Source organism: Phreatobacter sp., assembly GCF_022843985.1.
Taxonomy (GTDB): domain Bacteria; phylum Pseudomonadota; class Alphaproteobacteria; order Rhizobiales; family Phreatobacteraceae; genus Phreatobacter.
The window spans coordinates 1-53,968 of the sequence record NZ_JALHMP010000012.1; the positions used below are offsets into that span (position 1 = coordinate 1).

62 protein-coding genes and 1 tRNA gene are annotated in these 53,968 nt (G+C 68.0%); 37 read left to right on the plus strand and 26 right to left on the minus strand.

All coding sequences use genetic code 11. From position 1 onward, the window contains the following. The 3 genes from Q0C57_RS10100 to purQ form a co-directional block, all read left to right on the plus strand. On the plus strand, window positions 1-285 hold a 285-nt coding region (locus Q0C57_RS10100), incomplete at its 5' end, for a hypothetical protein (RefSeq protein ID WP_296575802.1). Between the two features lie 88 nt (window positions 286-373). After that, complete coding sequence (gene purS / locus Q0C57_RS10105) at window positions 374-613, plus strand: phosphoribosylformylglycinamidine synthase subunit PurS (protein ID WP_296575804.1); 240 nt, start codon at window positions 374-376, stop codon at window positions 611-613. A 14-nt stretch (window positions 614-627) separates the two neighbouring features. Further along, a complete protein-coding gene (gene purQ, locus Q0C57_RS10110) occupies window positions 628-1,326 on the plus strand; it encodes a phosphoribosylformylglycinamidine synthase subunit PurQ (protein ID WP_296575806.1) in 699 nt (232 codons plus the stop codon). Window positions 1,327-1,631: 305 nt separating this feature from the next. Here purQ and Q0C57_RS10115 read toward each other — a convergent pair whose 3' ends face one another. After that, window positions 1,632-2,855, minus strand: a complete 1,224-nt coding sequence (locus tag Q0C57_RS10115) for a pilus assembly protein (RefSeq protein WP_296575808.1) — start codon at window positions 2,853-2,855, stop codon at window positions 1,632-1,634. A 173-nt stretch (window positions 2,856-3,028) separates the two neighbouring features. Here Q0C57_RS10115 and purL point away from each other — a divergent pair, with 173 nt between their 5' ends. The 7 genes from purL to Q0C57_RS10150 all read left to right on the plus strand — a co-directional run bounded on the left by purL (window position 3,029) and on the right by Q0C57_RS10150 (window position 8,673). Next, complete coding sequence (gene purL / locus Q0C57_RS10120; RefSeq protein WP_296575810.1) at window positions 3,029-5,239, plus strand: phosphoribosylformylglycinamidine synthase subunit PurL; 2,211 nt, start codon at window positions 3,029-3,031, stop codon at window positions 5,237-5,239. 17 nt (window positions 5,240-5,256) lie between these two features. Next, window positions 5,257-5,490 carry a BolA family protein gene (locus Q0C57_RS10125; protein ID WP_296575811.1) on the plus strand — a complete coding sequence of 78 codons (234 nt, stop codon included), beginning with the start codon at window positions 5,257-5,259 and terminating at the stop codon, window positions 5,488-5,490. 39 nt (window positions 5,491-5,529) lie between these two features. Next, complete coding sequence (gene grxD / locus Q0C57_RS10130) at window positions 5,530-5,868, plus strand: Grx4 family monothiol glutaredoxin (protein ID WP_296575814.1); 339 nt, start codon at window positions 5,530-5,532, stop codon at window positions 5,866-5,868. 165 nt (window positions 5,869-6,033) lie between these two features. Then, window positions 6,034-7,320: a D-Ala-D-Ala carboxypeptidase family metallohydrolase gene (locus Q0C57_RS10135; RefSeq protein WP_296575817.1), complete on the plus strand. Its 1,287-nt coding sequence runs from the start codon at window positions 6,034-6,036 to the stop codon at window positions 7,318-7,320. Between the two features lie 113 nt (window positions 7,321-7,433). Continuing rightward, complete coding sequence (locus Q0C57_RS10140; RefSeq protein ID WP_296575820.1) at window positions 7,434-8,048, plus strand: glutathione S-transferase family protein; 615 nt, start codon at window positions 7,434-7,436, stop codon at window positions 8,046-8,048. Window positions 8,049-8,089: 41 nt separating this feature from the next. Continuing rightward, window positions 8,090-8,389: a type II toxin-antitoxin system RelE/ParE family toxin gene (locus Q0C57_RS10145; protein ID WP_296575823.1), complete on the plus strand. Its 300-nt coding sequence runs from the start codon at window positions 8,090-8,092 to the stop codon at window positions 8,387-8,389. Then, window positions 8,386-8,673, plus strand: coding sequence for an addiction module antidote protein (locus Q0C57_RS10150; RefSeq protein ID WP_296575825.1), 288 nt, complete (start codon window positions 8,386-8,388; stop codon window positions 8,671-8,673). The genes Q0C57_RS10145 and Q0C57_RS10150 overlap by 4 nt, the downstream gene beginning before the upstream one ends. 120 nt (window positions 8,674-8,793) lie before the next feature. Here the strand turns inward: Q0C57_RS10150 and rpsD are convergent, their stop codons facing one another. Both rpsD and murI read right to left on the minus strand, forming a co-directional pair. After that, on the minus strand, window positions 8,794-9,411 hold the full coding sequence (gene rpsD / locus Q0C57_RS10155) for a 30S ribosomal protein S4 (protein WP_296575827.1): 618 nt from the start codon (window positions 9,409-9,411) through the stop codon (window positions 8,794-8,796). Window positions 9,412-9,705: 294 nt separating this feature from the next. After that, window positions 9,706-10,581 carry a glutamate racemase gene (gene murI, locus Q0C57_RS10160; RefSeq protein WP_296575830.1) on the minus strand — a complete coding sequence of 292 codons (876 nt, stop codon included), beginning with the start codon at window positions 10,579-10,581 and terminating at the stop codon, window positions 9,706-9,708. Window positions 10,582-10,756: 175 nt separating this feature from the next. On the opposite strand from murI, the gene Q0C57_RS10165 reads away from it, so the two are divergent. Both Q0C57_RS10165 and Q0C57_RS10170 read left to right on the plus strand, forming a co-directional pair. Beyond that, on the plus strand, window positions 10,757-11,536 hold the full coding sequence (locus Q0C57_RS10165; RefSeq protein ID WP_296575832.1) for an aldolase/citrate lyase family protein: 780 nt from the start codon (window positions 10,757-10,759) through the stop codon (window positions 11,534-11,536). Window positions 11,537-11,640: 104 nt separating this feature from the next. Continuing rightward, window positions 11,641-11,844: a hypothetical protein gene (locus tag Q0C57_RS10170; RefSeq protein ID WP_296575835.1), complete on the plus strand. Its 204-nt coding sequence runs from the start codon at window positions 11,641-11,643 to the stop codon at window positions 11,842-11,844. Window positions 11,845-11,848: 4 nt separating this feature from the next. Here Q0C57_RS10170 and Q0C57_RS10175 read toward each other — a convergent pair whose 3' ends face one another. The 5 genes from Q0C57_RS10175 to Q0C57_RS10195 all read right to left on the minus strand — a co-directional run bounded on the left by Q0C57_RS10175 (window position 11,849) and on the right by Q0C57_RS10195 (window position 15,098). Further along, window positions 11,849-12,403 (minus strand): alpha/beta hydrolase, encoded by a 555-nt coding sequence (locus tag Q0C57_RS10175; protein ID WP_296575838.1) that lies wholly within the window; start codon window positions 12,401-12,403, stop codon window positions 11,849-11,851. A gap of 3 nt (window positions 12,404-12,406) precedes the next feature. Next, window positions 12,407-12,814, minus strand: coding sequence for a type II toxin-antitoxin system VapC family toxin (locus Q0C57_RS10180; protein WP_296575841.1), 408 nt, complete (start codon window positions 12,812-12,814; stop codon window positions 12,407-12,409). A gap of 1 nt (window position 12,815) precedes the next feature. Then, on the minus strand, window positions 12,816-13,082 hold the full coding sequence (locus Q0C57_RS10185; RefSeq protein ID WP_296575843.1) for a type II toxin-antitoxin system Phd/YefM family antitoxin: 267 nt from the start codon (window positions 13,080-13,082) through the stop codon (window positions 12,816-12,818). A 43-nt stretch (window positions 13,083-13,125) separates the two neighbouring features. Further along, window positions 13,126-14,433: an adenylosuccinate lyase gene (purB, locus tag Q0C57_RS10190; protein WP_296575845.1), complete on the minus strand. Its 1,308-nt coding sequence runs from the start codon at window positions 14,431-14,433 to the stop codon at window positions 13,126-13,128. Between the two features lie 68 nt (window positions 14,434-14,501). Beyond that, the gene (locus Q0C57_RS10195) at window positions 14,502-15,098 is read right to left on the minus strand and encodes a hypothetical protein (RefSeq protein WP_296575849.1); all 597 of its coding nucleotides are present in this window, start codon (window positions 15,096-15,098) and stop codon (window positions 14,502-14,504) included. A 130-nt stretch (window positions 15,099-15,228) separates the two neighbouring features. Here Q0C57_RS10195 and Q0C57_RS10200 point away from each other — a divergent pair, with 130 nt between their 5' ends. After that, complete coding sequence (locus Q0C57_RS10200; protein WP_296575852.1) at window positions 15,229-15,837, plus strand: N-acetylmuramoyl-L-alanine amidase; 609 nt, start codon at window positions 15,229-15,231, stop codon at window positions 15,835-15,837. Window positions 15,838-15,914: 77 nt separating this feature from the next. On the opposite strand, the gene Q0C57_RS10205 is transcribed toward Q0C57_RS10200, so the two are convergent. Both Q0C57_RS10205 and rpe read right to left on the minus strand, forming a co-directional pair. Then, entirely contained in the window at window positions 15,915-18,065 is a 2,151-nt protein-coding gene (locus Q0C57_RS10205) for an EAL domain-containing protein (RefSeq protein WP_296575855.1), read from the minus strand. 156 nt (window positions 18,066-18,221) lie between these two features. After that, complete coding sequence (rpe, locus tag Q0C57_RS10210) at window positions 18,222-18,905, minus strand: ribulose-phosphate 3-epimerase (RefSeq protein WP_296575857.1); 684 nt, start codon at window positions 18,903-18,905, stop codon at window positions 18,222-18,224. 149 nt (window positions 18,906-19,054) lie between these two features. Between rpe and Q0C57_RS10215 the strand changes: the two genes are divergently transcribed. Next, the gene (locus Q0C57_RS10215; RefSeq protein WP_296575860.1) at window positions 19,055-20,299 is read left to right on the plus strand and encodes an FAD-dependent oxidoreductase; all 1,245 of its coding nucleotides are present in this window, start codon (window positions 19,055-19,057) and stop codon (window positions 20,297-20,299) included. Between the two features lie 6 nt (window positions 20,300-20,305). On the opposite strand, the gene Q0C57_RS10220 is transcribed toward Q0C57_RS10215, so the two are convergent. From Q0C57_RS10220 to Q0C57_RS10230, 3 genes are all read right to left on the minus strand, one after another. Next, entirely contained in the window at window positions 20,306-20,566 is a 261-nt protein-coding gene (locus Q0C57_RS10220) for a hypothetical protein (protein WP_296575862.1), read from the minus strand. 163 nt (window positions 20,567-20,729) lie between these two features. Beyond that, on the minus strand, window positions 20,730-21,053 hold the full coding sequence (locus Q0C57_RS10225) for a hypothetical protein (RefSeq protein WP_296575865.1): 324 nt from the start codon (window positions 21,051-21,053) through the stop codon (window positions 20,730-20,732). Between the two features lie 113 nt (window positions 21,054-21,166). Next, entirely contained in the window at window positions 21,167-22,165 is a 999-nt protein-coding gene (locus Q0C57_RS10230; protein WP_296575868.1) for a P1 family peptidase, read from the minus strand. Window positions 22,166-22,306: 141 nt separating this feature from the next. Between Q0C57_RS10230 and Q0C57_RS10235 the strand changes: the two genes are divergently transcribed. Continuing rightward, on the plus strand, window positions 22,307-23,041 hold the full coding sequence (locus tag Q0C57_RS10235; RefSeq protein WP_296575871.1) for a cytochrome c biogenesis protein CcdA: 735 nt from the start codon (window positions 22,307-22,309) through the stop codon (window positions 23,039-23,041). A 224-nt stretch (window positions 23,042-23,265) separates the two neighbouring features. Further along, window positions 23,266-24,852 (plus strand): TadE/TadG family type IV pilus assembly protein, encoded by a 1,587-nt coding sequence (locus Q0C57_RS10240; protein ID WP_296575875.1) that lies wholly within the window; start codon window positions 23,266-23,268, stop codon window positions 24,850-24,852. Window positions 24,853-24,939: 87 nt separating this feature from the next. On the opposite strand, the gene Q0C57_RS10245 is transcribed toward Q0C57_RS10240, so the two are convergent. The 6 genes from Q0C57_RS10245 to Q0C57_RS10270 form a co-directional block, all read right to left on the minus strand. Continuing rightward, window positions 24,940-26,070: a branched-chain amino acid ABC transporter substrate-binding protein gene (locus Q0C57_RS10245; protein WP_296575877.1), complete on the minus strand. Its 1,131-nt coding sequence runs from the start codon at window positions 26,068-26,070 to the stop codon at window positions 24,940-24,942. A 127-nt stretch (window positions 26,071-26,197) separates the two neighbouring features. Further along, the gene (locus Q0C57_RS10250) at window positions 26,198-26,578 is read right to left on the minus strand and encodes a DUF6867 family protein (protein WP_296575880.1); all 381 of its coding nucleotides are present in this window, start codon (window positions 26,576-26,578) and stop codon (window positions 26,198-26,200) included. Continuing rightward, window positions 26,578-27,300 carry an ABC transporter ATP-binding protein gene (locus Q0C57_RS10255; protein WP_296575882.1) on the minus strand — a complete coding sequence of 241 codons (723 nt, stop codon included), beginning with the start codon at window positions 27,298-27,300 and terminating at the stop codon, window positions 26,578-26,580. Before Q0C57_RS10255 ends, Q0C57_RS10250 begins: the two co-directional genes overlap by 1 nt. After that, window positions 27,297-28,130: an ABC transporter ATP-binding protein gene (locus Q0C57_RS10260; protein WP_296575885.1), complete on the minus strand. Its 834-nt coding sequence runs from the start codon at window positions 28,128-28,130 to the stop codon at window positions 27,297-27,299. Before Q0C57_RS10260 ends, Q0C57_RS10255 begins: the two co-directional genes overlap by 4 nt. Next, entirely contained in the window at window positions 28,127-29,554 is a 1,428-nt protein-coding gene (gene livM / locus Q0C57_RS10265; protein ID WP_296575887.1) for a high-affinity branched-chain amino acid ABC transporter permease LivM, read from the minus strand. Before livM ends, Q0C57_RS10260 begins: the two co-directional genes overlap by 4 nt. A 5-nt stretch (window positions 29,555-29,559) precedes the next feature. Continuing rightward, complete coding sequence (locus Q0C57_RS10270; RefSeq protein WP_296575891.1) at window positions 29,560-30,477, minus strand: branched-chain amino acid ABC transporter permease LivH; 918 nt, start codon at window positions 30,475-30,477, stop codon at window positions 29,560-29,562. A gap of 296 nt (window positions 30,478-30,773) precedes the next feature. Between Q0C57_RS10270 and Q0C57_RS10275 the strand changes: the two genes are divergently transcribed. Further along, entirely contained in the window at window positions 30,774-31,265 is a 492-nt protein-coding gene (locus tag Q0C57_RS10275; protein ID WP_296575894.1) for a flavin reductase, read from the plus strand. A 26-nt stretch (window positions 31,266-31,291) separates the two neighbouring features. On the opposite strand, the gene pcaC is transcribed toward Q0C57_RS10275, so the two are convergent. Together pcaC and pcaD are read right to left on the minus strand one after the other, a co-directional pair. Beyond that, window positions 31,292-31,678, minus strand: coding sequence for a 4-carboxymuconolactone decarboxylase (pcaC, locus tag Q0C57_RS10280; RefSeq protein ID WP_296575896.1), 387 nt, complete (start codon window positions 31,676-31,678; stop codon window positions 31,292-31,294). A gap of 69 nt (window positions 31,679-31,747) precedes the next feature. Beyond that, a complete protein-coding gene (gene pcaD / locus Q0C57_RS10285) occupies window positions 31,748-32,527 on the minus strand; it encodes a 3-oxoadipate enol-lactonase (protein WP_296575899.1) in 780 nt (259 codons plus the stop codon). Between the two features lie 250 nt (window positions 32,528-32,777). Here pcaD and Q0C57_RS10290 point away from each other — a divergent pair, with 250 nt between their 5' ends. The 3 genes from Q0C57_RS10290 to Q0C57_RS10300 all read left to right on the plus strand — a co-directional run bounded on the left by Q0C57_RS10290 (window position 32,778) and on the right by Q0C57_RS10300 (window position 36,516). Then, on the plus strand, window positions 32,778-33,272 hold the full coding sequence (locus Q0C57_RS10290) for a (2Fe-2S)-binding protein (RefSeq protein ID WP_296575902.1): 495 nt from the start codon (window positions 32,778-32,780) through the stop codon (window positions 33,270-33,272). Window positions 33,273-33,336: 64 nt separating this feature from the next. Continuing rightward, window positions 33,337-35,700, plus strand: coding sequence for a xanthine dehydrogenase family protein molybdopterin-binding subunit (locus Q0C57_RS10295; protein WP_296575904.1), 2,364 nt, complete (start codon window positions 33,337-33,339; stop codon window positions 35,698-35,700). An 18-nt stretch (window positions 35,701-35,718) separates the two neighbouring features. Continuing rightward, window positions 35,719-36,516: a xanthine dehydrogenase family protein subunit M gene (locus Q0C57_RS10300; RefSeq protein WP_296575907.1), complete on the plus strand. Its 798-nt coding sequence runs from the start codon at window positions 35,719-35,721 to the stop codon at window positions 36,514-36,516. 93 nt (window positions 36,517-36,609) lie between these two features. Here the strand turns inward: Q0C57_RS10300 and Q0C57_RS10305 are convergent, their stop codons facing one another. Next, window positions 36,610-36,975 carry a hypothetical protein gene (locus Q0C57_RS10305; protein ID WP_296575910.1) on the minus strand — a complete coding sequence of 122 codons (366 nt, stop codon included), beginning with the start codon at window positions 36,973-36,975 and terminating at the stop codon, window positions 36,610-36,612. 214 nt (window positions 36,976-37,189) lie between these two features. Here Q0C57_RS10305 and Q0C57_RS10310 point away from each other — a divergent pair, with 214 nt between their 5' ends. From Q0C57_RS10310 to Q0C57_RS10360, 11 genes are all read left to right on the plus strand, one after another. Next, complete coding sequence (locus tag Q0C57_RS10310; protein ID WP_296575913.1) at window positions 37,190-38,029, plus strand: DUF3108 domain-containing protein; 840 nt, start codon at window positions 37,190-37,192, stop codon at window positions 38,027-38,029. 56 nt (window positions 38,030-38,085) lie between these two features. Then, complete coding sequence (locus Q0C57_RS10315) at window positions 38,086-39,003, plus strand: MoxR family ATPase (RefSeq protein WP_296575916.1); 918 nt, start codon at window positions 38,086-38,088, stop codon at window positions 39,001-39,003. Window positions 39,004-39,008: 5 nt separating this feature from the next. Beyond that, a complete protein-coding gene (locus tag Q0C57_RS10320) occupies window positions 39,009-39,335 on the plus strand; it encodes a hypothetical protein (protein WP_296575918.1) in 327 nt (108 codons plus the stop codon). Continuing rightward, complete coding sequence (locus tag Q0C57_RS10325) at window positions 39,335-40,525, plus strand: VWA domain-containing protein (protein WP_296575921.1); 1,191 nt, start codon at window positions 39,335-39,337, stop codon at window positions 40,523-40,525. The genes Q0C57_RS10320 and Q0C57_RS10325 overlap by 1 nt, the downstream gene beginning before the upstream one ends. Before the next feature lie 105 nt (window positions 40,526-40,630). Then, a complete protein-coding gene (locus Q0C57_RS10330; RefSeq protein ID WP_296575924.1) occupies window positions 40,631-40,954 on the plus strand; it encodes an XdhC family protein in 324 nt (107 codons plus the stop codon). Beyond that, window positions 40,954-41,631 carry an XdhC family protein gene (locus Q0C57_RS10335; RefSeq protein WP_296575927.1) on the plus strand — a complete coding sequence of 226 codons (678 nt, stop codon included), beginning with the start codon at window positions 40,954-40,956 and terminating at the stop codon, window positions 41,629-41,631. The genes Q0C57_RS10330 and Q0C57_RS10335 overlap by 1 nt, the downstream gene beginning before the upstream one ends. A gap of 33 nt (window positions 41,632-41,664) precedes the next feature. After that, window positions 41,665-43,272 (plus strand): molybdopterin-binding/glycosyltransferase family 2 protein, encoded by a 1,608-nt coding sequence (locus Q0C57_RS10340; protein WP_296575930.1) that lies wholly within the window; start codon window positions 41,665-41,667, stop codon window positions 43,270-43,272. 342 nt (window positions 43,273-43,614) lie between these two features. Further along, window positions 43,615-44,868 (plus strand): DUF3419 family protein, encoded by a 1,254-nt coding sequence (locus Q0C57_RS10345; protein ID WP_296575932.1) that lies wholly within the window; start codon window positions 43,615-43,617, stop codon window positions 44,866-44,868. Further along, the gene (locus Q0C57_RS10350) at window positions 44,865-45,536 is read left to right on the plus strand and encodes a class I SAM-dependent methyltransferase (protein ID WP_366937823.1); all 672 of its coding nucleotides are present in this window, start codon (window positions 44,865-44,867) and stop codon (window positions 45,534-45,536) included. The genes Q0C57_RS10345 and Q0C57_RS10350 overlap by 4 nt, the downstream gene beginning before the upstream one ends. 35 nt (window positions 45,537-45,571) lie before the next feature. Beyond that, window positions 45,572-46,675, plus strand: a complete 1,104-nt coding sequence (locus Q0C57_RS10355) for a glycosyltransferase family 2 protein (protein ID WP_296575934.1) — start codon at window positions 45,572-45,574, stop codon at window positions 46,673-46,675. 1 nt (window position 46,676) lies between these two features. Beyond that, the gene (locus tag Q0C57_RS10360; RefSeq protein ID WP_296575936.1) at window positions 46,677-48,206 is read left to right on the plus strand and encodes a glycosyltransferase family 39 protein; all 1,530 of its coding nucleotides are present in this window, start codon (window positions 46,677-46,679) and stop codon (window positions 48,204-48,206) included. Here Q0C57_RS10360 and bcsS read toward each other — a convergent pair. Continuing rightward, window positions 48,200-48,859, minus strand: a complete 660-nt coding sequence (bcsS, locus tag Q0C57_RS10365; RefSeq protein WP_296575937.1) for a cellulose biosynthesis protein BcsS — start codon at window positions 48,857-48,859, stop codon at window positions 48,200-48,202. The genes Q0C57_RS10360 and bcsS overlap by 7 nt on opposite strands. 240 nt (window positions 48,860-49,099) lie before the next feature. Here bcsS and Q0C57_RS10370 point away from each other — a divergent pair, with 240 nt between their 5' ends. From Q0C57_RS10370 to Q0C57_RS10390, 5 genes are all read left to right on the plus strand, one after another. Beyond that, on the plus strand, window positions 49,100-49,402 hold the full coding sequence (locus Q0C57_RS10370) for an aspartate-semialdehyde dehydrogenase (RefSeq protein ID WP_296575939.1): 303 nt from the start codon (window positions 49,100-49,102) through the stop codon (window positions 49,400-49,402). 103 nt (window positions 49,403-49,505) lie between these two features. Then, window positions 49,506-50,126 (plus strand): exopolysaccharide biosynthesis protein, encoded by a 621-nt coding sequence (locus Q0C57_RS10375; protein ID WP_296575942.1) that lies wholly within the window; start codon window positions 49,506-49,508, stop codon window positions 50,124-50,126. Between the two features lie 33 nt (window positions 50,127-50,159). Next, the gene (locus Q0C57_RS10380; RefSeq protein ID WP_296575944.1) at window positions 50,160-50,789 is read left to right on the plus strand and encodes an exopolysaccharide biosynthesis protein; all 630 of its coding nucleotides are present in this window, start codon (window positions 50,160-50,162) and stop codon (window positions 50,787-50,789) included. A gap of 61 nt (window positions 50,790-50,850) precedes the next feature. Continuing rightward, window positions 50,851-51,099: a zinc-finger domain-containing protein gene (locus Q0C57_RS10385; RefSeq protein WP_296575947.1), complete on the plus strand. Its 249-nt coding sequence runs from the start codon at window positions 50,851-50,853 to the stop codon at window positions 51,097-51,099. 7 nt (window positions 51,100-51,106) lie between these two features. Beyond that, window positions 51,107-52,282 carry an FAD-dependent monooxygenase gene (locus Q0C57_RS10390; RefSeq protein ID WP_296575949.1) on the plus strand — a complete coding sequence of 392 codons (1,176 nt, stop codon included), beginning with the start codon at window positions 51,107-51,109 and terminating at the stop codon, window positions 52,280-52,282. A 4-nt stretch (window positions 52,283-52,286) separates the two neighbouring features. On the opposite strand, the gene Q0C57_RS10395 is transcribed toward Q0C57_RS10390, so the two are convergent. Together Q0C57_RS10395 and Q0C57_RS10400 are read right to left on the minus strand one after the other, a co-directional pair. Beyond that, on the minus strand, window positions 52,287-52,826 hold the full coding sequence (locus tag Q0C57_RS10395; protein ID WP_296575951.1) for a DUF3617 family protein: 540 nt from the start codon (window positions 52,824-52,826) through the stop codon (window positions 52,287-52,289). A gap of 145 nt (window positions 52,827-52,971) precedes the next feature. Further along, window positions 52,972-53,056: transfer RNA gene (locus Q0C57_RS10400), tRNA-Leu, on the minus strand. Window positions 53,057-53,275: 219 nt separating this feature from the next. Between Q0C57_RS10400 and Q0C57_RS10405 the strand changes: the two genes are divergently transcribed. Next, window positions 53,276-53,446: a hypothetical protein gene (locus Q0C57_RS10405; RefSeq protein ID WP_296575954.1), complete on the plus strand. Its 171-nt coding sequence runs from the start codon at window positions 53,276-53,278 to the stop codon at window positions 53,444-53,446. A gap of 6 nt (window positions 53,447-53,452) precedes the next feature. Here Q0C57_RS10405 and gpt read toward each other — a convergent pair whose 3' ends face one another. Further along, a complete protein-coding gene (gene gpt, locus Q0C57_RS10410) occupies window positions 53,453-53,947 on the minus strand; it encodes a xanthine phosphoribosyltransferase (protein ID WP_296575957.1) in 495 nt (164 codons plus the stop codon). Between the last annotated feature and the right edge of the window lie 21 nt (window positions 53,948-53,968).

The window sequence follows — 53,968 nt, forward strand, 5'->3', positions numbered from 1 at the left end:
CGCCGCCGCATCGCCCTGGTCGCAGCGGCGCAGCGCCAGCTGCCGGCCGCCGTCGCCGCGCGGCGCATGCCGCATCGCGTCGCCAGCCGCACCCGTCCCCTGCGCCACCGCACCTTCACCGGTTTCCAACTGGAGATGCGGCGGGAGAACGGGCCGGACCGCAGCGCCCATGCCGCCGTTCTCGGGCGGCAGACCGGGCCCACGGTCAAGGTCGTCATCGTGATCGGCGACAAGGCCGGCCCGGTCGCGGATGCGGTGAGGATGGTCGCCGACGCCAATCTGTGAGGTCGGTGCCGCCGATTCCGTCATTGATTGCGGCGGCGCGGCGGTCTAGACGGACCCCATTCCCGCCCACGCCTCGAAGGAGCGCCCGATGAAGGCCCGCGTCACCGTCACGCTGAAGACCGGCGTCCTCGACCCGCAGGGCAAGGCGATCGAAGGGGCGCTGAAGAGCCTCGGCATCGACGGCATCGGGTCGGTCCGCCAGGGCAAGGTTTTCGATCTGGAGATCGGCGACATGGACAAGGTGGCGGCTGAGGCGGCGGTCAAGGCGGCCTGCGAGAAGCTGCTGGCCAATACGGTGGTCGAGAACTACCGCATCGAACTGGTCTGATGGGAGCACAGCCGATGAAGGCCGCCGTCCTCGTCTTTCCAGGATCCAACCGCGAGCGCGACATCGCCTATGCGCTCGAACTGACCTCCGGCGTGAAGCCGGCCCTCGTCTGGCACGCCGACAGCGAATTGCCCGCCGGCACGGATCTCGTGGTGCTGCCGGGCGGCTTCTCCTACGGCGACTATCTGCGCTGTGGCGCCATCGCCGCCCGCGCCACGATCATGGACGCGGTGCGCCGGCATGCCGCGCGCGGCGGCCTGGTGCTCGGCGTCTGCAACGGCTTCCAGATCCTCTGTGAAGCGGGCCTGCTGCCGGGCGTGCTGATGCGCAATGCGCAGCTGAAGTTCATCGCCCGCAACGTCCACCTGAAGGTCGAGCGTTCCGACACGCCCTTCACCCGCCGCTACAATGCGGGGGCGGTGATCGAGGTGCCGGTGGCCCATGGCGAGGGCAATTTCATCGCCGATGCCGAGACGCTGAAGCGGATCGAGGACGAGGGCCGGGTCCTGTTCCGCTATTGCGACGCCAGTGGCGCGGTGACGCCCGCAGCCAACATCAATGGTGCGACCAACGCCATTGCCGGGATCGTTTCGGAGAACCGCCGGGTGCTCGGCATGATGCCTCACCCTGAGAACCACGTGGACCCAGCGATCGGCCCCACTGACGGACGCGGCCTGTTCGAGAGCCTCGCCGAGGCGCTGCAGACGGCGTGAGGGTTGGTCCCGGCGCCGCCTTTTGAGCTGCAAAACGGTCAGTGTGTCCTTCGAGGCTCGCCACCGGCCGATGCTGCGCATCGCCGGTGCTCGCACCTCAGGATGAGGAGGGTGGTAGGCTGCATCGACGTCGGATAAGGCCAGGCAGGGTACGGACTGTGAGCCGAAGGGCAAGACACCACCCTCCTCATCCCGAGGTGCGTGCCTGAAAGGCAAGCCTCGAAGGACGCACCTCGATCGTGAAGGGCAACCGACCTGCAGGGTAGCGGCGGCCGAGTTCGACCGCCGGCCACCCCCGAGCGGGCTCACGCCGACAGGCGCATGCGCTTGATCATGCTGGTGATGGCCTTGAAGGCATCGCCGATGCCACCCGAGCTGGTCACGTTGAAGTACATGGACGGGTCCGTGGCGCAGGCGCGCAGCAGGTTCTGGTTGCCATTGATGACGCGCACGGTGAACAGCGTGATCCCCGCGGCCTTAACGGCGTTGCAGGCGAGGGTCGTGCGCGGGTCCATCACCGGGGCGGCCATGGTGTTGCTGAAGGGGACGTAGCGGCTCTCGGTGTTGTCGCCGTCGGTCAGCAGGATCATGTAGCGCAGCACGTCGGGCGAGGATCCCGTTTCGGTGAAGGGCAGGCCGGAGGACATGACGGCGAGGCCCATCTGCATGCCGATGGTGATGTTGGTGGTGCCGACCGGGTTCATGGCGTTGATGGTGGCGCGCAGGGCGGAGAAATTCGTCGTCAGCGGCTGGACCGTCGCCAGCCCGCTATTGGCGCATCTGACGCCGCGATAGCGCGTGTCGCTGGTGGTCGGGGCGGTGTCGACGATGTCATGGGGCTGGTTGCGGTCGGTCAGGCAGCCGGTCCAGGCGGCCTGCGTCGTCACGATGGCGGGCGGCAGGCCGGCGCCGTCGAAGCGCATCCAGGCCTCGTTGCGGAATGTCGTCGGGATGCGGACCTGGTTGACGAAGGGCACCACGGCGATCTTGACCTGATCGGCCGAGACGCGCGCCGCCTCGAGCTCATTGATGAGGTCTATCGCCGCGGTCTTCAGCGCCGCCATCTTGCCGCTTCCGGCCATGGAGCCGGTATTGTCGAGCACCAGGGCGATCTCGATTTTCGGCTCGTTCCAGGAGGTCTGCGACACGACGGACAGCGGCATGGAGGAGACGCCCATCGTCGCGGCGATGGTGGTCTGCAGCGAGCCGGAAATGGCGAGGCGGATGGTGTTGCCATCGCGGGTGACGCCCAAAGTGCCGAGGCTGAGATCGGCCGGCGGGGTGAAATTGCCGGCGAAGGCCCTGTTGGCGGCCTCCTGGAGCCCGGCGGCCGAAAGGCTGCGGGAATCCTTTGCAACCGCCAGAGAGGCGGAATCGAGCGCCGCCTGGATCTGCACCTGCATGCGCGAGACGCGGGTATAGTCGACCGCGGCGCCGACCATGCCGAAGATCGGCAGGGCCGCGATGCTGAAGATCAGCGCCACATTGGCGCGGGTGTCGGACCTGAATCGGGACAGTTTCGCCTGCATCTGTGTCGCTCCCGGACAAACGCCCCGTCCGGCGTCGTCCTCCGGGCATCACAGATCAAATCCCGTGCCTTCCGAGGCGTCCCACATCGGAAAGTGCGCTTCGCCGTTGCGAAACGGGGGCGCGGCAGTTAAGTGCATCGCTTGCGAGACGGGCCCCCGGGACGGACGACGGCATGATCCCCAACGAACCGAAGATCACTCCCGAACTGGTCGCCAGCCATGGCCTCAAGCCGGACGAGTACCAGCGGATTCTCGCGCTGATCGGCCGCGAGCCGACCTTCACCGAGCTCGGCATCTTCTCGGCCATGTGGAACGAGCACTGCTCCTACAAGTCGAGCCGCCTGCACCTGAAGACCCTGCCAACCAAGGCGCCCTGGGTGATCCAGGGGCCGGGCGAGAATGCCGGCGTCATCGATATCGGCGACGGGCTCGCCGCGGTATTCAAGATGGAGAGTCACAACCACCCGAGCTATATCGAGCCCTATCAGGGCGCGGCGACCGGGGTCGGCGGCATCCTGCGGGACGTCTTCACCATGGGCGCCCGGCCGATCGCGGCGCTGAACGCGCTGCGCTTCGGCGACCCGGCCCATCCCAAGACCCGCCACCTCGTGGCCGGCGTCGTCGCCGGCGTCGGCGGCTATGGCAATTCCTTCGGCGTGCCCACCGTCGGTGGGCTGGTCGGTTTCCACACGCGCTATGACGGCAATTGCCTGGTCAATGCCATGGCGGTGGGCCTCGCCCGCACCGACGGCATCTTCTACGCCAAGGCGACCGGCATCGGCATGCCCATCGTCTATCTCGGCTCGAAGACCGGCCGCGACGGCATCCACGGCGCCACCATGGCCTCGGCGGAGTTCGGGGAGGGCGCCGAGGAGAAGCGTCCGACCGTGCAGGTCGGCGATCCCTTCGCCGAGAAGCTGCTGCTCGAGGCCTGCCTCGAGATCATGGAGAAGGACTGCGTCATCGCCATCCAGGACATGGGCGCGGCGGGCCTGACCTGCTCGGCGGTGGAGATGGGCGCCAAGGGCGATCTCGGAGTCGAGCTGCATCTCGAGAACGTGCCGACCCGCGAACCCGGCATGACCGCCTACGAAATGATGCTGTCGGAGAGCCAGGAGCGCATGCTCATGGTGCTGAAGCCGGAGAAGGAAGAGGAGGCCAAGGCCATCTTTCGCAAGTGGGGCCTCGACTTCGCGGTGATCGGCCACACGACGGACACGCTGCGCTTCGTCATCAAGCACCATGGTGTGGTGATGGCCGACCTGCCGATCAAGGAACTCGGCGACGAGGCGCCCCTCTATGACCGCCCGCATGTGGCGAGCCCGGCCCTGCCGGTGATCGCCGCCGGGAGCGTCGCCGCCCCGCTGTCGAACCGCGATGCGCTGCTGAAGCTGGTGGCGACCCCCGAGCTCGGTTCCAAGCGCTGGGTCTACGAGCAATATGACTCGATCATCCTCGGCAATACCGTTCAGCGGCCGGGGGGCGATGCCGCCGTCATCCGCGTCGAGCACGGGCCCAAGGGCCTGGCCATGACTTGCGACGTGACGCCCCGCTATTGCGAGGCCGATCCGGTCGAGGGTGGCAAGCAGGCCGTGGCCGAGGTCTACCGCAACCTGTCGGCGGTCGGCGCGCGGCCGCTGGCCATCACCGACAACCTCAATTTCGGCAATCCGGAGCGGCCGGAGATCATGGGCCAGCTCGTCGGCTGCATCCGCGGCATCGGCGAGGCCTGCCGCGCCCTCGACTTCCCCGTCGTCTCCGGCAATGTCTCGCTCTACAACGAGACCCAGGGTCGGGCGATCCTGCCGACGCCGACCATCGGCGGCGTGGGCGTGCTCGACGACTTCCAGGCCAGCGTCGCGATCGCGCCGAAACAGGCGGGCGAGCAGGTCTTCCTGGTCGGTGCCACGCAGGGCTGGCTCGGCCAGTCGGTCTATCTGCGCGACATCTGCGGCCGGGAGGAGGGCGCCCCGCCGCCGGTCGATCTCACCGCCGAGCGCCGCCACGGCGAATTCGTCCGGGCGCTGATCGGCGAGGGCCTCGCCAGCGCCTGCCACGATGTCTCCGACGGTGGCCTCGCCGTGGCCCTGGCCGAGATGGCGATCAGCTCCGGCATGGGCCTCATCGTCGACAGCCTGGCGCACGACCTGCCGGCCCATGCCTTCTGGTTCGGCGAGGATCAGGCGCGCTATGTGCTCACCGTGCGGGCCGATGATGTCGAGACGCTGGCGACACGCGCTGCCGGGGCCGGCGTCGAACTGACGCGGCTCGGCGTCACGGGCGGGGCCGCGTTGACCCTGCCGGGCGAAGAATCCATATTGGTGAAGGACTTGAAGGATGCCTTCGAGTCGTGGCTCCCCGCCTATATGGCGCGGGCGGCCTGAACCGGAGGTCCCATCCCATGCCGATGGCTGCTGCCGATATCGAGCGGATGATCAAGGAAGCACTCCCCGATGCGCGGGTCGAGATCAAGGACCTGGCCGGCGACGGCGACCATTATGCCGCCACCGTCGTGTCGGAGGCTTTTCGCGGCAAGTCCCGTGTGCAACAACACCAGCTGGTCTATGCCGCCCTCAAGGGCAAGATGGGCGGCACCCTCCATGCGCTGGCGCTCACCACCAGCGCGCCCACCTGACGTCTTGAGCGGCGCTTGGCGCCGCGAGCGAGAGAACCGATGACCACAGCTCACGACAAGATCGATGCCGAGGTGAAGAACAACGACGTGGTGCTCTTCATGAAGGGCACGGCGCAGTTCCCAATGTGCGGCTTTTCCGGCCAGGTCGTCCAGATCCTGGACTATCTCGGAGTTCCCTTCAAAGGCATCAACGTGCTCGATGCCGACGATGTCCGTCAGGGTATCAAGGACTATTCCAACTGGCCGACCATCCCGCAGCTCTACGTCAAGGGCGAGTTCGTCGGTGGCTGCGACATCACCCGCGAGATGTTCCAGTCGGGCGAGCTTGCCGAGCTTCTGAAGTCCAACGGGATTGCTGTCCGCGAGACGACGGCCTGAGCCCCGCGCCCTGCGGACGGCTGAATCGCCTCCCGCAAGGTCACCTTGCCCGGAAGTTGCCATGATCGGCTGCGAGAGGGTTGGTCAGCGGAGGCGACGCGGTCGACCTCCCACTCCGCCGCGCGGCCTCCTTGTCGCGCTGTCCAGGCCGAGACCGGCCAGCCCATGACCGCCAGGCGCGGTCGCAAGCCCGGGACCCCGTCGCCGCATATGACTTTCGCCTCCCCAAACCCTTCCGGTGTCGGACATCGCCTGCGCGCGGGCCAGGTCCTTCTCGGACGACCCGTCGTCCTCGCCGCCTTCGGCCTTCTGGTCGTTGCAGCCCCGGCGGCCCTGGCCCAGCAGGGCATGGGCTTCCAGGCCGGGACAATGCAGGTCGGCGGCGGCGGCCAGCCCCTGAACCTGCTCTCCCCGACCTTCATCGTGCCTGCTCCGCGCAGTGCCGCGCCGCGTGGCGGCCCGATCGCCGGTGCCGTCCCGGCGCCGGTACCGGCCGTCGTGATGACCGCGCCGCTGCCGCTGCCACGTCCCGACGGCGCCCCGCGCCCTGTCATCACCCAGGCCAGCGCGCCGGCCGCCGTCGCAGCCTCCCTGGCGCCGGCCGTAGCCCAGACCGCCGCCCCGGACGCCGCGCCCGTGGCGCCGCCGCTGCTGCGCCCGTCGATGGACGACTGGCCGCAGGACGAGGATCGCGGCCGCATCATCATTCCGGGCGCCTATCAGCGCCCCCAGCCGCAGCCTTCCACCGCCATCGAGGCGATCGCCGCGGTGGCGCCCCAGCAGGCGCCGGCGGCCCTGCCGGCCCGTGCCGTCGCCTTCCATGCGCCGGTGCCGATGGTGCGACCCGGCGCCACCACCGTCGTCCCGGTCTCGACCGGGCCTGCGGCGGTCACCGTCCCGACCCTCGCCGCCGCCTCCTCCACGCCGGTGACGCTCTCGGGCCAGGGCACCGCGACCACGATGGTCGTGCCGTCGGGCCCGGCCGGCAGCCTTCCCGGGGCGCAGCAGGCGATCATTGTCACGCCAACCCCGGCCCGCGGACCGGTCCTCGCGGCCCTGCCGCCGGATGGCGGGGCCCGCGACTGGCCGCGCTACGTGCCGGGCGCCCGCGGGACGGACCGCAATCTCGGCATTGCCGGCGAGCGCGTCATGCCCGATCCCGGGGTGCCGCTGGCCTGCTTGCCGGCTCCCATTCGCCGCGCCCTCAACGATGTCGCCCTGCGCTTCGGGCCTGTCCTGGTGCGTTCGACCCATCGCGGCAGCCGGGCCTTCGTCCGCACCGATGCCTGGCGTGGCTCCTATCATCGCGACTGCCGCGCCGCCGATTTCCGCGTCTCAGGCAATCCGGCGGCGGTTCTCGCCTTCCTGCGCGCCCGCCACGAGCTCGGCGGCGTGAAGCGCTACCGTAACGGCCTGTTCCATATCGACAACGGCCCGCGCCGCTCCTGGTGACGGGCCGCGACCGTCCGAACCATTCGGGTCCGTGATCGGCTCATCATCAGCCTGAATTTGCGGCCGGTCCGGATTTCGGCCAGCTTCCTTCGCGCATTTGCAAGGAGGAACGGATGCTGCTCGTCGGAATGCTGGACAGTCCCTATGTGCGTCGCGCCGCCATCGCCGGCACGGTGCTCGGGATCCCCTTCGAACACCAGTCGGTGTCGGTGTTCCGCCACATGGACCGCTTCCGGGCGATCAATCCGCTGATCAAGGCGCCGTCGCTGGTGGCTGATGACGGAACGGTGCTGATGGAATCCCAGCTCATTATCCAGCACATGGAGGATGTCGCCGGCCGCAGCCTGAGGCCGGCCGATCCGGCGGCGCGGCTCGCCGACCTGCGCGCCACCGCCCTCGCCATCGTCACCTGCGAGAAGGCCATCGCCATCGAATATGAGCGCAAGCGCCCGGAGGCGATCCGCCATGCGCCCTGGCTGGAGCGCGTTGTTGAACAATTGCAGGAGGCGCTGGCCGCCCTCGACATGATCGCGGGCGCGCGCTGGCAGCGCCTGCCGGAGCCCTGGACCCATGGCGCCATCGGCGCGGCGGTGGCCTGGGGCTTCATCCGCTTCACCATCCCCGACGCCGTGGCAGAGGACGCCTTCCCGGCGCTGGCCGCCCATGCCGCCCGCTGCGAGGCGACGGAGGTCTTCCGGCACTGGCCGATCGACCGCGAGAGCCCGTGAGGGGATTGAACGGAACGGGTTTGTAGCTTATTAGCTACATCGTGGTCCAGATTCGACAAACGGCCATCTTTGCGAGCTGGTTCCGTTCGCTGCGGGACCAGACCGTGCGTGCCCGGATCATGGTTCGAATCGACAGACTTGCCCTGGGCAATCCCGGTGACGTGGCGCCAGTCGGGGAGGGTGTGTCTGAACTCCGGGTCCATGTCGGGCCGGGTTACCGGATTTATTTCACCAGGCGTGGCGAGGAGATCGTCATGCTGCTGTGTGGTGGCGACAAGAGCAGCCAGGCCAAGGATATCGAGGCGGCCCGGCGTCTGGCGCAGGAGGAGCGGAAGGCATGACCGTCGAGACCCGTCCCTGGGACACGTCCGAGCACCTCGACACGCCAGAGGCGATCGCTGCCTATCTGGAAGCCGTATTGGAGGAACATGATCCCTCCCTCTTCACCCACGCCCTGGGGCAGGTGGCGCGCGCCCGCGGCATGAGCCAGATCGCCGCCGATGCGGGCCTGTCAAGGGAAGCTCTCTATCGCGCCCTCAGCCGTGATGGCGATCCGCGCCTCAGCACGCTGTCGGCGGTCATGAAGGCACTCGGGGTGAGGCTGACTGTCGAGCCTGCCGGATAGGGCCGGTGCCACCGCTGCAGCGCTGCCACCGACCCATCGACCGATCGGTTTTGCTACGATGCCCCAACGCAAAAGGCCGCCCGGAGGCGGCCTTTCCGTTCCTGCCAGGGCAGGGAAAAATCAGCGCGAATAGAACTCGACGACCAGCGAGGGTTCCATCTGCGTGGCGTAGGGGACCTCGGAGAGGGTCGGCACGCGCGACAGCTTGGCGGTGCCCTTGCCGTGGTCGACGTCGAGATAATCCGGCACGTCGCGCTCGCCCGACTGGACGGCTTCCATGAACAGGATCATCTGGCGCGAGGTGTCCTTCACCTCGACCACGTCACCGACCTTCACCTTGTAGGAGGGGATGTTGACGCGGCGACCATTGACCTTGACGTGGCCGTGGTTGACGAACTGGCGGGCGGCGAAGACGGTCGGGACGAACTTGGCGCGATAGACCACCGCGTCGAGGCGGCGCTCGAGCAGGCCGATCAGGTTCTCGCCGGTGTCGCCCTTGACGCGCACGGCCTCGGTATAGGTGGCGCGGAACTGCTTCTCGGAAATGTTGCCGTAATAGCCCTTGAGCTTCTGCTTCGCCTTCAGCTGGGTGCCGAAGTCGGAGACCTTGCTCTTGCGGCGCTGGCCGTGCTGGCCGGGGCCGTATTCGCGGCGGTTGACCGGGCTCTTCGGGCGACCCCAGATATTCTCGCCCATGCGGCGATCGATCTTGTATTTGGCAGCGTGACGCTTCGACATCGCGTGTCCCTTATTCGTTTGCGTTCGATAGGAGACGCGCCCTCCTCTTGTCCGGCCGGTCAGAAGAAATGCCAGGGCATTTCCCGACCGGATCCCATCTCGAATTTCCGCGCCTCGAGAGGCAAAAATCCGAGAGTCATGCCAAAGGCGAAATGCACTGGCATTTCGATGCCTTTGGCACCCGAAGACACGACAGATCGACCATGAAGGTTGATCGCGGGTGCGCAAACCTGCCGCATCGCCGTGAAGCGATCCGTCAGGAAGCGGGGTCCATACCCGCGACGCCGCGCGATGTCAATGAAGCGGCAGGGGCTCGACCCGGGTTTCGGCCAGGCCGAAGCGCTGGAAGACCGCGGACAGGCTCGCCAGCGCCGCGCCGCCGGTGAGGAGGGCAGTGGCCATGGCAGGCGCGGCGGCGACCGGACCTGCCGGCCCGAGGATCTGCGTCAGGCGACGGGCGATGGCGGGGGCGGGATCGATCCACTCCACCGGCCAGGGCGCCAGTGCCCGGAAGGTGTCGACCAGCAGCGGATAGTGGGTGCAGGCCAGCGCGACGGCATCGGTGCGGCGATGGCCCTCGGCGACGAAACAGGGGGCGATCTCGGCGGCGATGGCGGCGTGGTCGGCCGGCTCGCCGCGCATCGTCGCCTCGGCGAGGCCGGCGAGACGCGGCGAGCCCACAAGCGTGACGGCGCAGCCCGCGCCATAGGTGGCGACGAGCGCCTTCGTATAGTCGCGGGCGACCGTGCCGGGGGTGGCGAGGATGCTGACCATGCGGCTGGCCGAGCCCTCGCAGGCGGGCTTGATGGCCGGGACCGTGCCGACGAAGGGCAGGGCGAAGCGGGCCCGCAGATGCGGCAGGACCAGCGTCGAGGCGGTGTTGCAGGCGATGACCACGCAGTCGGGGGCATGGGCGGCGATCAGCCGCTCCATCACCGCCAGGACGCGGGCGACGAGATGATCCTCGCCAAGGGCGCCGTAGGGAAAGGCGGCATCATCGGCACAATAGACAAAACGCGCATCGGGGCGTGCCCGCGCCAGTTCACGGTGGACGGTGAGGCCACCGAGCCCGGAATCGAAGACAAGGATGGTCGGCGGGCGGCCGGCGAGATCAACGCTGGGGGTTGGACTGAGTTTCATGCCGGCCAGGGGATCGAAGGCGATACGCATCACGCACCTTCATGCAGCTTTGGCTGTGAGAATGGGCGGAATTCTGGCGGCAAAGCGTTAAGGTTTAGCAAGCGTTCGGGGTTTTGCCGGCAACAACGCTGATGCGCGCGGCGGCGGCGTTGACGCCTCCGGCCATCGCGTCCATTCAATCGACAACCTTGAGGGGAGGACCAGCATGCACCAGACACCGAAGCCCTATGAGCTCGCCAAGCGCCTGCGCGCCGGCGAAAGCCTGTTCACCGCCTGGATGAGCATTCCCGAGCCGCTGATCGCCGATCACGTGGCGCGCGAGGGCTTCGACGCCGTCACCTTCGACATGCAGCACTCCTCCATCGACCTGCTGTCGGCGATGCGCGGCATCTCGGCGGTCAACCATGCCGGCAAGCCGGCCGGCGTGCGCATCGCCCTCGATGCCTTCGGCGACGGGGCCCGTCTCCTCGATGTCGGTGCCGAGATCATCATCGCGCCGATGATCAATTCGGTTGCCGATGCCAAGAAATTCGCCTCGGCGGTGAAATACCCGCCGCTCGGCGACCGTTCCTGGGGCGGCAACCGGTTCCAGCAGCTCACCGGCATGAACCCGCAGGACTATCTGCGTCAGGCCAATGAGATGACCGTCACCCTCGCGATGATCGAGACGACGGCCGCTCTCGCCGCTGTCGACGACATCCTCGCCGTGCCGGGCATCGACGGCGTCTTCGCCGGTCCCTCGGACCTCTCCATTACCCTGCTCAAGGGCGAGAAGCTCGACCCGAACCATCAGGTGGTGCGGGACGCCTTCGCCAAGATCATGGCGGCGGCGAAGAAGGCCGGCAAGCTCACAGGTTGCTATGCACCGAGCCCGGAGCGGGCCAGGGAACTCGCCGCCGAGGGCTGGGGCTTCATTACCCTGATCAACGACAGCCTGATGCTGCGCGGCGGGGCGCAAAATGCGCTGAAGGTCGTGCGCGGCTGACATTGGAGGACGCGCCGAGGCCGGCGATTGACCGGCCTCAATGCGCGGCGGACCGGAATCTGTGAGGAGACACCATCCCCCGGTATCCTGGGTGGAGTGACTCCATGCGCAATCTCTTCGTTCTCATGTTCATGCTGGCCGCGACCGTCTTCGCTGGCGCCTTCATGGTTGTCGTGGTGGCCACCCCATCGCTCTATGACCAGGGCATGGTGTTGATCCCGGTGGCGGCGGGGCTCGGCGTCGTCCTCGCCATTCCCGTCGCCTGGTTCGTGGCCCGCGCCATCAGCCAGGCCTCGAAGCCGATCTGAGGGCTCAGTCCAGCGTCCTGAGGAAGCCGGCGAAACGCATCAGCCCCTCCGGCCAGGGACCATGGCCCGAAGCGGTGTTGATATGGCCTGCATCGCCGGCATCGGACAGCGCTGCCCCCCAAGCATAGCCGAAGTCCTCGGCGCGCTCATAGGCGCAGTGCGGGTCGGTGCGGCTCGCCACCAGCACCGAGGGGAAGGGCAGGGGATCGCGCGGGATCGGCGCGAAATGGCGTTCGACCTCGGGGATGTCAGCATGATCCTCGACGTCCGGCAGCCCGACCAGGAATGCGCCGCGCACCACACCCTCGGGAAAGAGCGGCGCGGCATGGGCGATGGTCACCACCCCCAGCGAATGGCCAACGAGGATCACCGGGCGCGAGCAGGAGGCGACGGCGGTCGCCAGATTGTCGATCCAGCGGTCCTTTTCCGGCTTGTGCCAGTCGCCGAGATGGACTCGGCGCGCCGTCGGGAGCTTCGCCTCCCAGCGGGACTGCCAGTGGTCGTCGCCGGAGTTCGTGGAGCCAGGGACGATGAGGATGTCGGCGTCGGCGGTGCGCATGGGTCAGAGAACTTCCACGGATTCGACGCCGGCCGACCGGCGCAGCTTGACGTCGAGGGTTGCGAGCGGGATGCCGCGCCGCATGGCGAGCTCCAGGTAGCAGGCATCATAGACTGACAGATGGTGTTTCCCGGCCAGGGCAGCCACCGCTCCCCAAGGCGCTGCAGCACCCTGATGATCGACCGTGACCTCGACCCTGGCGAACTCGCTCAGGAGAAATGTGAGGGCATCGCGATCGAACCGGCCGCGGCGCTGGGCTTGCAAAGCGCCGTTGATCACTTCCATGCGCCAAATGACCGGGACGACCGCCCCCGTCGTCAGCGCCTCGCCGACCAAGGCCGCCGCTCCCGAGACCATCTCGTCAGGCAGGAAGGCCGCGAGTGCGTAGGAGGCGTCGAGCACGAGCGGCATGTCACCGCCGGCCTTCGTCGCGCCAGGCGAGGATATCCTCGACCGTCACCTGCCCACCTTTGACCACGCCGGGCTGTGCGAGACGCGCGCGGATGCGCTGGAAGGCGCCGATCCCGGGGTTGATCGCTTCGTCCCGGTCCGGCACGAGCCGCGCGATCCGCTTGCCGTTCCGCGTGATCTGCACCTCCTCGCCCCGCTCGACGCGGTCGAGGAGTTCGGACAGTCTCTGCTTGGCTTCGAAGGTACCGACGACAGTCACGGACGACATCCTATCCAGACGATCTGGATAGTATCATGGCGCCGGTCGGCCGTCACGCCGCGCCGAAGACGCGCCTGAAGATGGTGTCGACGTGCTTCAGATGGTAGCCGAGGTCGAATTTTTCCTCGATCTCCGCCTCCGACAGCGCGGCCCGCACCTCCGGGTCGGCCTTGAGCAGGGTGAGGAAGTCGCCCTCGCCGCGCCAGACCGGCATGGCATTGCGCTGGACCAGCCGGTAGGACTCCTCGCGGGAGACGCCCTTCTGGGTGAGGGCCAGCAGCACGCGCTGGGAATGGACGAGGCCGCCGAGGCGGTCGAGGTTCTTCTGCATGTTGGCCGGATAGACCAGCAGCTTGTCGATGACGCCGGTGAGGCGGACCAGCGCGAAGTCGAGGGTCACGGTCGCATCCGGGCCGATCATGCGTTCGACGGAGGAGTGGGAGATGTCGCGCTCGTGCCAGAGGGCGACGTTCTCCATGGCCGGCAGGGCCATGCCGCGGACGAGGCGGGCAAGCCCCGTGAGGTTCTCGGTGAGGACCGGATTGCGCTTGTGCGGCATGGCCGAGGAGCCCTTCTGGCCCTCGGAGAAGTACTCCTCCGCCTCCAGCACCTCGGTGCGCTGGAGGTGGCGGATCTCGGTGGCGAGCCGCTCGATGCAGGAGGCGACGACGCCGAAGGTGGCGAAGACCATAGCGTGACGGTCGCGCGGGATGACCTGGGTGGAGACAGGCTCGACCTTGAGGCCCATGGCTTTGGCCACATGCTCCTCCACCCGTGGGTCGATCTGGGCGAAGGTGCCGACGGCGCCGGAAATGGCGCAGGTGCGCACCTCCTCGCGGGCCGCCGCGAGGCGGGCGAGGCAGCGGTCGAACTCGGCATAGGCCTGGGCGAGCTTGAGGCCGAAGGTGGTCGGCTCGGCGTGGATGCCGTGCGAGCGGCCGATGGTCGGCGTCATCTTGTGCTCGAAGGCGCGGCGCTTCAGGGCCGCCAGCAGCGCCTTGACGTCATCGATCAGCAGGTCGCAGGCGCGCACCAGCTGCACATTGAAGCAGGTGTCGAGCACATCGGAGGAGGTCATGCCCTGGTGGACGAAGCGCGAGTCGGGGCCGATGAATTCGGCGAGGTGGGTGAGGAAGGCGATGACGTCGTGCTTCACCTCGCGCTCGATGGCATCGATGCGGTCGACGTCGAAGGTGACGTCCTTCGCCCTGGCCCAGATGTTGGCGGCCGATTCCTTCGGGATGACGCCGAGCTCGGCAAGGGCGTCGCAGGCATGGGCCTCGATCTCGAACCAGATGCGGAACTTGGTCTGCGGGTCCCAGATGGACGTCATTGCGGCGCGGGAATAGCGCGGGATCATGGGACGGGCCTCGGCGATGTCGTGGACCGGCGCGGCTTAGCAGGGATGGGCCGGAGCGGCAATCACCGTCAGTCCGGGCGGCGGGCCGATCGCCAGAACAGCGTCGTGACGAGCAGCGGAATGCTCGCGCCCCAGGGCCACCAGAGACGGAAAGCGGTAGTGGCATAGAGATAGAGCGCCCCTCCTGCGCCGAGGAGATGGTGGAGGAGCGACATGTCACCGTCGTGGTCCTCGGCGAAGGCCATGGTCCGCGAATGAACGGCGAAGACGAGGCCCGGCACGACCAGCATGACGGCCAGCGTACCGAGGAAGGCGAGGCCGAGCCAGAAGGCGAGCGGCACCGCCGCGAAACGCGCGCGCAGCCTCTCGAGGCCCCACCAGAGCAGGGCTATGCCCGGCAGCAGCGGCAGGGCCTGGAGGCAGACCACCTTGAGGCTGCGCCATGACGGGGCATGGCCGGCAAGGAGAGACACCGCGACGGCGGCGGCAAGGGCCAGCGCCGTGGCGGCGAGACCGGCCTTCGCGGCCCGCGGCCAGAGACCCGGCCGGAGCGGCGCGGCGGGCCGGCGCGCCGGTTTCGTCGCCGCCGGCCGGCGCGGGCGTGATGCCCGCCCGGTGGTGGCCGTGCCGGACTTGCGGTCGAGAGGAGCGGAGCGAGTCGCCATGGGCCGGAGTGTAGGGGCACCCGGTTGACGGGGACTGAATCGCCGCCGGCTTATCCCCAGCGGACAGGGCGGGGCGATCCTGGATCCCGGGAGCCGGCCGCGGTGGCCGGCCAGGGTGGCGAGGGTGCCCATGTCCTATGCGGTGATCAATCATAGACTCTGTTTCGCCGGCCGGCCGGTGGCGTTCCGGCAGTCCCCCCATGGCGGGCAGCCGCTTCAGCCGCGCTATCTCGTCCTGCACTACACGGCGGGATTGTCGGTCGGCGCCGCCATCGACTGGTTCCTCGATCCGCGTGCCAAGGCCTCGGCGCATCTGGTGCTCGGCCAGCAGGGTGAGGCCAACCAGATGATGGCCTTCGACCGCACCTGCTGGCATTGCGGGCCGAGCGCCTGGCAGGGTCTGTCGGGGCTCAACGGCCATGCGATCGGCATCGAAATGGTCAATGCCGGAAAGCTCACCATGGGCAAAGGGGGAGGCTGGCGGACCTGGTCCGGCGCGGCGATTGCCGATCGCGAGGTCGTCGTCGCCCGCCATCGCCATGAGGCCAGCGAGGCCGGCTGGCACGCTTATCCGGCCGGGCAGGTCGAGGCGGTGGTCGCCATCGGCAAGGCGTTGCACGCGGCCTATGGCTTCGCGGCGGTGCTCGGCCATGAGGAGATCGCGCCGCGCCGCAAGATCGATCCGGGGCCTGCCTTCCCGCTCGCCGCGGTCGCCGCGCGCATCCTGGAGCGGGCATAGGCGGCGGTGGCGGGCAAGGTCACAGACCGGCGACCTGCAGCGGGACGACCGCCGCCGCTCCGCGCCGGCCGCGGCGCTCAGGCCAGCACGGCGAGTCCCGGGCGGGCGGCCTTCCGCGGCCTGGCCACCGCCTGTCCGGCCTCGAAATCCGCCAGCACGAGCCCGGGGAGGTCGGCTTCGGGCGAGGGCCGACCGAAGAGGTAGCCCTGCAATTGGCCGCAGCCCAGTTCGGTGAGGAGCCTCGCCTGCTCCTCCGTTTCCACGCCTTCCGCTGTCACCTGCATGGACAGGGCATGGCTCAGCGCCATGATCGTCCGGACCACCTGGAGGGCCGGACGGCTCTCCTCGCGCAGCGCGGCGACGAAGGACTGGTCGATCTTCAGGCGGTCGAAGGGAAGCTTCCAGAGATAGCTCAGGCTCGAATAGCCGGTGCCGAAATCGTCGAGGACCAGGGTCGTGCCCAGCGCCTTCAGCCCGTTCAATTCGCCAATGACCACCTCAGTACTCTCGAGCAGCACGCTTTCGGTGACCTCAAGTTCCAGCCGATGCGGCGCCAGGCCGGAACGGGCCAGGGCCTCGGCGACGATGTCGACGATCGATGCGTCACCTCCCTGTCCTGAGGCGAATTGCAGGGGCGACAGGTTGACCGCGATGATCAGATGATCGGGCCATCGCGCTGCTACCATACAGGCATGGTGGAGGGCCCAGGCGCCGATCGTGCCGATCATGCCGATTTCCTCGGCGACCCGGATGAACTGCGCCGGCGGGATATAGCCGCCCCTGCCATCAGGCAGGCGCAGCAGGGCCTCGAAACCGTGCAGGCGGCGGTCGCCCGCCGAGAGCAGAGGCTGGAAATGCAGTTCGAACCGGCAGTCGCGGCTGGTGTCCCGGATCGTCTTCTCAAGGTGGCGACGCGCCTCGAGTTCGTCCTGCATGTCCTCGCTGAAGAGCACGGCCCGGCTACGGCCAAGGTTCTTGGCGTGATAGAGCGCCACATCCGCCGCGCGCATCAGGTCCTCGACCTCCCCTGTACCGATGCGGACGCCGACGCTGGCCGAGACGGTGAGGGTGTGGCGCGCCAGCAGGAAGGGCTTCGCCATGTCCGCGACGATGGCCTCGGCCAGGGCCACGGTGTCGGCCGCATCGACATCGCGGATGCGGGCGATGACGAATTCGTCGCCGCCGACCCGGCCGATCATGTCGTCGTCCCGCAGGCGATCGCGCAAGCGGGTTACCACCGCCGTGATCAACTGGTCACCGGCAGCATGGCCGAGGCGGTCGTTGACCTCCTTGAACCGGTCGATGTCGACATAGAACAGCGCGACATCGGCGCAGCGGCCCGCCTTTTTCGAATGCGCGATGGCGTCGGTCAGCAGGCTGACGAAGCGGCTTCGGTTGAGCGCGCCCGTCATCGCGTCGTGATGGGCGAGGAAGAGGACGTGCCGGTCGACGTCCTGCTTGCTGCGCATCGACCGCGCCACCGCCATGGCGATCGCCGTCATCAGTAGAATGACCAGGAGCGCTGTGCAGGCGACGGCGAGAATGATGCGCCGTGACCGTCCGTCTGCCGCCGCCAGATAGGGCTCGATGACGCGTCTGACCTCCATGACGGCGCGCACGTCACCGATGGCCCAGTCATGGCGCGGCGAGTAGGCATCCGCATTGTGGCAGGCGACGCAGGCCTCGTTGGTCATCCGGTCCGAAATCGCCACCCGCAGGACGCGCTGTCCGTTCTGGACCTCGGTCGCGGAGATGATCCGGTCGGGTTCCTGCTGGAACGTCTCCCAGGCCCGCTGCTGGAACGCGTCCATCGTGCGGTTGGCCCGGTGCGGCCAGGGATAGGGGCTCACCAGGGCGAGGCTGGTCGCCTTCTGGGCCAGGAGATTGGAGATATCCTGCACGAAGGTCGCCGGCAGGGGGATGGCACCAGGGTCGCCGGCATGGATGGCGCTCGGGTTCAAGGTGCCTGCGGCGGTGGCCTTGGCCACGACGTGCTGGGTGTAATAACCGCGGGTGATCTTGATCTGTTCGGCGACGTCGATGTTGCTGCGATAGGCGGCGTCGATCGCGGCGGCCTGCATCGCCTGGGGCAGATAGAGCCAGACGGCGCCGACACCGATGGCGATGAGCGCGATCATCGGGCCGACCAGGTGCCAGACTGTCGAGGGGCGCCACAGCCATTGGCGGGGGGCGGCTCGCTCCCGGGACAGCCCGTTCTGTGTCGTCATGATCGCCCGGCCACTCAGCGGGTCTGATCCTCACCCCGCCCGAGAACCCTATTCTTCCCGCATTAACAGGATGTTGCTGTTTTTACAGGTCTGCCCGCCCGGGTGGCGTCTTGCTGTATGGTTCGCTTGTTTTTCGACGGGGCTGACCGTCACAGATCAGGCGATCAGACCTCGCGCGCCCTCTGCCGCCTCGCGAATCGCGGTGATGGCGGTGCCATAGCGCGCCGCGCCCTCCCGGAAGACGGCGGAGCCAGCCACGAGGACGTCGGCGCCGGCGGCGGCGACGAGCGGTGCCGTGGCTGGTGTCACGCCGCCGTCCACCTCGATCAGGATGTCGCGGCCCGCGGTCATCTGCCGGATGTCGGCGATCTTCTCCACCTGCGATGCGATGAAGGCCTGGCCGCCGAAGCCGGGATTGACCGTCATGACGACCACGAGATCGACGAGGTCGAGCACATGAGCGATGGCGCTGGCTGGCGTCGCCGGATTGAGCGCGACGCCCGCCTTCTTGCCGAGCGCCCGGATCGCCTGAAGCGAGCGGTGGAGATGGGCGCCGGCCTCGGCATGGACGGTGATGAGATCGGCGCCGGCCTTGGCGAAGGCCTCAAGATAGGGATCGGCCGGGGCGATCATGAGGTGCACGTCGAAGACCTTCGCCGTGTGCGGACGCAGGGCCTTCACCAAGTCGGGGCCGAAGGTGATGTTGGGGACGAAATGGCCGTCCATCACGTCAAGATGGACCCAATCGGCGCCGGCTGCATCGACGGCGCGCACCTCCTCGCCGAGCTTGGCGAAGTCAGCGGCGAGGATCGAGGGGGCGATGAGGATGGGGCGGGTCATGGTCGCAGGGCCTCGCGGGATGCCGTTGCGCGGCGGGTAGCATGCGGCAAGGTGCGCGGGCAATGAGGGTCTGCCATCGCTTGCGATGCGGCGGGGTCCCCGGCACTGTTGCGCCGCCCCCCATTCGCGATGCCCGCAGCGACGGATTCATGACCCATCTTCACGACATCATCGTTCTCGGCGCCGGCATGGTCGGCGTCTCGACCGCCCTGCATGGGCGCATGCGCGGCCTCGACGTGGTGCTCGTCGACCGTCGCCAGCCCGGCGAGGAGACGAGCTATGGCAATTCCGGTGTCATTGACGCCGGCAATCTCTTTCCGGTGGCGATGCCGCGGGACCTGCCGACCCTGTTCCAGCATGCGCTGAACCGGCAGACCGCCTCGCATTACCATCTGTCGGCCCTGCCGCAGGTCGCCCGCTGGATGTTCGACTACTGGCGCTGGTCGGCACCGGACAAGCTGGAAGAGACGGCGCGTGTCATGCGGCCTTTCTTCGCCCAGGCGGTGGAGACCCATCGCGAACTGATGGCGGTGGCCGGGGCCGAGCGCTATTTCCGCCAGACCGGCTGGATCGAGCTCTACCGCAGCCCCGAGAGCCTGGCCGCCCAGGACCGCCGCCTCGCCCTGTCGCGCGAATATGGCATCGACAATGTCAAGCTGAACCAGGCCGAGACTCTGGAACTGGAGCCGCATCTGAAGGGCACTTTCGCCGGCTCCATCTGGTGCAAGGGCGCCGATACCGTGTCGAGCCCCGGCGGCGTGACCAAGGCCTATGCGGAGGCCTATGTGAAGGCGGGCGGGCGTTTCGCCATTGGCGACGCCATGACGCTGGAAAAGGTGACAGGCGGCTATCGCGTGCAGACCGCGGACGGACCCGTCACGGCGCGGCAGGTCGTGGTGGCGCTCGGCATCTGGTCGAAGGCGCTGGTGGCGAAATTCGGCTATTCCGTGCCGCTGTCGACCAAGCGCGGCTATCACCGCCACTACAAGGCCGCCGGCAACGCCTTCCTCAACCGGCAGGTCTGCGACGAGGATGTCGGCTATGTGCTCTGCCCGATGGAGCAGGGCATCCGCCTCACCACCGGCGTCGAGATCGCGCTGCCAGATGCGCCGGCGACGCCGGTGCAGGTGGAGCGCGCCTTCCGCTCGGCCAAGGACCTGTTCGACCTCGGCGAGCCGGTCGAGGCCGAGCCCTGGATGGGGCGGCGGCCTGCGACGCCGGACTCGCGCCCCGTCATCGGCCCTGCGCCGCGGCACGAGGGGATGTGGTTCGCCTTCGGCCACGGCCATTGGGGCTTCACGCTGGGGCCGGCCACCGGCAAGGTGCTTGCGATCGCCATGCAGGGCGCGCCGCAGCCGCTCGATCTCTCGCCCTACCGCATCGACCGCTGGTGACGGCCCTCAAACGGTGATGTCGAAGAGCCGCGCCGCGGCGGCAAATGGAGATTGCGGGGGCTGGGCGGCGGCGGCCTCTTCGGCGCGTATCAGGTCGGCGAGACGCCCCCCATAGACCACGGCCGGCTCCGGTACGCGGCCGGCCTCGCGGTCGAGCTTCTCCTGTTTCACCGGGTCGCGGGTCGGATTTTCGGGGTCGAGCCCGCGCTTGGCGTTGCTGACATCCGTGCAGTCCGCGCAGGGATAGCCGTTGACCATTTCGATCATGGGGCGACAGGTCCGATGATTGTCCACTCCGGTCTTCGCCAGAAGGGGCGGCACCGTTACCGACCCGCCGGCCGTGAGTCAGGACATGGTGAGGGCACCGTTAAAATCGGCGCCATTCGCAACCGCGCCCCGCGCTTCGCGTCTCGGTCCGCAGCGAGGGCGTTCACACCGTGATGTCGAAGAGCCTGGCCGAGGGGGCCACCGCCGCGGCATTGGCGGATCGCGTCGGCTGGCGCTCCGAGGCCTGCTCGGCACGGCGCATCTCGGCGATGCGGCTGTCAAAGACGACGGCTGGCGCCTCGGTTCGCCCGGAGGCGGACGAGCCGGCGGCGCCCCGACCCTCGCTCCTCGCGGTTTCCTCCGCCTGGCGGACTTCCTCCGCCCGGCGCGTCTCTTCGGCGCGACGTGCTTCCTCGGCCCGGCGAAAGTCATCGGCCCGGCGGGATGTGTCGATCCCAGCGGTGCTCGGTCCTGTTGTGCTCACCATGGGCGGCACCTCCTGGTGTCCACCCCGTCCGGACTCGAGAAAGACACAGGAGGCGCCGGGACGCGAGGGGCGACTGGCGGCGTGGTGAAGCGGCGGTAAAGGCGCCGCGACGCTCAGCCGCGGCCGTGGCGCTGCTGCCAGGAGGGCAGGGCGCCGGGGAAGGGCAGGGCTTCGGCTTCGTAGACGGCGCGGGCGCAGGCCCGTGCGAGCACCGAGGCGGCTGTGAAGCCAATAGCCGCCATGTCGCGGGCATAGTCGGCGACCGGCACTGCGCCTGTTGCCGCGGCAAAGACCGTGTCGCCGTCGAGCGGTGTGTGGATAGGGCGGATGGCGCGGCCGAGCCCGTCCTGTGCCATCACCGCGAGATGGGTCGCCTGGCCCTTGTCGAGCAAGGCATCGGTGACGACAAGGGCGATGGTGGTGTTTTCCGGGCGGGCGCCCTTGAGCTTCAGGGCATGGGCGTCGGCGGGCCAGGGGGAGGGCAGGCCGCGCCCGCCGAATTCGCCGCCGACCTCGTCCGTCGCCGCCCAGAAATGGCCTGACGCGCCGATCGTGGCGCTGCCGACCGCATTGACGATGACGATGGCGCCGACGCGGTGGTCGGTCGGCGAGAGCGCCGAGGCCGAGCCGACGCCGCCCTTGAGATCGGCGGTGGTGGCGCCGGTGCCGCCGCCGACCGTGCCGAGGGCGACGGGATCGGCGGTCGCCGCGGCAGCGGCGGCATAGCCGAGGTCGCGATAGGGCGAGAAGCGGCCCCAGGCCTTGTCGCCGCCGGAGAGCAGGTCGAAGACGATGGCGCCAGGGACGATGGGCACCCGCACCGCGCCAATGGCGAAGCCGCGGCCGTTTTCCGCCAGCCAGGCACTGACGCCGCCGCAGGCATCGAGCCCGAAGGCCGAGCCGCCTGACAGGACCACGGCATCGACGGCCTGCACCGTCTTGTCGGGCCGCAGCAGTTCGGTGTCGCGACTGCCGGGCGCACCACCGCGGACATCGACGGCGCAGACCGCCGGCCGGTCGAAGATGATTGCCGTCGTGCCGGTGCCACGGGCGAGATCGGTGGCGTGACCGACCGTCAGGCCGGGAATGTCGGTCAGGCTATTGGAGGTCATGCCGCGGCGCCATCATGCTGATCACGCGTCATCACGCCTCTGCGATTGGGGCAAGTCAACGCTTCCGTCAGGTCCGCCGCACATATAGACAACTCGGAATGAACGACGCGCGGCAGCGGCCGCGAACGGGGCGGAACCGGAATGCCTGACGTCACCCTGACCGCGGCCCTGCTCGCGGGCCTCGTGAGTTTCCTGTCGCCCTGCGTGCTGCCGCTGGTGCCGCCCTATCTCGTCTATCTCACCGGCGCGACCCTCGACGATCTCACCGAAGCGGAGGCGAATCCGGCCCTGGTGCGGCGTGCCGTGCTTCTGGCCCTGGTCTTCGTCGCCGGCTTCTCGACCATCTTCGTCGCCATGGGCGCCTCGGCGTCGCTGATCGGCCACTATATCCGCGTCCATTCGGTGACGCTGTCGATGGTCGCGGGCGTGGTGATCATCGTCATGGGTCTGCATTTCCTCGGCCTTTTCCGCATCCCTCTGCTCTACCGTCAGGCGAAGATCGACATAGTCCCGCCCAAGGCCGGTCCGGTCGGGGCCTATCTGATGGGACTTGCCTTCGCCTTCGGCTGGACGCCCTGCATCGGCCCGGTGCTTGCCGCGATCCTGGCCGTCGCGGCCACGGAAATGACGGTCTACAAGGGTGCGGGGCTGCTGGCGGTCTATTCGCTCGGGCTCGGCATCCCCTTCGTGCTGGCGGCCTTTGCCATCAAGCCCTTCCTGCGCTTCGCCGCCTCCATGCGGGGCCGGCTGCGGGCCGTGGAGATGGTGATGGGTGGCCTGCTGGTGCTTACCGGTCTTGCTTTCCTCACCGGGCAGATGTCGACGGTTGCCTTCTGGTTGCTTGAGACGTTTCCGGTTCTCGGGACAATCGGTTAGCAGGCTTTTGCCGGCCGGGACTCTTTTGTCAGTTTACAGATGTAGAAATTGCCGGGCTGATCCTTGTCGCGCCTGATGCGAGTTCATCTGTGTTTTGTCGATGGAGCGCAGATCTCCCCATCTTGCGCTTTTTGGCTATTTTTACGGTTGTTTCAGCGTTGTTGACCATACTCGGTGCTGTAGGGGCAGTAGTCCCTTTCGGCTCAACCAGGATGGTTCTTGCCATGTCACTCCCGTTCTTGCCTCCGTGGCGCATGCCGATCTTGTCTCGCGGCCGGCGGCTGCTCTGCCGGACGGCGCGGCGCGCGCGACGCTTTTCCGCTGATCCCAGGGGCGCCGTCTCGATCCTCTTCGCTGTCACGCTGCTGCCCATGCTGGGCATCGTCGGCGGCGCGGTGGATTACACGGTCGCCTCGGGTCGACAGTCACGCCTGCAGAACGCGCTCGATGCGGCGGTCTTGACGGCGACGCGTTCGGTCACCGCCAACTCGACCTCCGCCCAGATCAGCGAGATCGTCCAGCGGCACATGGCTGGCAACCTGGACTTCGCGAGCCATGTCACTGTCACGGTGACGCTCGATGTCGCCGCCCGTTCGGTGCAGGCGAGCGCGACCTATGCCTACAAGCCTTTGATCCTGCCGGTTATCGGCATCTCCAATATCCCGGTCGGGGCCACGTCCACCTCGCAGCTCGGGCGCGCCTTTCTGGAGGTCGCGCTCGTCCTCGACAATTCCGGGTCCATGGCGGGATCGCGGATCACCACGCTGCGCACAGCGTCTGCTGATCTGGCGCGGAAGGTGCTCGGCATGGCCTATATGGCCGGTGACACCAAGGTGGCGGTGGTGCCCTTCGCCTCGATGGTCAATGTCGGTTCGTCCAATGCCGGCGCGAGTTGGATCGACAGCCAGGGCCATTCGCCGATCCATCACGAGAACTTCGCGACTCCGGCCAAACGCCTCCATCTCTATTCGCAGATGACCGGCGTCAGCTGGGCCGGCTGCGTGGAGGCTCGCCCTTCGCCGCATGATGTGACCGACACGGCGCCGACCTCGGGCAATCCGGCGACGCTGTTCGTGCCGAGTTTTGCGCCTGACGAGCCCGACGAGGGCCAATGGTCCGGATTTTACAACAACTATCTGTCCGACGGCATCTGCCAGAGCGGGCTCGGCACGTCGATGCTCGCCCGCCAGCAGCGCGTATGCAAGTATAATGGCGTATCGCCCGACCAGTCGCTCGCCAACGGCACGCGGCGCGGACCGAACCACATGTGCGACGCGAACCCGATCATCCCGCTGACGCACAACCAGACGACCCTCACGACGGCGCTGGCGGCGATGCCAGCCTATGGCGGGACCAACCTGCACGAGGCTGTCATGTGGGGCTGGCGGACGCTGTCACCCGAGCCGCCCTTCACCGAGGGACGGGCCTACAACGATCCGCAAAACCGCAAGATCATGGTGCTGATGACCGATGGCGCCAATGATGCCATCGGCCTGTCCACGATGAACGGGTCGTTCTATTCGGCCTATGGGTTCTCGGCAGCAGGACGCCTCGGCACGACTTCGAGCAACAGGGCCGAGATCGTCGCCAAGATGAACGAGAAGACGCTGACCTCCTGCGCCAATGCCAAGGCGGCCGGCGTGCGGATTTACACCGTCGCCTTCCTCGTGACCGACCCCACCGCCCTCAGCATCCTGCAGCAATGTGCGTCGAACCCATCGATGGCGCTGGTGGCGGATTCCGATCAGGCGCTGACCAATGCCTTCGACGAGATCGGCAACCATATCAGCCGGCTGCGTCTGACCCATTGAGGGGGGCGGCGGCCTTCGTCCCATAAGAAAACCCGCCCGGAGCGATCCGGGCGGGCCTGTTCACGGGGGATCAGATCGGGGCCCGAGTCAGTTGGTGGTCGAGCTCTCGAAATAGGAGACCTTGCCATCCGGCCCGGCGCGCCACGTGTACATGACGTAGTCGGCGCGGGTGATGTCGCCCTTCTTGTCGTAGGAGATGTCGCCGATCACCGTCTTGAATACATGGCCGGTGCGCATGAACTCGGCGATCTTTTTCGGGTCGACCGAGTTGGTGGCCACGGCCGCCTGCTGCATGACCTGCACGGCGGCATAGCTGTAGAGCGTATAGGCCTGGGGCTCGAAGCGACGTGCGGTACGGAACTTCTCGACGATGGCGCGCGCTTCGGGACGGTTGCGCGGGTCCGGCGGGAAGGTCATGAGCGTGCCGACGGCGCCGGGACCGGCGATGGCGGCGAATTCGTTGTCCGCGATGCCGTCACCCGACATGAGCGGGGCGGCAAGGCCCTGGTCGCGCATCTGGCGGACGATGAGGCCGCCCTCGGTGTGAAGGCCGCCCCAGTAGACGACGTCGACATTGGCCGCCTTGAGCTTGGAGATCAGCGCCGAGAAGTCCTTCTCGCCGGTGTTGACGCCTTCATAGATGACCTCCTTGAGGCCGGCGGCGTTCATCGCCTTCTGCGTCTCGTCGGCCAGGCCTTTGCCGTAGGTCGTCTTGTCGTGGACGATGGCGACGCGCTTGCCGGCGAAGTTGCGAACGAGGAAGGCGGCGGCCACGGCGCCCTGCTGGTCGTCACGGCCGCAGGTGCGGAAGACGTTCCACAGGCCGCGCTCGGTCAGTCGCGGGTTGGTCGAGGCCGGAGTGATCGCCACCACGCCGTTCTCGGCATAGACTTCCGAGGCCGGGATGCTGACGCCGGAATTGAAGTGGCCGACGACCCACTTGATGCCGTCGCCGACAAACTTGTTGGCGACGCTGACGCCCTGGCGGGGGTCGGACACGTCATCGCCCACCGACAGGACGAGGCGCTGGCCGAGAATGCCGCCGGCGGCGTTGATGTCTTCGACAGCCTGTTCGACACCATTGCGCAACTGGGCGCCAAAGGAGGCGTTGGGACCGGTGATCGGGCCTGCGACGCCGATTCGGATCTGCGCCTGGGCGGGGAGCGCCAGGGCGAGACCCAGACCGAGCGTCAGCCCGGCGAGGAGTTTGGTCTTCATCTCTCATCCTTCCCAAGAGGGGTCACGAGGGGAACAATCCTTCGCGGAGAACGGGCCATGCCGTCCTTGCCGAGGATCGAATACCCTTTTGCGGGACTTGTCAGCCCATCCGGCGCAAACCGGCGCATCATCGGTGTTTTTCCGGAGGCGAGGACAGGGGAACCTGCCGTTCCGCCCAGGTCAGCGGGCCGGTGCGTTCATAGAGCCACCAGTACTGATGGGCCATCTGGCCGGCACGGGTCATGCGCCAGGACAGCAGGCCAATGAGCGAGACGATGACGGTGTCCACGACGTAGTAGTGCAGCGACAGGAGCGTGCCCTCGAAAAGGGCGAAATGGGCGAAGCGCACGGCGAGGCCGAGGACGAGGAGGTAGGCGATGGTCTCCGGGATGCCCCGCCAGGTCTGGGCGCAGGCCCGCCCGGTCATGATCGCCAGCCAGCCGCCGAGAACGAGGGTGACGAGAAGGAACAGCCAGACCGAAGGTTCCTCGTAGAGCACGCCCTGCATCAGTGCCGCCCTCCCTCGAGATAGGCCGCGCGCACCTCCTCGCGGGCGAGGAGTTCCTTGCCGGTCCCCTGCATGGTGACGCTGCCATTGACCATGACATAGCCGCGATGGGCGAGCTTCAGTGCGTGATAGGCGTTCTGCTCGACGAGAAACACGGTCAGGCCTTCGGCCTGATTCAGTTCGCGGATGGCGTTGAAGATCCCGGCGACGATCAGCGGGGCGAGACCGAGCGAGGGTTCGTCGAGCAGCAGCAGCTTCGGCCGGCTCATCAGGGCGCGGGCGATGGCGAGCATCTGCTGCTCGCCGCCCGACAGCGTGCCGCCACGCTGGTCGCGCCGCTCCTTCAGACGCGGGAAAAGGCTGAAGACCTTGTCGAGATCGCCGGCGAAATGGGCGGGATCGGTGAGGGTCGCGCCCATCTGGAGGTTCTCGAAGACGGACATGCGCGGGAAGATGCGCCGTCCCTCAGGCGACTGGGCGATGCCCATGCGCATGATCTCATGGGTCGGCCGCCGGGTGATGTCCTGCCCGTCATAGACGATGGAGCCGCGGCGGGCCTGCGGACTGCCGCAGATCGTCATCATCAGCGTCGACTTGCCGGCGCCATTGGCCCCGATCAGGGCTACGATCTCGCCCCGGGCGACGTCGATGTCGATGCCCTTCAGCGCCTGGATGGCGCCGTAGAAGGTCTCGACGCCGCGGGCGGTCAGGAGCGCCGTCACAGCCCCACCTCCGCCTCGACCTTCTCGACCTCGGAATCGTCGACGCCGAGATAGGCGGCGATGACCTTGGGGTCCTCGCGCACCTCGGGCGGCGTGCCGTCGGAGATCTTGATGCCGTAGTCGAGGACGACGACGTGGTCGGAGATTTCCATGACAACGCTCATGTCGTGCTCGATCAGGAGCAGCGAGGTCCCGTGTTCCTTGCGGATGAAGCGCAGCAGATCGTTGAGCACGAGGCTCTCGCGCGGATTGAGGCCCGCGGCCGGCTCGTCGAGGCAGAGGAGTTCGGGCTCGGTGCACATGGCGCGGGCGATCTCCAGGGCCCGCTGGGGGCCGTAGGGGAGGTCCCCGGCGGGATCGTCGGCGCGGTCGGTGAGGCCGCACTTGTCGAGCCAATAGGCCGCCTTCTCGATGGCGCGGCGTTCGGCGCGGCCATAGGCGGGCAGGCCGAGAATGCCGCCGATCGACCAGCCGGAGGCGCTCATCAGCGGGTTGTGCTGGGCCACCAGCAGGTTTTCCAGCACGGTCATGCCGGAGAACAGGCGGATATTCTGGAAGGTGCGCGCGACCTTTGCTTCCTGGGCGATGCGGAAATCGGCAAGGCGCTCCAGCAGGTGAGTCCGCCCATCGGCATGGCGCATGGTGATGCGCCCCTGGGTCGGCTTGTAGAAGCCGGTGATGCAGTTGAAGACGGTGGTCTTGCCGGCGCCGTTCGGGCCGATCACGGCGGTGATGTCGCCGCGGCGTGCCTCGAAGGACAGGTCGTTGACGGCCAGCAGCCCGCCGAACCGCATGGTCAGATGTTCGACGGTCAGGATCGCCTCGCTCATCCGTGGCCCTCCTTCACGTGGTCGGCGGAGACGGCGCGGCGGCTCCTCAGGAAGGCGGTCGGCATGCGGGTGGAGACGAAACCGCGCGGCTTCCACACCATGATCGCCACCATGGCGAGGCCGAAAATGAGCATGCGATACTGGGCCGGGTCGAAATCCCTGCCGAAAATGGCCTTCAGCCAGTCGAGTTCGCGCAGCAGTTCGGTGCCGCCGATCATGGCGACGGCGGCGATGGCAGTGCCGATGAGCGACCCCATGCCGCCGAGCACGACGATGGCGAGAATCACCGCCGATTCCATGAAGGTGAAGCTCTCCGGCGAGATGAAGCCCTGGCGCGCGGCGAAGAACGACCCGGCGAAGCCGCCGAACATGGCGCCGATGGCGAAGGCGGTGAGCTTGGTGTTGACGGTGTTGATGCCGAGCGAGCGGCAGGCGATCTCGTCCTCGCGCAGGGCCTCCCAGGCACGACCGACGGGCAGCTTGCGCAGCCGGTTCGACACCCAGGCGGTGATGAGGGCAAGGCAGACGATGACGTAGTAGAGGAAGATGGTGCGATAGACGGGTGAGAATTCCAGCCCGAAGGTGGCGGCAAAGCCCGTGTCCGAGGCGTTGAACGGCACGCCGAAGAAGGACGGTCGCGGGATGGTCGAGATGCCTTCATAGCCGTTGGAGAAGGCTGTCCAGTTGATCAGGACGAGACGGATGATCTCGCCAAAGGCGAGCGTCACGATGGCGAGATAGTCACCGCGCAATCGCAAGACCGGGAAGCCGAGCAGCACTCCCCAGAAGGCGGCGAGGATGCCGGCGACGGGCAGGCAGATCCAGAAGGCCCAGACCCCGAGGCCGGGGAAGGTCGCCGGGATCACCTTGGTGGCGATGAGGGCATAGGCATAGGCGCCGACGGCGTAGAAGGCGACATAGCCGAGGTCGAGGAGGCCGGCGAGGCCGACGACGATGTTCAGCCCCCAGGCCAGCATCACATAGATGAGGATCTGGATGCCGAAATTGTCGATCCACTTGAGTGCTCCGGAGCCGCCTGTCAGCGATAGGATCATCATCGGATAGACGAAGAGGGCGACGAGGGCCGCCGGCGGCAGGCCGGTGCGGACGATGTCGCGCAATCCCTGCGGCATCAGGCCGGACAGGCGGGCACCGAGGGCAGGACCGGCTTCGGGACGTTCCCGCGTGAACCAGAGAGACAAGAGAAACCGCCCGGCGAAGACCAGCAGGACGACGATCGCGATGAGGCCGTAGCGCGTCTCGACGATGAGACGGTTCTGCATGTCCTGTGTCGTCCTGAAGGCGAGCAGGGGACCGAAGACGCCGAGCGCGATGATCGCGGCGAAGAGGGCTTCGCGGGCAGCGCGGGCGACCGGGGTGGGAGGCGCGGGCCTGGCGAAATTCGGGTCCGTTGCGCTCGTCACGATGGTCAAACCTTCTCGACGTCAGGCCGGCCGAGGATGCCCTGGGGCATGAAGATCAGCACGATGGCGAGAATGGAGAAGGCCGCGACGTCCTTGTACTCGACCGAGAAATAGGCCGACCAGAAGACCTCGATGAGGCCGATCAGCAGGCCGCCCAGCACCGCGCCCGGCAGTGAGCCGATACCGCCCAGCACCGCCGCGGTGAAGGCCTTCACGCCCGGCGTGAAGCCGTCGTGGAAGTTCACCACCCCATAATAGACCAGGTAGAGCGTGCCGGCGACGGCGGCGAGGGCCGCGCCCATGACGAAGGTGATGGAGATGGTGCGGTCGACGTCGACGCCCAGCAGCGCAGCCATCTTGCGGTCCTGTTCGCAGGCGCGCTGGGCCCGGCCGAGCGGGGTCTTGGCGACCACCCACCAGAAGATGGCGAGGAGAATCGCAGTGACGACGACGATGAGGATCTGCTTGTAGGACAGCGTGACCTGGTAGCCGCCCGCCGCCGAAAGCACGAAGACATGGTTGAGGATCGGGTCAATGGCCTTGTTGCGCGGACCCTGGGACACCTGCACGAAGTTCGACAGCACGATCGACATGCCGATGGCGGAGATCAGCGGAGCGAGGCGGAAGGAGCCGCGCAAGGGGCGATAGGCAACGCGTTCGATGGTCCAGCTGACCAGCGAGGTAAAGATCATCGCGACGATCAGCACGATCAACAGGGCGATGAGGATCGACCCGACGCCGATCCAGGTGGTGAGGATCATCAGCGCGATCAGGGCGATGAAAGTGGAGACCATGAAGACATCGCCATGGGAGAAATTGACCATGCCGATGATGCCGAAGACCATCGTGTAGCCGATGGCGATGAGACCGTAGATCGACCCGAGTGTGACGCCATTGATCAGCTGCTGGAAGAAAACTTCCATGCCGTCACCTTCCCCTGTTCCCCTCCGACGCAGGATCGCGCCGCGATGGTATCGGGCGACGGCCGCCTCTGGCGGGCGGTCCGCCGACGGACCCATGCGACTATCGGTAGCAAGCGCCTGGACAAGTCACAATGGCGCCATGGCGTTTATTCACACGGCGTGGATACAGCCGTCTCAACCTTAATCACCGAGAATTCAGCCGCGCGGATTGGCTCCGCCGCGCCCGCGGGCCTATATCAGGAATCAACAGAGGATTGTGCATGGATGGCGCCGCCAGCCACTCGATGATTCCGGGAGTGCCCGCTGCTTCCCCGCAGGCCTATCGGGATGGCATGGCGCATGTCGCAGGGCACGTCCACGTGGTCACCACCGCGGGGCCTGCGGGATCCAGCGGCTTTACCGCCATCGCCGTCGCCTCGGTTTCGGACGAGCCGCCGACGCTGCTGGTCTGCCTCAACCGCAAGTCCGCCAATGGCGCGCTGATCGCCAGCAACGGCGTCTTCGCCGTCAATGCCTTGCCGGCCGGCGCCGAGGCCCTCGCCGAGACCTTCGCCGGTCGTCGCGGCCATGTCGGCGCCGAGCGGTTCCGCGAGGGGGTCTGGGCGCCGCTCGCGACCGGCGCCCCGACGCTTGCCACGGCCCTCGTCACTTTCGACTGCCGGCTGTTGGAGATGCGCGCCGTGGCGACGCATCACATCCTCATCGGCCAGGTCGAGGCTGTCCGGATCGGGCCGGCGGGGCCGGCCCTGGCCTATTTCGACCGGGCCTACCGGCCGATCCCGCGCTAGCGATCTCCGGACAGCCAGCCGACGCGTCAGGTCTTGATGCCGAGCTCCGCGAAGACCTCCTTCGCCTCTTTCATCGCCGTGTTGGCGGCGGGCACGCCGGCATAGACGGCGATCTGCAGGATGACCTCCTTGATGTCGTCGGTGGTCACACCGTTGGAGAATGAGGCGCGGCAATGCAGCCGGAACTCTTCCCAGCGGCCGAGCGAGGCGCAGATGGCGAGGACGAGGAAGCTGCGGGTCTTGCGCTCGAGGCCCGGCCGCGTCCAGATCTCACCCCAGGCATAGCGGGTGATGAAGTCCTGGAACTCGCCGGAAAAGCCGTCGCGGCCGGCGAGCGAGCGGTCGACATGGGCGTCGCCCAGTACGGCGCGGCGCACCGCGAGGCCTTTTTCGAAGCGGTCTTTTTCGTCCATGGCGATGATCCTTCAGGGGCTGGTCTGGCGCCTGGGCATGACGGTGAGGGCGGCGCGTCGGGCAGCCCTTTACGGCCGCAGGAAGCCCATCACCGTGTCGGTGAAGGCCCCGGCCTGCTCGATATTGGACAGGTGCGCGGCATCGAGTTCGACAGAGCGGGCGCCGGGGATGGCCTCGGCGATCTCGCGACCGCGGGCGGCCGGCGTCGAGCCGTCATGGGTCCCGGAGATGACGAGGGTGGGAAGCCGGATGGTGCGGATCGCCTCGCGCTGGTCCATGTCGCGGATGGCGGCGGAGCAGGCGGCATAGCCCTCCGGCGGTGTCGTCTCCAGCATCGCGACGATGCGGGCGACGGCCTTGGGGTCCGCGGTCTGGAAGCGCTTGGTGAACCAGCGATCGACGATGGTCGGGATGAGCGGGGTGAGACCGTCGCGCTTCACCGTGGCGATGCGCTGGTTCCACATGTCGGCGGTCGGCATGCCGGCGGCAGTGTTGCAGAGCACCAGGCGGTTGAAGCGCCGCGCAAAATGGGTGCCGGCCCACATCCCGCTCATGCCGCCCATGGAAAGGCCGCACCAGTCGGCCCTGGCGATCCCGAGATGGTCGAGCAGTTCGACGGCGTCGAGGGTCAGGCGGGCAAAGCTTGTCGGGCCGACGCGCAGTTCGCTCTCGCCATGGCCGCGCTTGTCGTAGCGGACGACGCGGAAGGCCCCGGCAAAGCTCGCGAGCTGGGGCTGCCACATCTCCAGCCGGGTGCCAAGCGAGTTGGACAGGAGCAGCGCCGGCTTGTCGCCGCCGGTATCCTCGTAGCGCAGCGACAGGCCGTCGGAGGTGGTGAAGCGGGGCATGGATCCTCTCCTGCCGCAGGGGCGGCGCGTGAGACTAGGGGAGAGTCGTGACAATGCAACGGGGGACGGGGATGCGCCCGCCGGGGGGCGGGCCTGCACTCTGGTAAGGTTCCAGCTTGACGCTCCGTTCAGAACGGGTCCAAACTACAATTCCCGCCGAAAACAGGCCGTTTGCGGTGTGGGAGCCGGCGGCGAAGACAAAAACAATCCCGAAGGCGCCTGTTTTGATCGAATGTGAGGAGGAACGCCCATGCCGACGGTGACCCTGACGGTCAACGGACGATCGGTGACGGCCGATGTCGATGCGCGCACCCTGCTGGTGCAGATGCTGCGCGAGAACCTGCACCTGACCGGCACCCATATCGGCTGCGACACGTCGCAGTGCGGCGCCTGCGTCGTCCATGTGGACGGCAAGGCGGTGAAGTCCTGCACGACCTTCGCGGTCCAGTGCCAGGGCGCCGAGGTCGTGACGATCGAGGGTCTCGCCCAGGACGGCAAGCTGCATCCGATGCAGGAGGCCTTCCGCGAGCATCACGGCCTGCAATGCGGTTTCTGCACGCCCGGCATGATCATGGCTGCCGTCGACATCGTAAACCGCAAGGGTGCGGTGGACGAGGCGACGATCCGCGAGGAGCTGGAAGGCAATATCTGCCGCTGCACCGGCTACCACAATATCGTGAAAGCCGTCGAAGCCGGCGCCCAGGCGATGACCGGCAAGGTCCCCGCGCGCCAGGCTGCGGAATAAGCGGCGCCAAAAGCCGCATTCGCAGCCTCCATTCCGCCATCCGACGTCCTAAGGGAGGATCGTCATGACAGTCACCGCACTCGGTGCCGCCGTTCGGCGCAAGGAAGACCACCGCTTCATCACCGGCAAGGGTCAGTATACCGACGACATCAACCGCCCCGGCCAGGCGCAGGCCTATTTCCTGCGCTCGCCGCATGCCCATGCCACCATCAAGGGTATCGACCTGTCCCGCGCCAAGGGAATGCCGGGCGTGGTAGCCATCTATACCGGCGATGATGTCGCGGCCGACAAGGTCGGCGGGCTGATCTGCGGCTGGATGATCCATTCGAAGGACGGCACGCCGATGCGCGCCGGGCCCCACCCGATCCTCGCCCAGGGCAAGGTGCGCTATGTCGGCGACCACGTCGCCGTGGTGATCGCCGAGACGCTGTCGCAGGCCAAGGATGCTGCGGAGGCCATCGTCGTCGATTACGGCGTGCTGCCGGCCAATGCCGACACGTCAAAGGCACAGGGGGCTCCGGAGGTTCATTCCGAGGCGCCGAACAACACGGTCTATGACTGGCACATCGGCGACAAGGCGGCGACGGAAGCCGCCTTCAAGGCGGCCAAGCACGTCACGACCCTCGAGATCGTCAACAACCGCCTGGTGCCCAACGCCATGGAGCCGCGCGCGGCCGTCGGCGAATATGATGCCGGCAACGACGCGCTGACGCTCTACACGACGAGCCAGAACCCGCATGTGGCGCGCCTGGTGCTCTCGGCCTTCATCGGTATTGCGCCGGAGCACAAGCTCCGGGTCATCGCGCCGGATGTCGGCGGCGGCTTCGGCTCGAAGATCTTCATCTATGCCGAGGAGACGGTCTGTGTCTGGGCCGCGCGCAAGTGCGGCCGGCCGGTGAAATGGACGGCAGACCGGACCGAGGAGTTCCTCTGCGTCGCCCATGGCCGCGACCATGTCACGCATGCCGAACTCGCGACCGACGCCGAGGGCAAGATTACCGGCCTCAGGGTCAAGACCATCGCCAATATGGGCGCCTATCTGTCGACCTTCGCCTCGTCGGTGCCGACCTATCTCTATGCGACGCTGCTGTCGGGACAGTATGCCATCCCCAACATCTATGCCGAGGTGGATGCGGTCTATACCAACACTGCCCCGGTGGACGCCTATCGCGGTGCCGGGCGGCCGGAGGCGACCTTCGTCGTCGAGCGCCTGGTGGAGGCGGCAGCGCGCGAGATCGGCATGGATCCGGCGGCCTTCCGGCGGCGCAACTTCGTCACGAAGTTCCCGCACCAGACGCCGGTCATCATGATGTATGACTGCGGCGACTACAAAGCCTCGCTCGTCAAGGCCATGGAGATGGCCGACGTGAAGGGCTTCGGCAAGCGCCGCCGCGAGGCGGCCAAGCGCGGCAAGCTGCGTGGTCTCGGCTATTCCACCTATATCGAGGCCTGCGGCATCGCCCCGTCCCAGGCGGTCGGCTCGCTCGGCGCCGGTGTCGGCCTGTGGGAATCGGCTGAGGTCAGGGTCAATCCGGTCGGCACGGTGGAGGTCCTGACCGGCTCGCACAGCCATGGCCAGGGCCATGAGACGACCTTCGCCCAGCTCGTCTCCTCGCGCCTCGGCATCTCCATCGACAATGTCTCCATCGTCCATGGCGACACCGACAAGGTGCAGTTCGGCATGGGCACCTACGGCTCGCGCTCGGGTGCGGTCGGCATGTCGGCGATCTCCAAGGCCCTCGACAAGATCGAGGCCAAGGCGAAGAAGGTCGCCTCCCACGTGCTGGAGGCGGCGGAGGCCGACATCGACTTCAAGGACGGCAAGTTCACCGTGAAGGGCACCGACAAGTCGGTGGATTTCGGCACGGTCGCGCTCAACGCCTATATCGCCCACAAGTTCAATCCGCAGGAGCTGGAGCCCGGCCTGAAGGAGGGATCGTTCTACGATCCGACCAACTTCACCTTCCCGGCCGGCTGCCACATCTGCGAGATCGAGGTGGACCAGGAGACCGGCGTCGCGACCATCGCCAAATGGACCGCGGTGGACGATTTCGGCAATGTCATCAACCCGATGATCGTCGAGGGCCAGGTCCATGGCGGCATCGCCCAGGGCGTCGGCCAGGCGCTGCTGGAAGGGGCGATCTACAACAAGGACGGACAGCTCGTGACCGCCTCGTTCATGGACTACACCATGCCGCGGGCCGACGACCTGCCGTCCTTCGACGTCGGCATGACCGTGACGCCATGCCCGTCCAACCCGCTCGGCATCAAGGGCTGCGGTGAGGCGGGCGCCATCGCCGCACCCGCCGCCGTCATCAACGCGCTGACCGATGCGCTGGGAACCGAGGAGGTGCCGATGCCGGCGACGCCCCAGGCCCTGTGGACGGTCATCCAGAAACAGTCCCGTGCCGCGATCGCGGCCGAGTAAGGTTCGAAAGAGGTCATCATGTATCCTTTCAAGTACCAGAAGGCCGCCACCGTCCGCGGTGCCGTCTCGCTCCTCGGCAAGGCCGAGGATCCCAAGCTGCTGGCCGGCGGTCACACGCTGATCCCCACCATGAAGCAGCGGCTCGCCAGCCCGAAGACCCTGATCGACCTGTCGGGTGCCGGCCTGTCGGGCATCGAGCAGAAAGGCCGCAACATCGTCATCGGCGCGATGACCACCCATGCGGAGGTCGCCGCGTCGCCGGTCGTCCAGCAGGCGATCCCGGCGCTCGCCCGGCTGGCCGCCCATATCGGCGACCCCCATGTCCGCCATCGCGGCACGATCGGCGGTTCGGTCGCCAACAATGACCCGGCGGCCGACTATCCCGCGGCGCTGATGGCGCTGGGGGCGACTGTCCACACGAGCAAGCGCAAGATCCCGGCCGAGGAATTCTTCGCCGGAATGTTCGCGACCGCCCTCGACGAGGACGAGGTGATCACCAAGATCGCCTTCCCGGTGCCGGGCAAGGCCGCCTATGTGAAGTTCCCCAATCCGGCCTCGCGCTACGCCATCGTCGGCGTCTTCGTCGCCAAGAAGGGCAGCCAGGTGAAGGTCGCCGTCACCGGCGCCGGATCGGGCGGCGTCTTCCGCCACACGGCGATGGAGGAGGCGCTGGCCAAGCGCTTCAACCCGAAATCGCTGGAGGGTGTCGCGACGCCCGCCGCCGATCTCAACGGTGACATCCACGCCTCGGCGGACTACCGCGCCCATCTGGTCGGCGTCATCGCCAAGCGCGCCGTTGCTGCCGCCATGGCCTGAGCACGCGAGTCGTCACGATCACGCGGAGGGCCGGGCGCGAAAGCACCGGCCCTTCGCCTTTACCGGCTCCGGTTTCCTTCCGCTGTCGTCGGCTCAGCCGGCATCCGGCGCGATTCGACGGACCTGCAGAACCTCGATCATCTCGTCGTTCTTGCGATAGGACACGCAGCGCAGCGATCCGAGCGGACCGGGAATCTGCGGGTCGTGGGCGTGGTTGTGCTCCAGAAGCTGCAGGCACTGCTCGGGACGCTCGACCACCCGCAGGGTGCGCCAGCCGCGCGACAGTTCCGGGTTGGCGGTGATGTATTCGAGGCGGACGAGATCGGGGCGCTTCGGGTCGATCATGCGGCGGACGCTGCCGGTCATGACCGAAGCCTCGCCCGGGAAGAACACGAACAGACCGATCACCATGCCACCAAAGGCGACAAGCATCGTGATCAGGGTCGTGTTGTTGCGCATATGCGGGCCCATGGCTGACACGGGACGTGACAGCCAAGTCAGCTAACAGATGAATGTTAATGAAAATTCGAATCGAAATCGCAAAAACAGAGACACGGGCGGAACGCCGCGTTTTTTCGGTGGTTTTTTCCGTCATGCCGCAAAATCGCCCCATCCCGCCGCAATCACTGATGTCAGGGAGGCGCCCCGATCCGGTCCTCTCGGAGGCCCGCGCATGAAATCCCCCCTTGCCGTCCTCGCCGCCGCGCTCCTCTCCCTCGGCGCCGCGCCGGCGGCCGCTCAGGTGCCGGGTCAGGTGCCGGGTCAGGTGTCGGCCGATTATGCGGTGAGCTTTCTCGGGCTTCCGATCGGCCGCGGCACGATGGTCTCGACGTCGGACGGGAGGACCTACCGGACCACGCTCGAGGCGCGCGTTACCGGCATGGCGGCCATCTTCGCCGGCGGCTCGGGCACCGCCACCTCCGTCGGCCAGATCCGCGGCAACGGTCCAGTGCCCTCCAGCTTCACCGTGGAGATCCGCTCGGGTGGCAAGGTCGAGACGATGCGCATGGCCATGGCCGGGGGCAATGTCACCGGCGTCACCCGTGACCCGGACAAGCCGCCGCATCCGCGCGCCACTCCTGTCCTGCCCGAGCACCTGCGCGGTGTGCTCGACCCGCTTTCCGCCGGTATCTTCGTTGCCGGCGGGACGGGCCCCGTCGCGGGGGCCGCGGCCTGCCAGCGCCGCACGCCGGTTTATGGCGGACGCGAGCGCTTCGACCTCATCTATTCCTTCGTCGAGACCCGGCAGGTGGAGATCGGCGGCTACAGGGGCGAGGCTGCGGTCTGCCGCGTGCGGTTCGAGCCGATCGCCGGCTACAGGCCCGACCGAAATGACATCCGGAACGCGCGGCAACGCTCCGCCGAGGTGATCCTCGTTCCGGTGCGCGGCACGCGGAACCTGCTGCCGGCGAAGATCACCCTGGCGACCGGCTATGGCACCGGCATCGCCCTGGCGACGCGGCTGGCGCTCGATCCGGGCCCGCCGACGGCACGGCGCGCCTCCGCGGATTGAGGTTCTCGGCGGCATGCCGGCTGCGCTATGGTTCGCCATCCAGCCGGAGTGCCTTCGTGACATCTGCCCTGCCCACTGCGCTTCCCACCTCCATCGACGCGACGCTCTCGTTGCTGCGACAAGGCGACTATGTCGCCGACCGGTCGCTGGCGACTGTTCTGTTCCTGGCGCTGAAAATGGGGCGCCCGCTGCTGTTGGAGGGGGAGGCGGGTGTCGGCAAGACCGAAATCGCCAAGGTTCTCGCCGCAGCCCTCGGGCGCAACCTGATCCGCCTCCAGTGCTACGAGGGGCTCGACGTCTCGGCTGCGGTCTATGAATGGAACTATGCGGCGCAGATGATCACCATCCGCCTCGCCGAGGCGGAAGGGACGGTGGACCGCGAGGCGCTCGCCTCGGGCATCTTCTCCGAGCGGTTCCTGGTGAAGCGGCCGCTGCTCCAGGCGCTCGAACCGGACCTGCGCGGCCCGCCCGTCCTGCTCATCGACGAACTCGACCGTACCGACGAGGCCTTCGAGGCCTTCCTGCTGGAGGTGTTGTCGGATTTCCAGGTGACCGTGCCCGAACTCGGCACGATCAAGGCACCGGCGCCGCCCATCGTCATCGTCACCTCCAACCGGACCCGCGAGATCCACGACGCATTGAAGCGCCGTTGCCTCTATCATTGGGTCGATTACCCCGACGCCGCCCGCGAACTCGCCATCCTCAAGGCCAAGGCACCGGGCGCGCCGGAGCGGCTGACCAGGGAGATCGTCGCCTTCGTCCAGCGCCTGCGGAAATCCGACCTGTTCAAGGTGCCGGGCGTCGCCGAGACCATCGACTGGGCGACAGCGCTGACCGAACTCGACGCCGTCGGGCTCGACCCGCAGGGCGTCACCGACACGCTCGGCGTCCTGCTGAAATACCAGGACGACATCCAGAAGATGCAGGGCGGCGAGGCCAAGGCCATCCTCGACGAGGTGAAGGCGGGACGCTGATTTCCATGGTTCCGCTCGCCCTCGTCACCGATCCGGGCCGCCGGCCCTGGCTGAAGGCCTTTGTCATCGGCGCGGCACTGCTCCTCGCCCCACTGGTCTGGTGGACGGTGCTGGCGCTTGCCGGGACGCGCGTGCCGGCCCCGGTGGCCTGCGGCCTGTCGACGGCGCTGATCCTCGTCGCGGTGCTGGCGATCGCGCCGCTGCCCGAGATGGCGGTGCTCGGGCTGCTGCAATGGCTGACCATGTTGCGGAGCGGCTTGCCCCGCGCCGTCTACAATGCGGGATCGCTCGCCCTTTCGCCGGTCTTCGCCGCCCTCTTGAGGCCGGCCTGATGGCGAACGCGCTGGCCGAGAACATCGCCCATTTCGCCCGGGCGCTGCGCATCGCCGGGCTCCCCGTCGGTCCCGGCACGGTGCTCGATGCGGTGGCGGCGGTGGAGGCGGCCGGCATCGGCTCGCGCGAGGACTTCTACTGGACGCTGCATGCGGTCTTCGTGACGAAGCACGAGCATTCGCTGCTGTTCCGCACCGCCTTCGAGATCTTCTGGAAAAAGCGTCACCTGATGGAGAAACTGCTCTCCATTCTCATGCCGGTGGCGCCCGCCGCCCCGGGCAAGCCCGATCCGGTGTCGTTGCGCCTTCAGGAGGCCTTCTTCAAGCAGGCCGAGAGCGTGCCGGTGGAAAAGCCGGAGATCGAGGTCGATGCGAGCCTCACGGTTTCCGACATCGAGGTGCTGCAGAAGAAGGACTTCGCGCAGATGACCGCCGCCGAGATCGCCGAGGCCAACCGCAAGGTGGCGGCCCTGGTGCTTCCGGACGATGCCGTTGTGACGCGCCGCCTGGCGCCCGATCCCCGCGGACGGCGGATCGACCTCAGGCGCACCCTGCGCCGTTCGATCGGGGAGGGGGGCGGCATCATCGACCTGGCCCGCCGCGGCCCGAAGACGAAGCATCCGCCGCTGGTCGTGCTCTGCGACATTTCCGGGTCGATGAACCAGTATACCCGGGTGATCCTGCATTTCGTCCACGCCCTGATGGACAACCGCCGCAACGTCCATGCCTTCACCTTCGGCACGCGGCTGACCAACATCACCCGGATGCTGAAGGCGAAGGACCCGGACGAGGCGCTGGCCGCGTGCTCGGCGGCGGTCGAGGACTGGTCGGGCGGCACCCGCATTGCGCCCTCGCTCGCCGCCTTCAACAAGGTCTGGTCGCGACGGGTGCTGTCCGGCGGGGCGGTGGTGCTGCTGGTGACCGATGGGCTCGAGCGCGACGGCACGGCCGATCTCGCCCGCGCCGCCGACCGGCTGCATCGCTCCTGCCGCCGGCTCGTCTGGCTCAACCCGCTGCTGCGCTTTGACGGGTTCGAGGCCCGCGCCCAGGGGATCCGGGCGCTGCTGCCCCATGTCGACGAGTTCCGCACCATCCACAATGTCGCGGCAGTGGCGGAACTCGTGGCTGCGCTGGACGCCCGCCGGCCGGACCAGGCGCATGATCCGCGGCGCTGGTTGAAGGGTCTTTGAGGGTAGGGTCTTGCCGCAAAGGACGCATGGCGAGCCTGCCCTTGCGTCGCGCCGCCGTTCATCCGATGTCTTGGAACACAGGGAAACTGTTCGAGGAGATCTGCCATGCTCTCGACCGACGACGACATTCTCGGACAGGCGGAAGCCTGGGCGAAGGCCGGAAAGGGAGTGGCGGTGGCGACCGTGGTCGAGACCTGGGGCTCGGCCCCGCGCCCGGTCGGCTCGCATCTCGTCATCGACGAGGACGGCAGCTTCCTCGGCTCGGTCTCCGGCGGCTGCGTCGAGGGTGAGGTTGTCACCGAGGCGCTGGACGTGATCGGTACAGGACAAGCCAAACTGCTGGAATTCGGCGTTGCCGACGAGACGGCGTGGCGGGCGGGCCTGTCCTGCGGCGGGCGGATCGCCGTCTATGTCGAGAAGGTCGGCTGATGCGACTCGCACTCCTCTCGGCGCTCAACGCGGCGCGTTCCGACAGGCGCGCCGCTGTCCTCGTCACCGATCTCGACGGCGGTGCGGCCCGTCTCGTCACCGCGGAGACCCTCGCCGGCGATCCGCTGGAGGAGGCGATCCGGACGGCCCTGCGCACCGGCCGCAGCGGCGTCGTGGAGGGCACGCGCGCCTTCCTGACCGTCCAGGTGCCGCCGGCACGGATGGTCATAATCGGCGCCGTCCATATCAGCCAGGCGCTGGTGCCGATGGCGCGGATGATCGGCTATGATCCCGTCATCGTCGATCCGCGCACCGCCTTCGCCACGCCCGAGCGCTTTCCCGGCGTCACGCTGCTGGCGCAATGGCCGGACGAGGCGCTGCCGGGCCTCAAGGTCGACCGCTACACCGCCTTCATCGCGCTGACCCACGATCCGAAGATCGACGATCCCGCGCTGATGCACGCCTTCGAGAAGAACTGCTTCTATATCGGCGCGCTGGGCTCGCGGAAGACCCATGCCCGGCGCATCGAGCGGCTGGGCGCCAATGGCGCGCCGCCGGAGGCGCTGGCCCGCATCAAGGCGCCGGTCGGCCTCGCCATCGGTGCCATCACCCCGGCGGAGATCGCCGTGTCGATCCTCGCCGAGGTGACGCAGGCCTGGCGGCAGGGCATCGCGTGAGATCGGCCTGGGGGCGCGGCTAGGAGACGGCAGATGCGGTTCGGTCCCGTGCCCTTGGACGACGCGCTGGGCGGCATCGTCGCCCATGCCGTGCGCCGGGACGGCCTGCTCCTCAAGAAGGGGACCCGCATCGGGGCGGCGGAGATCGCGGCGCTGGCCGCTGCCGGTCTCGACAGCGTGACCGTGGCGATGGCCGAGCCGGGCGATGTCGGCGAGGACGAGGCGGCCGCCCGGATCGCAGCGGCGGTGGCCGGTGCCGGTCTGCGCATCGACCCGGCCTTTACCGGACGGGCCAATCTCTTCGCGGCGGCGGCTGGCGTCCTCGTGGTTGCCCAGGCCGGAATCGACGGGATCAACCGCATCGACGAGGCCATCACTTTCGCGACCCTGCCGGCCTTCGCCGCCGTCGAGGCCGGCGAGATGGTGGCGACCGTCAAAATCATCCCCTATGCGGTGGCGGGCGCCCGCGTCGCCGAGGCGGTCGCCGCCGGCCCACTGGTGCGCGTCGCGCCCTTCGTCCGGCGCCGTATCGCAGTGATCTCGACCCTCCTGCCGGGACTGGCCGACAAGGTCGTCGACAAGACTCTCCGGGTCACAGCCGACCGTCTGGCGCCAGCCGGCGCCCAGATCGTCGCCGACCGGCGCATTCCCCATGATCCCGCGGCGCTGGCGGCGGTGATCGCCGAAGTCCGGCCGCTGGCCGATCTGATCCTCGTCTTCGGGGCCTCCGCCATCGCCGACCGCCGCGACGTCATTCCCGCGGCGCTCGAGGCGGCCGGCGGCCATGTCGAGCATCTCGGCATGCCGGTCGATCCCGGCAACCTCCTGATGATCGGCGCGCTCGACGGCGTCCCGGTCATCGGCGCGCCGGGCTGCGCCCGCTCGCCGAAGGAGAACGGCTTCGACTGGGTGCTGATGCGGCTTCTCGCCGGCCTGGCGGTGACCAAGCAGGACGTGACCGGCATGGGGGTGGGAGGCTTGCTCATGGAGATCGTGTCGCGACCGCAGCCGCGGGCGGGAGACGTCGAGGATTCCCCGGCGCCGCGCATCGCCGCCATCGTTCTGGCGGCCGGGCGGTCGACGCGCATGGGTGGACCGAACAAACTCCTCGCCGAAATCGGCGGCAAGCCGCTGGTGCGTCATGCCGTAGAGGCGGCGTCCGGGGCGGGGCCGGCCGATATTCTGGTCGTCACCGGCCATCAGGAGGCGGCCGTGCGCGCGGCATTGTCAGGCCTTCCCGTGCGCTTCGTCCACAATCCCGACTTCGCCGCCGGGCTGTCCACCTCCCTCAAGGCGGGGATCGCGGCGCTTGGCGAGGCGATCGACGGGGTCGTGGTGCTGCTCGGCGACATGCCGCGCATCTCGCCTGCGCTGGTTGCAAGGCTCGCCGCGGCCTTCGCCCCCGAGGAGGGCCGCCACATCGTCGTACCGGTGGCGGACGGGCGCCGCGGGAATCCGGTCCTGTGGGGGCGCCGCTTCTTCCCCGAACTGACGCGCGTCACCGGCGACCAGGGCGGGCGGGCGGTGCTGGCCGGTGCGCCCGAGGCCATTGCCGAGGTGCCGGCGGAGGAGGACGACGTCCATCTCGACCTCGATACGCCCGATGCGCTGGCGGCCGCAGGCGGGCGGCCGGCGCCTTAACCAAGCTGAATGCCACGCGGCGATTTTGACAAAAAAATCCCCGGGTCGTTGCCGGCCCGGGGCGTCAGATGGTCATCTCCGTGGACGCGGAGTGGTTGATCCCGTCTATCTGCCTATCTGCTGGGCAGCACAATCAGGACCGCATCTTTACCCTACCTGTTGACCTTAACCCGTTGCGCCGGATTTCCCGCCAATTGTCGGCATTGGCCAGCGGCCTCCGCGACGGCGCCTCCCGGGCGCCGAAACCGGCCGCGGTCATCGTCGGGTCATGGTGGTTTCACCCGGACGTCATCCCACCCTCCTACCTCCGTCCCCAGACTCCTCGAATCGGGATGAGACGGCATGGCTCTGGTGGCAGGCGAGGCGCGCAAGGCGACCCATCGCAATATCGGACGGGCCGTCGCCCGCCACAGCCCGCTGTCGCCGGCGGGGCTGCAAGAGCAGCTCTTCACGCTGATGTTCTCCGGTCTCGTCTATCCGCAGATCTGGGAGGATCCGGCGATTGACATGGAGGCGCTGGCGCTCCGCCCGACCGACCATCTGGTCGCCATTGCCTCGGGCGGCTGCAACATCCTCAGCTATCTCGTTGCCGGACCGGCGCGCATCACCGCCCTCGACCTCAACGAAAACCACGTGGCGCTGAACCGGCTCAAGCTGGCGGCGGCCCGTCACCTGCCGGATCATGCCAGCTTCTTCCGCTTCTTCGGCGAGGCCGACAGCGGTGACAATGTCACCGCCTATAAGCGCCACCTGCGCGACCGCCTCGATCCCATGACGCGCGCCTACTGGGACCGCCGCGACTGGGCCGGCCGCCGCCGCATCAGGCAGTTTTCCGACAACATCTATCGCAAGGGTCTGCTCGGCTGGATGATCGGCACCGGCCACGCCGTCGCCCGGCTGCACGGCCGCGATCCGCGCCGCATGCTGGAGGCCCGGTCGCTGGCCGAGCAGCGCGCCATCTTCGACAGCGAGCTGAAGCCGCTGTTCTCGTCGCGGCTGGTGCGCTGGCTAGTGAAGAATCCGGCCTCGCTCTACGGGCTCGGCATTCCGCCGGCCCAGTACAAGGCGCTGCTCACCTCGGCCAAGGCCGGCGGCGGCATGGAGGAGGTGCTGGTGGCCCGCCTCGAGCGCCTCGCCTGCGGCTTTCCGCTGGAGAGCAACTATTTCGCCTGGCAGGCCTTCGGACGCCGCTACCAGCCGGGCGCGGCGGGGGCCGTGCCGCCCTATCTCGCTGCCGCCCACTTCGACGCGGTGAGGGCCCATGCCGATCGCGTCGAGGTCTGCCACGAGAATTTCATCGACCACCTCGAACGGCTGCCCGACGCTTCGCGCGACGCCTATGTCCTGCTCGATGCGCAGGACTGGATGACGGACGTGGTGCTGAACCGGCTGTGGCGCGCGATCCTGCGCACGGCGCGGCCCGGCGCGCGCGTCATCTTCCGAACGGCAGCCGAGGACAGCCTGTTGCCCGGCCGCGTGGCACCGGACATCCTCGCCCGCTTCACCTATGACGCGGCGCGCTGCCGGGCCTGGACCGACCGCGACCGGTCGTCGATCTATGGCGGTTTCCACCTCTACAGGCTGGCGGCGTCGTGACGGCGCCGACGGATGTCTTTCCCGCCTCCGAGCGGATGGATGCGATCTATCGCTGGCAGGTCGGCATCTACGACGCGACGCGGAAATTCTACCTGATCGGCCGCGATCCGTTGATCGCAGACCTCGCGCCGCCGGTCGGCGGTACGGTGCTGGAAGTGGGCTGTGGCACCGGGCGCAACCTCATCGTCGCCGCACGGCGCTATCCGCAGGCCCGGTTCTGCGGCTTCGACGTCAGCCCGGTCATGCTGACCGAGGCGCGCCGTGCCGTGGCACGCGCCGGGCTCGCCGGGCGCATCCGTCTCGCGCAGGCCGATGCCGCGCGGTTCGATCCGCTGACCACTTTCGCCTGCGAGGGCTTCGACCGGGTGTTCTGCTCCTACACGCTGTCGATGATCCCACCGTGGCAGGAGGCGCTCGATCGGGCGCTGGCCGCTGTGCTGCCGGGGGGGGCCCTCCATGTCGTCGACTTCGGCGACCAGGAGCATCTCCCATCGGTCTTCCGCGCGGGGTTGCGGGCCTGGCTGGCCCAGTTCCATGTCACGCCGCGGGACGATTTCGCGCCGGTGCTTGCGGACCTCGCAGCGGCGCGCGGCCTTTCGGCACAGGTGGACCGTCCCTATCGCGGTTACGCCGTCCGCGCGATCGCCGCCCGCCGGCCCCTTGCTTGACCCCGTCGGCGGGCGGGGTCTATGACCCCCGCCATATGACCCAGGCCCTCCAGACCGCCGGCGCCCCCGAACTGACGGTGGTTGTGCCCAGCTACAACGAACGCGACAACGTGCCGGAACTGGCGCGCCGGCTCGACCATGTGCTGGCCGGCATCGCCTGGGAGATGATCGTCGTCGACGACGACAGCCCGGACGGTACCGCCGCTGTGGTCAAGGAGATCGCCCGGCGCGACCCCCGCGTGCGCTGTATCCGGAGGGTCGGACGGCGCGGGCTTGCGGGCGCCTGCATCGAGGGCATGCTCGCCTCCTCCGCGCCGGTCGTCGCCGTCATGGACGGCGACCTGCAGCACGACGAGACCATCCTGCCGGCCATGCTCGACCAGATCCGGGCCGGGCGCGACCTCGTCGTCGCCAGCCGCAACATTGCCGGCGGCTCCAAGACGGAGGGGCTCTCGCCCATCCGCCAGGGGATTTCCGACCTCGGCCGACGCCTGTCGGCGATGATCCTCAAGGCGCCGCTGACCGACCCGATGTCCGGTTTCTTCATGATCCGCCGCGACATCGTCGAGGAGGTGGCGCCGCGCCTCTCCACCACCGGCTTCAAGATCCTCGCCGACATCGCGGCCTCGGTGCCCCGGGCGCCGAGCCTCGCCGAGGTCCCCTTCATCTTCCGCGAGCGCGTCCATGGCGAGAGCAAGCTCGACGCCAAGGTGGCGCTCGACTATGTCGGCTTCGTCCTCAACAAGCTGTCCGGCGGGTTCATTCCGCTGCGATTCATCTTCTTCGCCCTGGTCGGGGCCAGCGGCCTCGTCGTCCATCTGGCAGCACTTTATGCAGGCCTGACGTTCGGCCTGCGCTTCGAGTGGGCGCAGACGCTGGCGACGGTCGTCGCCATGACGTCGAACTTCGTCATCAACAATGAAATCACCTATCGCGACGCCCGACTGAAGGGCGCCAGCTTCCTGACCGGCCTGATGCTGTTCTATCTGGTCTGCAGCATCGGTGCCTTCGGCAATGTCGGCGTTGCCAGCTGGCTCTATGCCGGCGATGTCGACTGGTGGCTCTCGGGCCTCGCCGGGGCCGTCATGGGAGCCGTGTTCAACTATGCCGCCTCGGCCACCCTCGTCTGGCGCCGCTGACATGGCACCGGCCTTGCGCCCGGTCTGGGCCGGGAGCGCCGGTGCCGTCCTGGTTCTGGTCTGCGTCCTGACGGCGGTGCGGCTCTGGGCGGCCGGGTCCCTCGGCCTCGCCGCCGACGAAGCCTATTACCACCTGTGGTCGCAGAATCTCGCCCTCGGCTATTTTGACCACCCGCCGATGGTGGCACTGCTGATCCGTGCCTCCACGGCGGTTTTCGGCGACACGGAATTCGGCATCCGCTGGCTCTCTGTGCTGCTGGCGGCGGCGGCGAGCCTCGGCGTCTGGCGTCTCGTCTGGCGCCTGACCGATGATCGGGCCGCGGCGATCGCCGGGGCGGGGATGGTGCAGGCGACGCTGTTCCTCGGCGCCGGCGCCATGCTGGTGACACCGGATACGCCGCTCGTGCTGTTCTGGACGCTGGCGCTGCTCGCCCTGGTCGAGGTCTGGCGCACCGGCCGGGGTGTCTGGTGGCTGGCGGCGGGCCTTGCCGTCGGTCTTGCCTTCATCTCCAAATATACCGCCGTCTTCCTCGGCTTGGCCATCCTGCTCTGGATCGTGCTGGTGCCGGAGCTTCGCCGTTGGCTGCGCTCGCCCTGGCCCTATGCGGGCGGCATCCTCTGCCTCGCGGTCATGGCGCCGGTGCTGTGGTGGAACCTCGCCCATGGCGGCGCCTCCCTCACCAAGCAGTTCGGACGCGCCGTTCCGAAGGCCTTCGACCCGCGCTTCGTGCCCGAATTCATGGCCGGGCAGGCGGCGCTGCTGACGCCGCTGATCGGGATCCTGGTGCTCTGGGGCCTGTGGGTGGTTGGCCGCCGCGCTCTCGACCAGCGCGAGCCGGGCGCCGTGCTGCTGACCGTGTCGGTCCTGCCGCTGCTCGCCTATCTCGTCTGGTACGGCCTGTTCGACCGCGTCCAGGGCAACTGGACCGCCTGTCTTCTGCCGGCTTCCATCGCCGCCGCCGTGATCGGCGCAAAGGCCCTGCCGGCCGCTGCCCCCCGCGCCGCCGCAGTGCTGCGGGCGGGCCTGCGCTGGTCGGTGGTCAGCGGGGTGGTGCTTGGACTCCTGGTCATCGGCCATGCGGGTTTCCGGCTGGCGCCGCTGGCCATCGATCCGACCGGCCAGTTGCATGGCTGGCGGGCCGCTGCGGAGGCTGTCGAGGCGACGGCCATGCGGGCCGGGGCGGGCACGATCGGCACGGCGAGCTACACGACGACGGCGCATCTGCGCTTCTACGGCACCGGTCGGCTGCCGGTGGTCCAGCTCGGCGAAAGGCTGCGCTATGCCATGGAAACGGCGCCCGATCCCGCGGCCATCGCCGCGCGGCCGGTACTGGTGGTGGTGGAGAGCCGCCGCGTGGCGGAAGTCAGCGCGCGGCTCGGGCAGTTCTACCGGGTGGTGGATCCGGCCGGGACGGTCGACCGGCTGTGGCGGCCGCGATTCGGGCTGACGGACCGGATGGACCAACTGGTGCTCTTCGTCGCCCGTGATCCGCTTCAGCCCGGCCTGCCCGATCTCACCGCGCCTCAGTAGCGCCGCCACAGGGACAGGCCGGCATAGGCACCGGAACGGCCACCGCGATCCTGTGCGAAGCCCGCCGACAGGCGCAGCCCCAAGGGGCCGATTGTGATTCCGGTCGCATGTACGCCGAGCCGTGTGCGCAGCGTGCCGTGATGGGTGCTGAACGTCGCTTCAGGCCCGATATGGACGCCGCGGCCGATGTCATAGCCGGGCGCGATGCGCAGGCTCGCCGCGGCGAAGGGAGTCGCATAGGTGGCGTAGAGCTGGACGGCCACACGCTCCAATGGGGTAAGCCAGGCATCGAGCGTTAGGACCGGGCCGATGCGCGTGCCCAGATGGGGGTCGGGGAGGGCGGGCGACAGGCGCCGCGTCTCCAGGGCCAGGCCGGCGAAGAGGGTTGCCGAGCCCCAGCGGCCCTGTTCGCGCCAGCCGGCCACGAGCCGGGCGGTGGTCGTTGTCTCCAGGACCCGATCCGGCAGAAGGGGATCGATACGGAACCGCGAGATCCCCGTGCCGGCGGTGATGCGCAGGGCGAGGCCGCGGCCCTCGCCGTGCCGACCGGCCAGCGCATCGAGGCCTGAGGAGAGGTGAAACCCGTCGAAGGCGCCATCGAGGCCGAGGAAACTCGTGAAACGAGGCCCGGCGGGCGTGTCGGCGAGGGCCACGCCCGGCAACCATGCGACGGCAATGGTCCCCCATGCTCTCCATGCGCGCATGGGTCATTCGCTCACGGAACCTCGCCGCTGGCCATATGGGACATCACCGGATGGGAGGGCGGGCGCCACGACGCCAGCCCACCGTTAATGAACCGCTAACCAAGTTGGTCGCTCAATCGTGACGGCCCGCCGTGTCGCCGGTCGGCCAGCAAGACCCAGTGCATCGTCGCAGCTTCGCCGGAGGCCGTCATGCCAGCGCCGTCCCCTTCCGTTCCGTCCCGCCGGATCGACGCCGATTTCGTCCGGCTGATCGAAGGCTATTCCCTCACCACTGCCGAGATCCTCTACCGGATGCCCGACCATCCGCTGCTGCTGCAGACCTATCTCTGGCAGGACTACGATCAGGCGCCCTATTTCCCGGTGCTGAAGAGATTCCTCGCGTTCTGGGAGAAAAGCCTTGACGGACGACTTCATGCCGTCACCGTCGTGTCGTCCCGGCTGGTGCGGCCGCGCGAACTGCGCATGGCCCAGAGCCTGTCCTATCTCCACTGATCCGTGCCGATCGTCGCTGGTCGCCCGGCGAGCGTCGCTTGGCAGTGGCGGCGCAGCGCGGAGCGACGTATGGATAGCGCCCTTTTGCTCGCCGGATCCGCTCGTGCCCACCCCTGAGAAGACAACGCAGATCATTGCCGCGCTGATGTCATCCAAGCCATCGAGCGATCCCGAGGTTTTCGGGAGCCTGACGGTTGGTGATCTGTTGGCGTCGCTGCGCTCGCGCGCTTTCGGCCTGTCGCTGATCCTCTTCGGGCTGCCCAATCTCCTGCCCATTCCCGGCCTGCCGATTCTTACGGGTATCGTGCTGGTCATGCTTGCCTGGCAGATCCTCGTGGGACGGGAAGTGCCGTGGCTGCCCGACCGCATCGCCGGCACGGCGCTGCCGCGTGCCCGCCTGACCCAGGTCGTCAACCGCACGCTGCCGCTGTTGCGGCGTCTCGAAACCATGTCCCGGCCGCGGCTGGCGCTGGCGGCGGGGCCCACTGCGCGTCGCCTCGTCGGATTGGCTGTGCTGGTCCTCGCGGTGCTGCTGGTCATCGTGCCGATTCCCTGGATCGGGTCGATGCCGCAGGGGCTCGCGCTCTGCGTGCTCGGTCTCGGCCTGACCGAGCGTGACGGTTTGCTGGTTGTTGCCGGCTTTGTCCTCGCCGCGATCGCCACGGCGGTGAGCGCTGGAATCGGCTACACGATCATGGCAAGTGCACTGTCCATCCTGTTCTGATGGCGGTCGGTCAACGCAGCGGAGACTCGTCCCTTGCAGGAGAATTCCGATCCCCCGGTCCACCGGACGTCCGAGATCTTCCTCGCGCTGAAGACGGTCGGCGAGGGTGAACGCATCTCTCTTGACGGGCTGACGCGCGCCCTCGGCGACCGTGCCTTTGGCCTGCTCGTGCTGATCTTTGCCCTGCCGAACATCATTCCGATGATTCCGGGCGTCTCCACCGTGTCCGGCATCGTCATCGGCATTGTGGGCCTGCAGATGATGATCGGCCGGCATGCGCCCTGGCTGCCTGCCGCCATCGGCGAGAAATCGATTCCGCGGGCCCAACTCGCGGCCATGGTCGACCGCACCATCGGCTGGGTGGCGAAAGTCGAGCGGGTGGCGCGTCCACGCTGGAGTTTCATGACACGCGGGCCGATGCACGTCATCCTTGGCGCCATGTTCGTGCTGCTCGGGGCCATCCTGGCCCTGCCGCTGTCCTGGGTCGGCAATTTCCCCCCTGGCGTGGCGCTGGTGGTTCTGTCGATCGGACTGCTCGAGGACGACGGCATGCTCGTCGCCGCCGGTCACGCCATCGGCATCGTCGCGACCGCCCTGGTCCTCGCCCTGGTGGTGGCGCTGGTGGCGGCGGCGATCACGAGTTTCGGCTGGCTGACCGCCTGATCCGGCTTCACTTGGGCGGCCACGGACAGTATGGTCCGCCCAGATCTGACGAGGACCTGACATGGCCGATCTCATCGTGCCCCATTTCGCCAATGACGACGGCGTCGCCGTCATCCATATCGGCGTGAAGGAATTCCAGTGCATGGGCGCGCGCGCGCCCTTCGACCATCCGCATGTCTTCCTCGACATGGGCAGCGATACCGAGATCGTCTGCCCCTATTGCTCGACCCTCTATAAGTATGACGCCGCGCTGCATGCCGACGAGACCCGCCCGGCCGGCGCCTATGTGAAGACCCTGGCCGAGGCCTGATCGGCGCGTGCCCGCGGCGCGCCATGTCACCATTGCCGGTGCCGGTATCGGCGGCCTGACCTTGGCCCTGTGCCTTGCCAGGGCGGGGGTCACATCGACCGTCCTGGAGCGCAGCCCGGCGCTGGAAGAGGTCGGTGCCGGCATCCAGCTCTCCCCCAATGCCAGCCGGATCATGATCGCACTCGGTCTCGCCGAGGCGCTGGCGCCGGTCATCGTCGCGCCCGCGGGCATGGACGTCAGGTCGGGATCCTCCGGCGCGCTTCTCGCTGCCGCGACGCTGGGCGGGACGGCGGCGCAGCGCTGGGGCTCACCCTGGTGGGTCGTCCACCGTGCCGACCTTCTCGCCGCTCTCGCCGCGGCCGCCGCTCTGGAACCGGCCATCATGATCGAGACCGGCACTGCCGTCGCCACCGTCATGGCGGCCGGGGCTGGGTTCGACCTCACCCTCGAAGGAGGAGAACACCGCCGTGTCGCCGTGCTTGTCGGCGCCGACGGCATCCGCTCGGCGGTGCGGCACGGGCTCGGTGATCCCACCCCGCCGATCTTCCGGCACCGCAGCGCCTTTCGGGCCACCCTGCCGATGGTGGCGGTGCCCGCGGCGCTGCGCGGTGACCGGCTCGGGCTCTGGCTGGGTCCCGATGCCCATCTCGTCCATTACCCGCTGCGCGGCGGCAGCCTGTTCAACGTCGTGGCGATCATCGGCGACCCCGCCCCGGTTGCCGGCTGGCGGGCGCCGGGCGACGCCTCGGTCCTCGCGCAACGCCTCTCCGGCTGGGATGCGGCGCCGCGCCAGCTGATCGCTGCGGTCGAAGTCTGGCAGCGCTGGTCCCTCGCCGACCGTCCGGTCTGGTTTGGCCCGGGGCAGGGATCGGCGACGCTGATCGGGGATGCGGCCCATGCCATGCTGCCCTTCGTGGCCCAGGGCGGTGCCATGGCGATCGAGGATGCCGCGGTACTGGCTGCCTGCTGCGCGGCCGGGCCGGATGACCTTGCCGGTGCCTTCCGCGCCTATGAGGAGGCGCGCCGGGCGCGCGTCGCGCGCGTCCAGTCGCTCGCCCGCCGCAACGGTGTCATCTATCACCTCAAGGGGCCCGCAGCCTTCGCCCGCGACGCCGCCATCCGCCTGCTCGGCGGGCGCGGGCTGCTGGCACAGCAGGACTGGATCTACGCCCACCGGGCCTGAAGGATCAGCGCCGGGGCGGGGTCTCGGCCTGGTTGGTCGTGCCGGCGAGGTCGCGGATGTTCATCCGCTGGCCGCCGGGCAGCAGAATGTCACCGGGCCGCAGGCCGCCGCCGCAGCGCGCCGAGACGAAACGCCCCTGCTGCGTGGTGAGCGTCTGCTGGAACTCCGACTGTCCGATGGTCTGCACCGTGCCCTCGATGCGCAGCGAATAGGTGGCCCTGAGGTCGCCGGAGACGACGGAGCGCGCCGTGGTCCGCGTCTGGCCGACCTGGCAGTCGCTTTCGATGATGAAGTCGTCGCCGTCGCGGCGGATCTCGTAGCGCTGGCATTGCTGGCCGAGCTGGCCGAAGCCGAACTGCACCATCTGCCGCTCGGTGGCGGCATCCGTGCAGGTCTGGACGGTGAATTCCTGGCCGCCCGGACCGCCGCCGGTCATCATGCGGATCTCCCAGTAGCCGGGCCGGCGCAGCGGCAGCTCGACGCCCTGCGGCTGTGCGAGGGCTGGGCCGGCGGTGAGGCCGACAAGAAACAGAACCCTCAGCATGGTGTCTCCGGAACGGGGCGTCGTCAGCGATCATAGGGCAGCGGTGACGTGGCGACAGTGGCTGATGGGCCACGGTGGCTATCGTATGTCTCGCCAACGACAGCCTCTCTTTCAGGCCACGGGGCTGTCGCTGATGGGGTGCCAATGGTGCGGACGGCCGGACTCGAACCGGCACGGGTTGCCCCGCAAGATTTTAAGTCTCGTGCGTCTACCGATTTCGCCACGCCCGCTCCGGACCGAGCCTTAGCGCGATCGGCAGACCCTGTCATCCGCGGCCTGACGGGCGCCGGATGACGTAACGGCACTGTCGGGATTAATGATACCCTAACGGCAGGGCAACAGTTCGTTGACCATTTCGAGCAGTCCGGTCAACGGGCTGTTGAAAGCTGCGGGCTATGGTCCGCCGGGGATCGCGGGAAGGACCAGACCACTGTTCGAGGAGAGCCGCCGTGAAGGTCACTCCCGCCAAGATTCTCCTGTTCTTCATGAGCCTGCTGGTGTTCATGAATCCGCCGCTGGTGCTCGGCTTGCTCGGCCCTGACGGCCGGCGCGCCGGCCTGATGATCGACGAGAGCCTGGGCACAGACCAGATGCGCATCGCGCTGTTCGGACGCCGGTGAAACGCGTCAGCCGGCGTCGCGGATCGGCGGCTGAAAGGTGTAGCCCATGTCCCAGGGGAAATAGATCCAGGTGTCCTGGGACACCTCGGTAACGAAGGTATCAACCATCGGCCGACCCAGCGGCTTGGCATAGACCGTCGCGATATGCGACTTCGGCAGCATATCGCGCACCACCTTGGCGGTCTTGCCGGTATCGACGAGGTCGTCGACGACGAGGACGCCTTCGCCGCCATCGGTCAGCAATTGCGGGGCGACTTCCTTGATCACCTTGAGCTGCCCCTGGCTCTGGTAGTCGTGGTAGCTGGCGATGCAGACCGTCTCGATCATGCGGATGCCGAGTTCGCGCGTGACAATGGCGGCGGGCACAAGGCCGCCGCGGGTAATGCAGACAATGGCGCGAAACGGCCCGGCGCCGCTGATCCGCCAGGCCAGCGCCCGGGCGTCGCGGTGGAACTGGTCCCAGGCCACCGGGAAGGCCTTTTCCGGATTCGGCGTCGCCATGGGGTGCTCCACGCTCACGAG

Coding starts and splice junctions, on each gene's coding strand:
- purS (WP_296575804.1), top strand. CDS start 374: ATGAAGGCCCGCGTCACCGTCACGCTGAAGACCGGCGTCCTCGACCCG.
- purQ (WP_296575806.1), top strand. CDS start 628: ATGAAGGCCGCCGTCCTCGTCTTTCCAGGATCCAACCGCGAGCGCGAC.
- Q0C57_RS10115 (WP_296575808.1), bottom strand. CDS start 2,855: ATGCAGGCGAAACTGTCCCGATTCAGGTCCGACACCCGCGCCAATGTG.
- purL (WP_296575810.1), top strand. CDS start 3,029: ATGATCCCCAACGAACCGAAGATCACTCCCGAACTGGTCGCCAGCCAT.
- Q0C57_RS10125 (WP_296575811.1), top strand. CDS start 5,257: ATGCCGATGGCTGCTGCCGATATCGAGCGGATGATCAAGGAAGCACTC.
- grxD (WP_296575814.1), top strand. CDS start 5,530: ATGACCACAGCTCACGACAAGATCGATGCCGAGGTGAAGAACAACGAC.
- Q0C57_RS10135 (WP_296575817.1), top strand. CDS start 6,034: ATGACCGCCAGGCGCGGTCGCAAGCCCGGGACCCCGTCGCCGCATATG.
- Q0C57_RS10140 (WP_296575820.1), top strand. CDS start 7,434: ATGCTGCTCGTCGGAATGCTGGACAGTCCCTATGTGCGTCGCGCCGCC.
- Q0C57_RS10150 (WP_296575825.1), top strand. CDS start 8,386: ATGACCGTCGAGACCCGTCCCTGGGACACGTCCGAGCACCTCGACACG.
- rpsD (WP_296575827.1), bottom strand. CDS start 9,411: ATGTCGAAGCGTCACGCTGCCAAATACAAGATCGATCGCCGCATGGGC.
- murI (WP_296575830.1), bottom strand. CDS start 10,581: ATGCGTATCGCCTTCGATCCCCTGGCCGGCATGAAACTCAGTCCAACC.
- Q0C57_RS10165 (WP_296575832.1), top strand. CDS start 10,757: ATGCACCAGACACCGAAGCCCTATGAGCTCGCCAAGCGCCTGCGCGCC.
- Q0C57_RS10170 (WP_296575835.1), top strand. CDS start 11,641: ATGCGCAATCTCTTCGTTCTCATGTTCATGCTGGCCGCGACCGTCTTC.
- Q0C57_RS10175 (WP_296575838.1), bottom strand. CDS start 12,403: ATGCGCACCGCCGACGCCGACATCCTCATCGTCCCTGGCTCCACGAAC.
- Q0C57_RS10180 (WP_296575841.1), bottom strand. CDS start 12,814: ATGCCGCTCGTGCTCGACGCCTCCTACGCACTCGCGGCCTTCCTGCCT.
- Q0C57_RS10185 (WP_296575843.1), bottom strand. CDS start 13,082: ATGTCGTCCGTGACTGTCGTCGGTACCTTCGAAGCCAAGCAGAGACTG.
- purB (WP_296575845.1), bottom strand. CDS start 14,433: ATGATCCCGCGCTATTCCCGCGCCGCAATGACGTCCATCTGGGACCCG.
- Q0C57_RS10195 (WP_296575849.1), bottom strand. CDS start 15,098: ATGGCGACTCGCTCCGCTCCTCTCGACCGCAAGTCCGGCACGGCCACC.
- Q0C57_RS10200 (WP_296575852.1), top strand. CDS start 15,229: ATGTCCTATGCGGTGATCAATCATAGACTCTGTTTCGCCGGCCGGCCG.
- Q0C57_RS10205 (WP_296575855.1), bottom strand. CDS start 18,065: ATGACGACACAGAACGGGCTGTCCCGGGAGCGAGCCGCCCCCCGCCAA.
- rpe (WP_296575857.1), bottom strand. CDS start 18,905: ATGACCCGCCCCATCCTCATCGCCCCCTCGATCCTCGCCGCTGACTTC.
- Q0C57_RS10215 (WP_296575860.1), top strand. CDS start 19,055: ATGACCCATCTTCACGACATCATCGTTCTCGGCGCCGGCATGGTCGGC.
- Q0C57_RS10220 (WP_296575862.1), bottom strand. CDS start 20,566: ATGATCGAAATGGTCAACGGCTATCCCTGCGCGGACTGCACGGATGTC.
- Q0C57_RS10225 (WP_296575865.1), bottom strand. CDS start 21,053: ATGGTGAGCACAACAGGACCGAGCACCGCTGGGATCGACACATCCCGC.
- Q0C57_RS10230 (WP_296575868.1), bottom strand. CDS start 22,165: ATGACCTCCAATAGCCTGACCGACATTCCCGGCCTGACGGTCGGTCAC.
- Q0C57_RS10235 (WP_296575871.1), top strand. CDS start 22,307: ATGCCTGACGTCACCCTGACCGCGGCCCTGCTCGCGGGCCTCGTGAGT.
- Q0C57_RS10240 (WP_296575875.1), top strand. CDS start 23,266: ATGTCACTCCCGTTCTTGCCTCCGTGGCGCATGCCGATCTTGTCTCGC.
- Q0C57_RS10245 (WP_296575877.1), bottom strand. CDS start 26,070: ATGAAGACCAAACTCCTCGCCGGGCTGACGCTCGGTCTGGGTCTCGCC.
- Q0C57_RS10250 (WP_296575880.1), bottom strand. CDS start 26,578: ATGCAGGGCGTGCTCTACGAGGAACCTTCGGTCTGGCTGTTCCTTCTC.
- Q0C57_RS10260 (WP_296575885.1), bottom strand. CDS start 28,130: ATGAGCGAGGCGATCCTGACCGTCGAACATCTGACCATGCGGTTCGGC.
- Q0C57_RS10270 (WP_296575891.1), bottom strand. CDS start 30,477: ATGGAAGTTTTCTTCCAGCAGCTGATCAATGGCGTCACACTCGGGTCG.
- pcaC (WP_296575896.1), bottom strand. CDS start 31,678: ATGGACGAAAAAGACCGCTTCGAAAAAGGCCTCGCGGTGCGCCGCGCC.
- pcaD (WP_296575899.1), bottom strand. CDS start 32,527: ATGCCCCGCTTCACCACCTCCGACGGCCTGTCGCTGCGCTACGAGGAT.
- Q0C57_RS10290 (WP_296575902.1), top strand. CDS start 32,778: ATGCCGACGGTGACCCTGACGGTCAACGGACGATCGGTGACGGCCGAT.
- Q0C57_RS10295 (WP_296575904.1), top strand. CDS start 33,337: ATGACAGTCACCGCACTCGGTGCCGCCGTTCGGCGCAAGGAAGACCAC.
- Q0C57_RS10300 (WP_296575907.1), top strand. CDS start 35,719: ATGTATCCTTTCAAGTACCAGAAGGCCGCCACCGTCCGCGGTGCCGTC.
- Q0C57_RS10305 (WP_296575910.1), bottom strand. CDS start 36,975: ATGCGCAACAACACGACCCTGATCACGATGCTTGTCGCCTTTGGTGGC.
- Q0C57_RS10310 (WP_296575913.1), top strand. CDS start 37,190: ATGAAATCCCCCCTTGCCGTCCTCGCCGCCGCGCTCCTCTCCCTCGGC.
- Q0C57_RS10320 (WP_296575918.1), top strand. CDS start 39,009: ATGGTTCCGCTCGCCCTCGTCACCGATCCGGGCCGCCGGCCCTGGCTG.
- Q0C57_RS10325 (WP_296575921.1), top strand. CDS start 39,335: ATGGCGAACGCGCTGGCCGAGAACATCGCCCATTTCGCCCGGGCGCTG.
- Q0C57_RS10330 (WP_296575924.1), top strand. CDS start 40,631: ATGCTCTCGACCGACGACGACATTCTCGGACAGGCGGAAGCCTGGGCG.
- Q0C57_RS10335 (WP_296575927.1), top strand. CDS start 40,954: ATGCGACTCGCACTCCTCTCGGCGCTCAACGCGGCGCGTTCCGACAGG.
- Q0C57_RS10340 (WP_296575930.1), top strand. CDS start 41,665: ATGCGGTTCGGTCCCGTGCCCTTGGACGACGCGCTGGGCGGCATCGTC.
- Q0C57_RS10345 (WP_296575932.1), top strand. CDS start 43,615: ATGGCTCTGGTGGCAGGCGAGGCGCGCAAGGCGACCCATCGCAATATC.
- Q0C57_RS10355 (WP_296575934.1), top strand. CDS start 45,572: ATGACCCAGGCCCTCCAGACCGCCGGCGCCCCCGAACTGACGGTGGTT.
- Q0C57_RS10360 (WP_296575936.1), top strand. CDS start 46,677: ATGGCACCGGCCTTGCGCCCGGTCTGGGCCGGGAGCGCCGGTGCCGTC.
- Q0C57_RS10370 (WP_296575939.1), top strand. CDS start 49,100: ATGCCAGCGCCGTCCCCTTCCGTTCCGTCCCGCCGGATCGACGCCGAT.
- Q0C57_RS10385 (WP_296575947.1), top strand. CDS start 50,851: ATGGCCGATCTCATCGTGCCCCATTTCGCCAATGACGACGGCGTCGCC.
- Q0C57_RS10395 (WP_296575951.1), bottom strand. CDS start 52,826: ATGCTGAGGGTTCTGTTTCTTGTCGGCCTCACCGCCGGCCCAGCCCTC.
- gpt (WP_296575957.1), bottom strand. CDS start 53,947: ATGGCGACGCCGAATCCGGAAAAGGCCTTCCCGGTGGCCTGGGACCAG.